The sequence below is a fragment of the Butyrivibrio sp. AD3002 genome, from assembly GCF_000420905.1.
Classification (GTDB): domain Bacteria; phylum Bacillota; class Clostridia; order Lachnospirales; family Lachnospiraceae; genus Butyrivibrio.
Map to the genome: position 1 here is coordinate 57,672 of NZ_ATVV01000012.1, position 57,671 is coordinate 115,342.

General features: G+C 41.7%; 60 protein-coding genes and 1 tRNA gene (2 of these 61 cut by a window edge). 2 read left to right on the forward strand and 59 right to left on the reverse strand.

The features are described 5' to 3' along the window. Nucleotides 1-1,105, forward strand: the 3' portion of a protein-coding gene (ptsP, locus tag G596_RS0109740) for a phosphoenolpyruvate--protein phosphotransferase (RefSeq protein WP_022761658.1). It extends 602 nt beyond the left edge of the window; only the last 1,105 of its 1,707 coding nucleotides appear in the window; its start codon lies off the left edge, out of view; the stop codon is at nucleotides 1,103-1,105. Between the two features lie 75 nt (nucleotides 1,106-1,180). On the opposite strand, the gene G596_RS0109745 is transcribed toward ptsP, so the two are convergent. The 31 genes from G596_RS0109745 to G596_RS21695 all read right to left on the reverse strand — a co-directional run bounded on the left by G596_RS0109745 (nucleotide 1,181) and on the right by G596_RS21695 (nucleotide 33,020). Further along, nucleotides 1,181-2,368, reverse strand: a complete 1,188-nt coding sequence (locus G596_RS0109745) for a DHHW family protein (RefSeq protein WP_022761659.1) — start codon at nucleotides 2,366-2,368, stop codon at nucleotides 1,181-1,183. A gap of 15 nt (nucleotides 2,369-2,383) precedes the next feature. Then, nucleotides 2,384-3,643 carry an MBOAT family O-acyltransferase gene (locus tag G596_RS0109750; RefSeq protein WP_330361224.1) on the reverse strand — a complete coding sequence of 420 codons (1,260 nt, stop codon included), beginning with the start codon at nucleotides 3,641-3,643 and terminating at the stop codon, nucleotides 2,384-2,386. Nucleotides 3,644-3,807: 164 nt separating this feature from the next. After that, nucleotides 3,808-4,332, reverse strand: coding sequence for a DUF4358 domain-containing protein (locus tag G596_RS23755; RefSeq protein WP_196805213.1), 525 nt, complete (start codon nucleotides 4,330-4,332; stop codon nucleotides 3,808-3,810). Between the two features lie 10 nt (nucleotides 4,333-4,342). Then, nucleotides 4,343-5,497, reverse strand: a complete 1,155-nt coding sequence (locus tag G596_RS23760) for a GDSL-type esterase/lipase family protein (RefSeq protein ID WP_022761662.1) — start codon at nucleotides 5,495-5,497, stop codon at nucleotides 4,343-4,345. A gap of 238 nt (nucleotides 5,498-5,735) precedes the next feature. Next, a complete protein-coding gene (locus tag G596_RS24775; protein ID WP_022761663.1) occupies nucleotides 5,736-5,897 on the reverse strand; it encodes a hypothetical protein in 162 nt (53 codons plus the stop codon). 236 nt (nucleotides 5,898-6,133) lie between these two features. After that, complete coding sequence (locus tag G596_RS0109770) at nucleotides 6,134-7,663, reverse strand: Na+/H+ antiporter NhaC family protein (RefSeq protein ID WP_022761664.1); 1,530 nt, start codon at nucleotides 7,661-7,663, stop codon at nucleotides 6,134-6,136. A 146-nt stretch (nucleotides 7,664-7,809) separates the two neighbouring features. Then, nucleotides 7,810-9,144 (reverse strand): NADP-specific glutamate dehydrogenase, encoded by a 1,335-nt coding sequence (gene gdhA / locus G596_RS0109775; RefSeq protein ID WP_022761665.1) that lies wholly within the window; start codon nucleotides 9,142-9,144, stop codon nucleotides 7,810-7,812. 160 nt (nucleotides 9,145-9,304) lie between these two features. Beyond that, complete coding sequence (locus G596_RS0109780; RefSeq protein ID WP_022761666.1) at nucleotides 9,305-10,291, reverse strand: Gfo/Idh/MocA family protein; 987 nt, start codon at nucleotides 10,289-10,291, stop codon at nucleotides 9,305-9,307. 110 nt (nucleotides 10,292-10,401) lie between these two features. Further along, nucleotides 10,402-11,859: an SH3 domain-containing protein gene (locus G596_RS0109785; RefSeq protein ID WP_196805214.1), complete on the reverse strand. Its 1,458-nt coding sequence runs from the start codon at nucleotides 11,857-11,859 to the stop codon at nucleotides 10,402-10,404. A gap of 45 nt (nucleotides 11,860-11,904) precedes the next feature. Continuing rightward, nucleotides 11,905-11,976, reverse strand: a tRNA-Arg gene (locus tag G596_RS0109790). A gap of 30 nt (nucleotides 11,977-12,006) precedes the next feature. Beyond that, complete coding sequence (locus G596_RS0109795) at nucleotides 12,007-12,939, reverse strand: DUF5688 family protein (RefSeq protein ID WP_022761668.1); 933 nt, start codon at nucleotides 12,937-12,939, stop codon at nucleotides 12,007-12,009. 107 nt (nucleotides 12,940-13,046) lie between these two features. Beyond that, complete coding sequence (gene efp / locus G596_RS0109800) at nucleotides 13,047-13,604, reverse strand: elongation factor P (RefSeq protein ID WP_022761669.1); 558 nt, start codon at nucleotides 13,602-13,604, stop codon at nucleotides 13,047-13,049. 64 nt (nucleotides 13,605-13,668) lie between these two features. Next, nucleotides 13,669-14,106, reverse strand: a complete 438-nt coding sequence (locus G596_RS0109805; RefSeq protein WP_022761670.1) for a type II 3-dehydroquinate dehydratase — start codon at nucleotides 14,104-14,106, stop codon at nucleotides 13,669-13,671. Nucleotides 14,107-14,117: 11 nt separating this feature from the next. Continuing rightward, nucleotides 14,118-15,506 (reverse strand): shikimate dehydrogenase, encoded by a 1,389-nt coding sequence (gene aroE, locus G596_RS0109810; RefSeq protein ID WP_022761671.1) that lies wholly within the window; start codon nucleotides 15,504-15,506, stop codon nucleotides 14,118-14,120. A 20-nt stretch (nucleotides 15,507-15,526) separates the two neighbouring features. Then, nucleotides 15,527-16,036 carry a YqeG family HAD IIIA-type phosphatase gene (locus tag G596_RS0109815; protein ID WP_026671277.1) on the reverse strand — a complete coding sequence of 170 codons (510 nt, stop codon included), beginning with the start codon at nucleotides 16,034-16,036 and terminating at the stop codon, nucleotides 15,527-15,529. A 73-nt stretch (nucleotides 16,037-16,109) separates the two neighbouring features. Next, nucleotides 16,110-16,526 (reverse strand): hypothetical protein, encoded by a 417-nt coding sequence (locus G596_RS0109820; protein ID WP_022761673.1) that lies wholly within the window; start codon nucleotides 16,524-16,526, stop codon nucleotides 16,110-16,112. A 103-nt stretch (nucleotides 16,527-16,629) separates the two neighbouring features. Continuing rightward, the gene (locus tag G596_RS0109825; protein WP_026671278.1) at nucleotides 16,630-17,394 is read right to left on the reverse strand and encodes an ABC transporter ATP-binding protein; all 765 of its coding nucleotides are present in this window, start codon (nucleotides 17,392-17,394) and stop codon (nucleotides 16,630-16,632) included. 12 nt (nucleotides 17,395-17,406) lie between these two features. Continuing rightward, complete coding sequence (locus G596_RS21680) at nucleotides 17,407-18,207, reverse strand: ABC transporter ATP-binding protein (protein ID WP_049944859.1); 801 nt, start codon at nucleotides 18,205-18,207, stop codon at nucleotides 17,407-17,409. 21 nt (nucleotides 18,208-18,228) lie between these two features. After that, on the reverse strand, nucleotides 18,229-19,062 hold the full coding sequence (locus G596_RS21685; RefSeq protein WP_022761674.1) for an ABC transporter permease: 834 nt from the start codon (nucleotides 19,060-19,062) through the stop codon (nucleotides 18,229-18,231). Then, nucleotides 19,062-20,006: an ABC transporter permease gene (locus tag G596_RS0109840; protein WP_022761675.1), complete on the reverse strand. Its 945-nt coding sequence runs from the start codon at nucleotides 20,004-20,006 to the stop codon at nucleotides 19,062-19,064. The genes G596_RS21685 and G596_RS0109840 overlap by 1 nt, the downstream gene beginning before the upstream one ends. A 26-nt stretch (nucleotides 20,007-20,032) precedes the next feature. After that, nucleotides 20,033-21,643 carry an ABC transporter substrate-binding protein gene (locus G596_RS0109845; RefSeq protein WP_022761676.1) on the reverse strand — a complete coding sequence of 537 codons (1,611 nt, stop codon included), beginning with the start codon at nucleotides 21,641-21,643 and terminating at the stop codon, nucleotides 20,033-20,035. Nucleotides 21,644-21,765: 122 nt separating this feature from the next. Then, a complete protein-coding gene (nrdR, locus tag G596_RS0109850) occupies nucleotides 21,766-22,272 on the reverse strand; it encodes a transcriptional regulator NrdR (RefSeq protein WP_022761677.1) in 507 nt (168 codons plus the stop codon). 221 nt (nucleotides 22,273-22,493) lie between these two features. Then, nucleotides 22,494-23,801, reverse strand: a complete 1,308-nt coding sequence (ftsZ, locus tag G596_RS0109855) for a cell division protein FtsZ (RefSeq protein WP_022761678.1) — start codon at nucleotides 23,799-23,801, stop codon at nucleotides 22,494-22,496. Nucleotides 23,802-23,879: 78 nt separating this feature from the next. Then, nucleotides 23,880-24,677 carry a cell division protein FtsQ/DivIB gene (locus G596_RS0109860; protein ID WP_022761679.1) on the reverse strand — a complete coding sequence of 266 codons (798 nt, stop codon included), beginning with the start codon at nucleotides 24,675-24,677 and terminating at the stop codon, nucleotides 23,880-23,882. A gap of 13 nt (nucleotides 24,678-24,690) precedes the next feature. Then, complete coding sequence (locus tag G596_RS0109865; protein WP_022761680.1) at nucleotides 24,691-25,905, reverse strand: FtsW/RodA/SpoVE family cell cycle protein; 1,215 nt, start codon at nucleotides 25,903-25,905, stop codon at nucleotides 24,691-24,693. Between the two features lie 20 nt (nucleotides 25,906-25,925). Further along, nucleotides 25,926-27,296: a UDP-N-acetylmuramoyl-L-alanine--D-glutamate ligase gene (gene murD / locus G596_RS0109870; protein ID WP_022761681.1), complete on the reverse strand. Its 1,371-nt coding sequence runs from the start codon at nucleotides 27,294-27,296 to the stop codon at nucleotides 25,926-25,928. A gap of 23 nt (nucleotides 27,297-27,319) precedes the next feature. Then, a complete protein-coding gene (locus G596_RS0109875; RefSeq protein WP_242829180.1) occupies nucleotides 27,320-29,665 on the reverse strand; it encodes a peptidoglycan D,D-transpeptidase FtsI family protein in 2,346 nt (781 codons plus the stop codon). Between the two features lie 49 nt (nucleotides 29,666-29,714). Further along, nucleotides 29,715-30,161 carry a hypothetical protein gene (locus G596_RS21690; RefSeq protein WP_022761683.1) on the reverse strand — a complete coding sequence of 149 codons (447 nt, stop codon included), beginning with the start codon at nucleotides 30,159-30,161 and terminating at the stop codon, nucleotides 29,715-29,717. A 26-nt stretch (nucleotides 30,162-30,187) separates the two neighbouring features. Beyond that, a complete protein-coding gene (rsmH, locus tag G596_RS0109885; RefSeq protein ID WP_022761684.1) occupies nucleotides 30,188-31,129 on the reverse strand; it encodes a 16S rRNA (cytosine(1402)-N(4))-methyltransferase RsmH in 942 nt (313 codons plus the stop codon). Between the two features lie 32 nt (nucleotides 31,130-31,161). Next, on the reverse strand, nucleotides 31,162-31,602 hold the full coding sequence (gene mraZ / locus G596_RS0109890) for a division/cell wall cluster transcriptional repressor MraZ (RefSeq protein ID WP_022761685.1): 441 nt from the start codon (nucleotides 31,600-31,602) through the stop codon (nucleotides 31,162-31,164). Nucleotides 31,603-32,270: 668 nt separating this feature from the next. Beyond that, nucleotides 32,271-33,020, reverse strand: a complete 750-nt coding sequence (locus G596_RS21695; protein ID WP_022761686.1) for a hypothetical protein — start codon at nucleotides 33,018-33,020, stop codon at nucleotides 32,271-32,273. A gap of 520 nt (nucleotides 33,021-33,540) precedes the next feature. On the opposite strand from G596_RS21695, the gene G596_RS21700 reads away from it, so the two are divergent. Then, nucleotides 33,541-34,047, forward strand: a complete 507-nt coding sequence (locus tag G596_RS21700; RefSeq protein ID WP_044928395.1) for a hypothetical protein — start codon at nucleotides 33,541-33,543, stop codon at nucleotides 34,045-34,047. Between the two features lie 78 nt (nucleotides 34,048-34,125). Here G596_RS21700 and G596_RS0109905 read toward each other — a convergent pair whose 3' ends face one another. The 28 genes from G596_RS0109905 to G596_RS21725 form a co-directional block, all read right to left on the reverse strand. After that, on the reverse strand, nucleotides 34,126-34,320 hold the full coding sequence (locus G596_RS0109905) for a PTS ascorbate transporter subunit IIC (protein ID WP_022761688.1): 195 nt from the start codon (nucleotides 34,318-34,320) through the stop codon (nucleotides 34,126-34,128). Beyond that, nucleotides 34,320-35,387 (reverse strand): SPFH domain-containing protein, encoded by a 1,068-nt coding sequence (locus G596_RS0109910; protein ID WP_022761689.1) that lies wholly within the window; start codon nucleotides 35,385-35,387, stop codon nucleotides 34,320-34,322. Before G596_RS0109910 ends, G596_RS0109905 begins: the two co-directional genes overlap by 1 nt. Before the next feature lie 17 nt (nucleotides 35,388-35,404). Next, a complete protein-coding gene (locus G596_RS0109915) occupies nucleotides 35,405-36,313 on the reverse strand; it encodes a CPBP family intramembrane glutamic endopeptidase (protein WP_022761690.1) in 909 nt (302 codons plus the stop codon). Between the two features lie 239 nt (nucleotides 36,314-36,552). Then, complete coding sequence (ychF, locus tag G596_RS0109920; RefSeq protein WP_022761691.1) at nucleotides 36,553-37,650, reverse strand: redox-regulated ATPase YchF; 1,098 nt, start codon at nucleotides 37,648-37,650, stop codon at nucleotides 36,553-36,555. A 115-nt stretch (nucleotides 37,651-37,765) separates the two neighbouring features. Continuing rightward, complete coding sequence (locus G596_RS25505) at nucleotides 37,766-38,179, reverse strand: tyrosine-type recombinase/integrase (RefSeq protein WP_278246763.1); 414 nt, start codon at nucleotides 38,177-38,179, stop codon at nucleotides 37,766-37,768. Continuing rightward, nucleotides 38,128-38,370 (reverse strand): tyrosine-type recombinase/integrase, encoded by a 243-nt coding sequence (locus G596_RS25950; protein ID WP_278246764.1) that lies wholly within the window; start codon nucleotides 38,368-38,370, stop codon nucleotides 38,128-38,130. The genes G596_RS25505 and G596_RS25950 overlap by 52 nt, the downstream gene beginning before the upstream one ends. Before the next feature lie 15 nt (nucleotides 38,371-38,385). Next, a complete protein-coding gene (locus G596_RS25510; RefSeq protein ID WP_242829181.1) occupies nucleotides 38,386-38,895 on the reverse strand; it encodes an N-terminal phage integrase SAM-like domain-containing protein in 510 nt (169 codons plus the stop codon). Nucleotides 38,896-38,977: 82 nt separating this feature from the next. Further along, on the reverse strand, nucleotides 38,978-39,181 hold the full coding sequence (locus tag G596_RS0109930; RefSeq protein ID WP_022761692.1) for an excisionase: 204 nt from the start codon (nucleotides 39,179-39,181) through the stop codon (nucleotides 38,978-38,980). A gap of 438 nt (nucleotides 39,182-39,619) precedes the next feature. Then, on the reverse strand, nucleotides 39,620-40,558 hold the full coding sequence (locus G596_RS0109940; RefSeq protein ID WP_022761693.1) for a nucleotidyl transferase AbiEii/AbiGii toxin family protein: 939 nt from the start codon (nucleotides 40,556-40,558) through the stop codon (nucleotides 39,620-39,622). Further along, on the reverse strand, nucleotides 40,545-41,225 hold the full coding sequence (locus G596_RS0109945) for a type IV toxin-antitoxin system AbiEi family antitoxin domain-containing protein (protein WP_242829182.1): 681 nt from the start codon (nucleotides 41,223-41,225) through the stop codon (nucleotides 40,545-40,547). Before G596_RS0109945 ends, G596_RS0109940 begins: the two co-directional genes overlap by 14 nt. Nucleotides 41,226-41,939: 714 nt before the next feature. Beyond that, nucleotides 41,940-42,230: a tyrosine-type recombinase/integrase gene (locus tag G596_RS0109950; protein WP_022761695.1), complete on the reverse strand. Its 291-nt coding sequence runs from the start codon at nucleotides 42,228-42,230 to the stop codon at nucleotides 41,940-41,942. A 104-nt stretch (nucleotides 42,231-42,334) separates the two neighbouring features. Beyond that, a complete protein-coding gene (locus tag G596_RS24400) occupies nucleotides 42,335-42,496 on the reverse strand; it encodes an excisionase (RefSeq protein WP_081646717.1) in 162 nt (53 codons plus the stop codon). 23 nt (nucleotides 42,497-42,519) lie between these two features. Beyond that, nucleotides 42,520-43,512: a hypothetical protein gene (locus G596_RS23765; protein WP_022761696.1), complete on the reverse strand. Its 993-nt coding sequence runs from the start codon at nucleotides 43,510-43,512 to the stop codon at nucleotides 42,520-42,522. Nucleotides 43,513-43,617: 105 nt separating this feature from the next. Beyond that, nucleotides 43,618-44,487 (reverse strand): flagellar filament capping protein FliD, encoded by an 870-nt coding sequence (gene fliD / locus G596_RS0109960; RefSeq protein WP_022761697.1) that lies wholly within the window; start codon nucleotides 44,485-44,487, stop codon nucleotides 43,618-43,620. A 110-nt stretch (nucleotides 44,488-44,597) separates the two neighbouring features. After that, a complete protein-coding gene (locus G596_RS23770) occupies nucleotides 44,598-45,869 on the reverse strand; it encodes a sensor histidine kinase (RefSeq protein ID WP_196805215.1) in 1,272 nt (423 codons plus the stop codon). 149 nt (nucleotides 45,870-46,018) lie between these two features. Next, nucleotides 46,019-46,786, reverse strand: coding sequence for a LytR/AlgR family response regulator transcription factor (locus tag G596_RS0109970; RefSeq protein WP_022761699.1), 768 nt, complete (start codon nucleotides 46,784-46,786; stop codon nucleotides 46,019-46,021). 226 nt (nucleotides 46,787-47,012) lie between these two features. Beyond that, a complete protein-coding gene (locus G596_RS25515; protein WP_022761700.1) occupies nucleotides 47,013-47,795 on the reverse strand; it encodes a hypothetical protein in 783 nt (260 codons plus the stop codon). Between the two features lie 92 nt (nucleotides 47,796-47,887). Then, the gene (locus G596_RS21720; protein ID WP_022761701.1) at nucleotides 47,888-48,529 is read right to left on the reverse strand and encodes a hypothetical protein; all 642 of its coding nucleotides are present in this window, start codon (nucleotides 48,527-48,529) and stop codon (nucleotides 47,888-47,890) included. Nucleotides 48,530-48,548: 19 nt separating this feature from the next. Further along, nucleotides 48,549-49,223: a hypothetical protein gene (locus tag G596_RS0109985; protein WP_022761702.1), complete on the reverse strand. Its 675-nt coding sequence runs from the start codon at nucleotides 49,221-49,223 to the stop codon at nucleotides 48,549-48,551. 19 nt (nucleotides 49,224-49,242) lie between these two features. Further along, on the reverse strand, nucleotides 49,243-50,082 hold the full coding sequence (locus G596_RS0109990; RefSeq protein ID WP_155829238.1) for a hypothetical protein: 840 nt from the start codon (nucleotides 50,080-50,082) through the stop codon (nucleotides 49,243-49,245). A 128-nt stretch (nucleotides 50,083-50,210) separates the two neighbouring features. Then, the gene (locus G596_RS24785) at nucleotides 50,211-50,381 is read right to left on the reverse strand and encodes a hypothetical protein (RefSeq protein ID WP_022761705.1); all 171 of its coding nucleotides are present in this window, start codon (nucleotides 50,379-50,381) and stop codon (nucleotides 50,211-50,213) included. A 55-nt stretch (nucleotides 50,382-50,436) separates the two neighbouring features. After that, nucleotides 50,437-51,048 (reverse strand): hypothetical protein, encoded by a 612-nt coding sequence (locus G596_RS0110005; protein WP_022761706.1) that lies wholly within the window; start codon nucleotides 51,046-51,048, stop codon nucleotides 50,437-50,439. A 182-nt stretch (nucleotides 51,049-51,230) separates the two neighbouring features. Further along, a complete protein-coding gene (locus G596_RS0110010; RefSeq protein ID WP_022761707.1) occupies nucleotides 51,231-52,601 on the reverse strand; it encodes a sensor histidine kinase in 1,371 nt (456 codons plus the stop codon). A 37-nt stretch (nucleotides 52,602-52,638) separates the two neighbouring features. Continuing rightward, on the reverse strand, nucleotides 52,639-53,352 hold the full coding sequence (locus G596_RS0110015; protein WP_022761708.1) for a LytR/AlgR family response regulator transcription factor: 714 nt from the start codon (nucleotides 53,350-53,352) through the stop codon (nucleotides 52,639-52,641). A gap of 526 nt (nucleotides 53,353-53,878) precedes the next feature. Then, entirely contained in the window at nucleotides 53,879-54,574 is a 696-nt protein-coding gene (locus G596_RS0110020; RefSeq protein ID WP_026671283.1) for an HAD family hydrolase, read from the reverse strand. A 310-nt stretch (nucleotides 54,575-54,884) separates the two neighbouring features. Further along, the gene (locus G596_RS0110025; protein ID WP_026671284.1) at nucleotides 54,885-56,114 is read right to left on the reverse strand and encodes an MFS transporter; all 1,230 of its coding nucleotides are present in this window, start codon (nucleotides 56,112-56,114) and stop codon (nucleotides 54,885-54,887) included. A 2-nt stretch (nucleotides 56,115-56,116) separates the two neighbouring features. Then, nucleotides 56,117-56,851 carry an ABC transporter ATP-binding protein gene (locus G596_RS0110030; protein ID WP_022761711.1) on the reverse strand — a complete coding sequence of 245 codons (735 nt, stop codon included), beginning with the start codon at nucleotides 56,849-56,851 and terminating at the stop codon, nucleotides 56,117-56,119. A gap of 7 nt (nucleotides 56,852-56,858) precedes the next feature. Further along, nucleotides 56,859-57,671: the 3' portion of an ABC transporter permease gene (locus G596_RS21725; RefSeq protein ID WP_022761712.1), read on the reverse strand. It continues 1,467 nt past the right edge of the window; only the last 813 of its 2,280 coding nucleotides appear in the window; its start codon lies off the right edge, out of view; the stop codon is at nucleotides 56,859-56,861.

The following is a 57,671-nucleotide window of genomic DNA, read 5'->3' on the forward strand; positions in this document are numbered from 1 at the left end:
TGTTCCCGGAATCGTCGACGAAGTAAAAGATAAGGATACCGCTATAATTGACGGAACCGAAGGCGATGTTTTCATTAATCCCGATGGCGAAGTTCTTTCAAAATACATGCTAAAGCGTGAGGAATTCATCCGTAAGCAGTCAGAGCTTAAGACCTTCATCGGCAAGGAAACAGTTAACGCTGACGGAACAAAGCTTGAACTCTTCTGCAACATCGGCACTCCCAAGGATGCCAAGAAAGCTGTCGAATGCGACGGCGAAGGAATCGGTCTTTTCAGATCAGAGTTCCTTTTCATGGACAACACACACCTTCCTACCGAGGATGAGCAGTTCGAAGCATATAAGGAAGCTGTTCAGACAATGGATGGCAAATGCGTAATCATACGTACTCTCGACATAGGCGGTGACAAGGATATTCCTTATCTGGGACTTGAGAAGGAAGAAAATCCTTTTCTTGGTTACAGAGCTGTCCGCTACTGTCTTGGAAACCAGGATATGTATAAGACACAGCTTCGTGCCATTGTAAGAGCCAGCGCCTTTGGAAAAGTTAAGATCATGGTACCTCTCGTTACAACTGTTGACGAGGTAAGAAGCGTAAAAGCACTTGTTGGTGAGATAAAGGATAATCTTTCATCAGAAGGAATAGATTATGATAAGAATATTGAAGTCGGCTGCATGATAGAGACAGCCTCTGCTTCTCTCATAGCAGATCTCCTTGCAAAGGAAGCTGACTTCTTCTCAATCGGAACCAACGACCTCACCCAGTACACGATGAGCGTAGACAGAGGAAATCCCAAGGTAGCTTACCTGTATTCCTCTTTCCAGCCCTCTGTACTCCGCTCAATAAAGTATATTATTGAGTGTGGTAAAAAGGCCGGTATTCCAGTTGGAATGTGCGGTGAAGCAGCTGCAGATCCTCTTATGATTCCGCTTCTTATGTCCTTTGGTCTCGATGAATACAGCGTTAATCCGGTTCTTGTATTGACCGCCCGCTGCATCATCTCCAAATGGAGTAAGGCTGAAGCAGACGCTCTTGCAGACAAGGTTATGGCAATGGATACTGAGGCAGATATAGTTGCAGCACTTAAAGAGGCTGCAAAGGAATAAACTCCAAGGTCACATCTCCTTTCGAAAAAAGCTCCTGTAAACTCATCAAAGAGTTCACTGGAGCTTTTTTGATACTTAGAAGATACCACCTATACCTGTATCGTTATCAATCGTGTTCATATTATACAGAATAAGCACATCAGATATCTCGGGGTGCTCATTTATAAACTTGGACGGTCCGCCTTTATAGTAGCGGGTGTCAAACACATAGACAGTATGATAATGTGCAAGAAGGAACGGAACAATACTGTTAGCATAACTGTCCTTAACAAGTGCTATCGCCCCATCCTGCACCGCATCATTGGTGATGGTGATCAAAGGATGAATGTTGTTAAGGAAGTAGGAGTACTGGTCCTTCTCTGACAGATATTCCTTATTGTAAGGAGTATCGGTCACTTCTTCAGTATCCGAATATTCCACACTAAGCTTCCAGTCCGGATAGCTGTAAGAAACAATCCTGTCCGCACCGAAATACGGATCATTAAGCTTGGAGTATATTGTCCCCTTGAAATTCTCCGATACAACCTCTCCTTTATACTCAGAAAGCGGAATGGGCGTAAGTCCTGCTGCTTCACAGAAAGCCTCATAACCTATATATGCGCCGTAGGTAGTCCAGTGATGATCTGTACGGTAAAACAGCCTATTACCTGTAACATCCTCTGTAAGAGGCTCTGAAACAGTCTTCTTCGCTTCATCCTTAAGCCTTGTCGAAACATCTATTTTCTGAAGCTTATCAGATGCTGCTGAGTAAATATCTGATATTATCTGCTGCTGAAGATCAGGATCGTTTGCATTTTCCGGCAGAAGGTCGGAATAAACCGATACCGCAGTCGGAACCATCATCAGCATGCATCTGGCATTTTCAACATTTACAGCCAGCTTTGAAAACTGATCAATCTGCTTTGCCGTATTCTTAGGATACTTGTACCTCTCAATAAGAGAGCCATCCTTCGCAAGATAAATATCGTTAATCTCTTTCCTTCCGGTTATCCTCTCAACCTCAGCCATAAGACGCATGAATGCATCACGGGCAGGAAACTGATCTGCCACAAAGGTTTCAAAGCCGCTGGTAAAGTCACCGCTTTTTATCTTTTCAAAGTTGAATTCGGGCATCTGTGCCAGCTTGCGATTTTCATTCTGAGAAAAGGTCTTTTTCTCAGAAACAAAAAACACGATTATAAAGCACAAGGTCACCGCACAAATAAGATATACCGGAATGCGGTCGAGAATGCCTATCTTTTTTTTATCTGAATTATTACTCACATCAATACCTCAAAATTAAAAACGGAAGTACAGGAACGGATTATAGGTATCCTTCACAAGGCTGGATATTGCAAGAATAAACAAACCTGCCATAAGTACAGTACCAACGGTTTTCACCACATTCACCGCAGTGGTTCCCGCTCCCTCCACTTTTTTCACAAAAGCGGGATACACAGGAAATGAAAGCACTATTGCCGCAAGTAAAACCGGCAGATAATTTCCGGTGTACCACCAGAACTCTGTTCCGAACAGCGGATTGCCTGGGATGCCTATAAGCTTAACGAAATAGGTTCCCATCTCAGACAGATTATCAAAGGTGAAAATTCCGAAGCCGAATATAACTATAATAATTGCATACAAATGCTGCAGCGCCATAGGAAGCTTCTTAAGCCATTTTCCCCAGATGAATTTCTCCAGTGTAAGAAGTGTTCCGTGATACAATCCCCAGAGGACGAAGTTCCAGGAAGCTCCGTGCCATAATCCTGTCAAAAACCATACCACAAAGATATTCCGAAAATGCTTGACCATGCCTACTCGATTTCCACCAAGAGGAATATACACATAATCTCTGAACCAGGTTGAAAGTGACACATGCCAGCGGCGCCAAAAGTCCGTAACTGAAACTGAGCTAAGCGGATAGATAAAGTTCTCAGGGAAGTGGAATCCCAGCATCTGTCCAAGACCTATAGCCATATCACTGTATGCACTAAAGTCGTAATAAAGCTGAAGTGTAAAGCACAAAAGTCCAAGCCATGCCGTAACTATAGAAATGCCGTCAGCCACACGAATAGTATCCCAAAGAGCTCCGATCTGATTGGCGATCAAAACCTTTCGAAGAAGTCCCAGAATAAAACGCTTCATACCGGATACGAAACCGGACTCTGATATTTCCCTACTGTGAATCTCCTGCTGAACTGTTGAAAAACGCACAATAGGACCGGCAATAAGCTGCGGAAACATCGAAACATAGGTAAGATAGTCCAGATAGTTTTTTTCAGCCTTAATACGGCCCTTATATACATCAATTGAGTAGCTTACAGTCTGGAAGGTATAAAAGCTTATACCCACTGGAAGAGCCACACCCGGGAGCTTTACATCATACGGTGTCAGCGCATTCCAGATGCCAACGGAAAAATCAGCATATTTGAAATATCCAAGCAGTGAGAAATTAATAAGAAGCGCTATCACAAGGCATACACGCTTTTTCACTAGAGAAGAAGCAAATCTCTCCTGAAGTCGTCCGTCCGTATAATCAACAAATGAAGAAAACAGCATCAGAAGAATATAGATTGGTTCTCCCCAGGCATAAAAAAGCAGACTAAAAATGAGCAGGACGAAATTCTTCGCCCTGCCGGGAATTACATAATATAAAATCAAAAATGCCGGTAAAAAAAAGAATAAAAATGTAAGACTACTAAATACCATAAAACGCTACTTTCTTATTTACCCATGAGACCATTTTTAATGATTTCCTCGATGCCATCGGCGTCGGAAGAAATAACAAGGTATAATGCATTGCCCTGTTTCTTGATGCTTGCAGCCTTAATGATGTCTGCCTGATCCGGAAGATAGTCGAGCATCTCAGGTGAAGAAAGCTGCTCAAGGACAGCTCCAAGCTTCTCCTCAACTGTAGAAACGTTTGCCTCATCTGCAACATTTAATATGATAACGCGGTCTGCATGAACCTCATCAGCCTCAGCAAAAACGTAATCTGAAAGCATTGATGCATCAATTCCGTAGTAGTTCATAAGCCAGTCATCATCAGCTTCATACATATCGGGAAGTGTATAAGCTCCCTTGATCTTCTCATAGATCTCTGATGCCTTAAGAGGTGTTGCAGCTACCTCCTGTCCTGCCTCGGTACCGGCGCCTGAAGCATCTGTACCTTTGCCGCCGCATCCTGTAATGCAAAGCATTGCTGTGAGTGCTGCCACTCCTATAACTTTAAGATAATTTTTTTTCATAACATCCTCCTTATTGCTGCGCAGTATCATCCACCGGTGTCTCCTGAAGCCCAAGCCTCTCAGCTGCATATCTTACAAGCATCTGTGTCCAGACATTATATGCGGACTTACTCTCATGCAGGAATCCATCACTGCAATACTCAGGTAACAGATTGCCCTGTCCGTCAGAAAGAACTGTCGCCATGTCAATATAGCCCCAACCATTCTGATTTGCAAGTTCATGCACCGCCTGATTGAAGGCTGCGATATTCGTATTGTTCAGCTTCCCTTTGCCCAAATCCTTAAGCGTATAGGTTGCGCTGATAATGTTAATCTCCATATCGGGAGATAATTCCCTGATCTTATCAACGAGCTGGGGATAAAGAGCCACAGACTCATCAATATCATAGCTGACATCATTTATTCCAAAAAACAGGAAAGCCTTCTTCGCTCCCATCATCTGCATTGATTCCCAGATTGGATGCTGCGCTCCCTGATATAACGGATGTACACTTTTCTCACTTACAGGCCAGAACGCGTTATGAAGTGAAAGCGATCCTGCTGCAAGAAACTGCAGCTGTGTAAGCATCGGATCAGAGCTCCTGGCCGAATAATTCCTAAATCCCAGAAGAACCGAATCTCCCGCAAATACCGTATTTTCATAGAACTGACGGATCTGTTCCATCTGCTCATCAGAATAATGCATATTCTGAAGCGTCTGAAGATCATAGGATGCAGTAAATCCGCTTCCTAAAGTATTCTCAGCAGTAGTATCATCTGCAGGAGCAACATCTACAGAAACATCATCTGAAGAGCCCTCAGAAGCCACTTCATCACCGCCCTCACTCGCGGCATTACCTTCCTGCTCTGTCTCTTCCCCGCTAACAGCCTCACCGGCATCATCGGTGATCTGCTCGTCTGCACTGATTTCTTCAGTGCTCTCGTTCGTTTCCTCTGTATCCTGAGAAGAAACCTCTTCCGCTTCTACGACCACCTGAGTGGAAACCTCTTCCGCGGGGCTGTCAGATTCCTCTGCAGCGGCGCTCTTCTCACTATCTATCTTCTGAAAAATAGATGTGTTCTCTGCGGTATCGCCTTCATCAGGCTGACTTTTTGCTCCGCAGGCACATAAACTCACAGAAACTCCGACCACAGCCAGAAGTCCAGCTAATTTCCCAAATTTCACCTTTATAAAAATCCTCTCTTGAAAAACATCATCTTTGGCAGAATATCTGCCTTATGCAGCATAATTTAATGTGGTTATAATCAAAACCTGTCGCCACACATACATTACATTTTATCAAAAATACGCCGACAGTAACAGTTATTTTTTCAGTAAAATCAAAAATAAAAACCGGCCGAATTATGAAATCCGACCGGTGTACTTCTTCTATATTCATCTGCTTACAAATCTGCCCTAAAACTCAGCCTCTTTGTAAGCTCTGCAATAACTCAATTGCTGTTTTCCCCTCTGTCTGTCCTGCCGCAGCAGGAGTATTGTACTTTCCGAGAAGTTTAGTCCTCATTTCTTCCGGGTGATTGTACAGCTGATCCATGATTCGGTCAAACGCTTTTTTCCATTCCATACTTTTCTCCTTGCTAATCCGAAGGTCCCCACCATCAGATTCTGAATACCTGTCTGCCTTTTTCTGCGTTCTGAAAAAACATTTGCAGAACTTTCTCCCCCCAGATAAAGACTTCTGTGTTTCAGATGCAAGGTTAATATTAAAGTATTGGCCGTCTCCAATCAAGGAACAAAAACTTAAGAAATTCTTAAAATTTTATTTCTTAAATTTCACGAATTATTGAAACGAAATATCATTTATTCTTTTGTAACAGCGTGTATTCCAAATACAGTAAAAATCATGAGTCCAACACCAACTATCAGGCATACTATCCAGTTACGTACAAATCCTGCAATTATATATGCAACGCAGGATACTATTGCTGCTGTTATCGCGTAGGGCAGCTGCGTTGAAACGTGATTTATATGTTTACATTCAGCACCTGCACTCGCCATGATCGTCGTATCGGAAATCGGTGAGCAGTGATCTCCGCAAACAGCTCCTGCCATGCAGGCTGAAATCGAGATGATCATAAGCTCATTGCCCATATCAGATCCGAAGACCTTAGCAACTATCGGAATAAGGATACCAAAGGTTCCCCATGATGTTCCGGTCGCAAATGCAAGAAATGCTCCAATTATGAAAACAATTGCAGGGAGCAAACTCATAAGAGCATCCTTGTCTGCGATATTGGCCACAAGACCTCCAACATACTCAGCAGCTCCAAGGGAGTCTGTCATTGACTTAAGTGTCCATGCAAAGGTCAGAATCATAATAGCGGGCACCATACTCTTAAAACCTTCAGGTATAGCATTCATGCACTCTGTAAAGCTGAGTACCTTTGTAGCAACCATAAAGATAATCGTAATAACAAGGGCTACCACCGAACCATATACAAGACCTACAGAAGCATCTGATCCTGCAAAAGCATCAACAAAGTTTGTACCTTCAAAAAATCCACCGGTATAGATCATTCCGATAACACAGCACACAATCAATGTAATGATGGGAAGTACCAGATGAATAACCCGGCCATTCACGGACACAGGCGGAGTAGGCTGATCTTCCGCACCTGTCATACTGGAGTGTCTTTTATTCTTCTCGCTGTCCTTATCAGCGCCACCGCCTACTCTGAGTTCAGCCTTTTTCATGGGACCGAATTCTATTTTTCCAAAAGTAAGAGTAAGCATCATTACTATTGTCAAAAGTGCATAGAAGTTATACGGAATAGCTCTTACAAAAAGTGTAAGTCCGTTAGCACCATCAACGAAGCCAGTTACAGCGGCTGCCCAGGAAGAAATAGGTGCAATAATACACACGGGAGCTGCAGTTGCATCAATTAGATATGCCAGCTTTTCCCTTGATATCTTGTGCTTATCTGTAAGCGGTCTCATAACAGAACCAACTGTAAGGCAGTTGAAATAGTCATCGATGAAAATCAGACAGCCAAGTGCTATTGTCGCCAGCTGCGCGCCTGTCTTGGTTTTCACATGGGTAGTTGCCCATTTTCCAAAAGCTGCAGATCCGCCTGCTCTGTTCATAAGCATTACCATGCTTCCGAGAACTACAAGGAATATCAGAATACCGACATTCCACCCATCGGAGAGCTGTCCGATCATTCCATCCACAAAAACATGCTGCATTGTAGCAGTAAAACTGAAATTGGTGTAGAGAAGACCACCCACGAGAATTCCTACGAATAGCGACGAATAAACTTCCTTGGTGATCAGCGCCAGAGCTATCGCGATAATAGCCGGCAAAAGAGCCCAAAAACTGTTAACAAACATTTTTACTCCCCTCCTCCTTAAATTTTCACTTTTTTCATATATAATGCGAATACCGCAGCAGAACTATCTGGTGCGGTATTCGATGTTTCTTTATTTGATTATACTATATCGCTTTAATGTATAAAAGCTACAATATCATTCTTTTATTAAACGATACCCTGAGCCTTCATAGCCTCTGCAACCTTAAGGAAGCCTGCGATGTTAGCACCTGCAACGTAGTTGCCTTCCTGACCATACTTCTTAGCAGCATCGTCAATGTTGTGATAGATGTCAACCATGATTCTCTTAAGCTTTGCATCTACCTCTTCGAAGGTCCAGCTAAGTCTCTCGGAGTTCTGGCTCATCTCAAGAGCTGATGTAGCAACACCACCTGCGTTTGCAGCCTTACCGCCTACGAACATAACCTTGTTCTGCTGTAAGTACTCTGTAGCCTCGATAGTTGTAGGCATGTTAGCACCTTCGCAAACAGCGATACAGCCGTTAGCAACAAGCTGCTTAGCATCCTCAAGAAGAAGCTCGTTCTGTGTTGCGCAAGGAAGAGCAACATCACACTTGATGCTCCATACGCCTCTGCCCTCATGATATTCAGCAGACTTTCTTGCTGCAGCATAATCTGTAAGGCGTGCTCTCTTAACTTCCTTAACCTCTTTAAGAAGCTCAACATCGATTCCCTCGGGATCATAGATCCAGCCTGTGGAATCAGAACATGTAACAACCTTAGCACCGAGCTGCTGTGCCTTCTCGATAGCGTAGATAGCAACGTTACCTGCACCTGAAACAACTACTGTCTTACCCTTGATATCAGAGCCGTTGCACTTAAGAAGTTCCTCTGTAAGATAAAGAAGGCCATAACCTGTAGCCTGTGTACGAGCAAGTGATCCGCCGTATGTAAGGCCCTTACCTGTAAGAACGCCTTCGTATGTATCACGGATTCTCTTGTACTGACCATACATGAATCCAATCTCACGTCCGCCTACACCGATATCACCTGCAGGAACGTCTGTATCAGCACCGATGTGTCTGAAAAGCTCTGTCATGAAGCTCTGGCAGAATGCCATGATCTCTCTGTCTGACTTACCCTTGGGATCGAAGTCGGAACCACCCTTACCGCCGCCGATCGGAAGGCCTGTAAGTGAATTCTTGAAGATCTGCTCAAAGCCAAGGAACTTGATGATACCAAGATTTACTGAAGGATGGAAACGAAGTCCTCCCTTGTAAGGTCCGATTGCTGAATTAAACTGAATACGGAATCCGTTATTAACCTGAACCTGTCCCTTATCATCAACCCACGGAACTCTGAAAAGAATCTGTCTCTCGGGAGTACAAAGTCTCTCAAGGAGAGCATCCTTTCTGTACTCATCCTCATGAGCATCGATAACTACTCTGAGTGAATCAAGTACTTCCTTTACAGCCTGATGGAATTCCGGCTGTGCGGGGTTTTTCTCAACAACATAATTGTAGACTTCATCAACGTAAGACATTTTTTTGCTCCTCCTAAAAAATTAAAATTGTGTACAAAAAAAGAGCGTAAAGATTTATAGGTCTTTACGCTCCCTTGCGTAGACACCACTGTCTGACAAGTATTATTCCACAGAGATTAAAAATCGTCAAGCACTTTATTGCTTTAAACCGATAAAAATATTATTGCGGGAACTTCACACCTGTCTGGTCCCTAATAAAATCCATCATATTCATTATCTTAAGAGTAAGCGCATGAGGCATCTGCGGGCACTCCTTCCAGCCTTCGGAAAGCGCCTTAAACGCTGCCTCAATTTCATATTCATAGCCGGTTATCTGCTTCTCTTTCTTATAATGCGCAATTGTCTCCCCGGCATTGTTATATACAACAATCTCTGAAAAGTTGTTAATATCCTGTACTTCAATATGTCCGTTTGCACCGTATATTATTCCCTTACATGGACCAAAGGATGTTGCCGAGCAGGTAACAACCGCCATCTGCCCGCTGCGATATTTGAGTGACACGGTATCCTGGATATCAACTCCCGTATCACCAAGCACAGCCTGGCTCTTTATATCAGTTATATCTTCCCCCAGAATCATTGAAGCAAAAGTAAGTCCGTATACACCAAGATCAAGAAGAGCTCCTCCTCCGAGTGAAGGATCCTGGATTCTTTGTTTCCACGCTATGTTATAGCTAAGGTCAGCCATTACCATCGAGATTTCCCCGATGACGTTACTTGCAATAACTTCCTTAAGCTTTCCCGCAAGAGGAAGGAATCTTGTCCACATAGCTTCCGTAAGAAGAACATCCTTCTTTGCCGCAAGGTCAAATAGTTCCTTAGCCTGCTCTTCATTTAATGTAAATGCCTTCTCGCAAAGAACATTCTTACCGTTCTCAAGTGCCAGCTTAACATTCTCATAATGCGCAGAATGCGGAGTTGCCACATATATCAGATCAATTTTGGGATCCTGACAAAGCTCTTCATACGAGCCGTAAAAATGTTTAATCTTAAATTCCTTGGCAAAACTCTCGGCCTTCTCCTTGGTTCTCGATGCTACGGCATAGCATGTAACGCCTCTCATTCCTGAAAGTGTCTTTGCCATAATTCTGGCAATCTCGCCTGTTCCAAGTATTCCAACTTTTTTCTTATCAAATATCATTCCCATTTCCCTCGCCCGGCACTTCGTGCCAACTGCTCCTCATCGGAGATAACCTTCTGTTAAAAAAACGCGCAGCACTGTCAGTGCTACGCGCCAATGTTAATTATACCATATCCTTATTCTTTTTTAAGGAATTCAGATTTTACATAACCGCTCTTGCCGTTATATTCAACCTTAGCCCAGCCGTTCGCATACTGTTCCTTAACATCAACAAAGTCTCCGGCATAGATGGTTGTTACGATATCAGTATCTGTTCCCTGTCCCTTACGGAGTTTAACAGCCTCTGATACCTGCATCTTACCCTTATCATAGACGCTGACTGATGCGCTTTCTGTCTGCTCTTCCTTCTTTTCCTCAGTCTTTTCCTCAGTCTTTTCTTCTGTCTGTTCTTCCTTCTTTTCCTCAGTCTGAGTCTCGGTATTCTCTTCGGTCTGGGTATCTGCAGCTGCCTGATCCTCAGTTACTTCCTCGAAGTACTCGGTCTTTACATAAGCTGTTCCGCCGTTATACTCAATCTTACTCCAGCCATTTGCAAGTGCTTCGAGCTGTGTGAACTCCTGTCCCTTTTCTGTTTTGCCAATCTTATCGGCTGTCTCGGAATCAGAGCTTCTGATATTGATTACATCTGTTGCTTTGATCTTCTTAACCACCTGCTGCTGTTCCTCAGCGGGCTGCTCCTGCTCAGCCGGGGCAGCTTCAGCTCCTTCGGTAGCTTCTCCGGCCTCAGTACCTTCAGCAGTTTCGCCTTCAGGATTCTCTGCCGCAGCTTCAGCCCCCTCAGGATTCTCCTGGTTTGCAGCTTCAAGCATTGATGTATCTCCGGACTCAATAGCTGCAAGTGCCTCTCCTACAGATACCTGGATGCTGGCACTCATATCGGAAAGGAAAGTAGCAAGCGCCTCATTGGAAGCAATAATCTTATTGTAATCATCAGCAACAGTATTGTTGAGATCAACAACATCAGCCTGAAGAGAAATGTTGCTGATATACTCAGTAACCTTATCATCGACTACATCACCATTGATGTAGAGCTTACCGTTTTCATCGGTACAAACAAACATAGTCTGCATTCCGGGAAGTGCTGTGTCATAGCCGTCAAATAAAACCTCAGTGTACACGTAAGCAACATAGCTTCCGTCAACAGGACCGGGTTTGGTATAAACATCTACGGTAGGAATTCCGGTGATATACTTCGATACCTCCTTGAGTCTAAGCTCCTCTGTTGATTCAAGTCCCGTATAAACCGACTTGATCGTCTCCATATCTCCTGCTGCATAAGCGTTAAAGTATGTGCTCATCAGCGCATTAACATCCTCATGAGCATTCTTCTCAAGATCTACCTCCGGAACAATATAGCTTCCATTCTCATCGATTGTAACCTGCGCGTCCTCTGCCTCTGTCGGCACAACTCTGTTATTGGCCTTAAGTGCTATAACAATTGTAATAATTACCGCAACTACAAGCACCAGTGGCATCACAAGCTTCTTATTGTCAGAGATAAATTCCCAGAAATTACGCTTATCCATAGCAGCGAAAGGATTCTCCGGCTTACTACTCTTTTTGTTAAAATTCATACCTTTAAAATTCATAAAACTCTATATCCTTTCTGTGACAAAAGATGCACCCGACAGGAATCGAACCTGCATTAAAGGCGTCGGAGGCCTCCGTTCTATCCATTAGACTACGGGTGCAAAATTGTTACAGATTTATTACGTACCCGACTATAATACCATAGTATCTCTGACCTGTTCAACCTTTTTTATATTATTTTCGTGCGTCCTGTCGTAGTAATAGAGGCTGTCCGACAGCACATCTTCCGGCAAAACGCATGTTGCGTTTACAGTTTTTATCATATCTTCAAGTGTTCCGGGCTCATCCTGTGAAAATAGTTCCTTAACAAAGATCACCTCGTGTACTGATGATGGAAGAATATAATAATTCGATCCAAAGTGCTCAGCCACTTCCTTAAGAAGCTCCGGATAAAGGATTACCGATGCTCCGTTTGTTAATTTTTCGTTACTTGCTACCAGCAACCCCTCAAAATAAGAGTCATATCCAAATACATCACCGGGACAGCAGTTCTGTCCTCCCTGCTTTTCCAAATAATCATATATAGGTACAATCTCAGCAGGATATAATCTTGGGGTGTTATCCAAAGCAGCCTCAAAGAGATCCTCTTCCGTAGCATCCCAGATTTTCATAATCTCGTTATTTACAGCAACGCTTCCCTCAATCCCCATTGCAGAGAGCGAAACAAAATAGGTTACCGCAAGATCCTCCATGAGCCTGTGCGGAATTTCCTTAAGCTTTTCCTCATTTCTCTTTGAACTGATGAGTCTGAAACAAATCTTGTCACAGACAAGGTCGAAGTCCGAAAAGAATGAAAAATCAACTTTTTCGCCCACAAGATGCTGGTCGATCACCCTTATTATATCATTAAAAACGCTCCCGAAAGACTTTCCCTTCAGGAACTCCTCATAAAAATCATCAAGATATACCGTAGGTCCGCAGTTCCCACCAACAAGAGTTACACAAATTCCCATTTTCTTTAGTCCGTTATTTTTGTCCACCTCATGCATGGAAACCTTTCCTTTTCCCTCATAATACTCTGCTGCCTTGTCTCTTACCTCATTAAAAAAATTGATTTTATTCATTATTTCTCCTTTTTTTACCTAAACACGCAAAAAGGCAATGAAAGATATCATTTTTTCTTTCATTGCCTTACAAGTCTATAAATACAATTTTTTCAGATGAACGGTAATTATACTCTGGAGAGGTATTCTCCTGATCTTGTGTCGATCTTGATTACATCGCCTTCGTTAACGAAAAGCGGAACCTGAACAACAGCACCTGTCTCAACAGTAGCAGGCTTTGTAGCACCTGTAGCTGTATCACCCTTGAAGCCGGGCTCTGTCTCAGTAATAGCGAGCTCTACGAAAAGCGGAGGCTCAATAGCAAATACGTTGCCGTTGTATGAGTTAACCTGAACGGTCTCATTCTCCTTAACATATTTCATTGAATCGCCTACCTGATCCTTTGTAAGAGAGATCTGCTCATAGGATTCGTTATCCATGAAGTTGAAAAGATCGCCATCAGCATAAAGATACTGCATATCCTTACGATCGATACGTGCTGCAGGGAACTTCTCTGTAGGACGGAAGGTTGTCTCCTTAACACCGCCGTTGATAATATCCTTAAGCTTTGTTCTTACAAATGCTGCGCCCTTACCGGGTTTTACATGCTGGAATTCTATAATCTGACATACATTGCCATCGATCTCGATGGTCATACCGTTTCTGAAATCACTTGCAGAAATCATAAAAATCCTCCTAATTAATACAAATCAAACAACTAGATTATATTATACTAATGTTATATTTTTTTCAACAACTTTTTTTCATGCAGTAATCAATTGCCTCCAGATATCCCTGAAGTCCGTGTCCGTATATCTGTTTATCGCAGGCGGGTGCGGTGACGGAATTCGCCCTGAAGTCCTCTCTCTCCTTTATATTGGAGATGTGCACTTCCACCTTGATGATATTTTCAAGGCTTTTTAGAGCATCATGTATCGCATAACTGTAATGAGTATATGCTCCGGGGTTTATGACAATTCCCTCTGTGCCGTCAAAATATGCTTCCTGCAGCTTATCGATAATCGCTCCTTCGTGATTCGACTGCCATACTTCAACGTCCGCTCCGCATGAAGATGCCTTATCCTCTATCATTTTAACAAGATAATCGTAATCCTCATTGCCGTATACCGCTTTCTCTCTTATGCCAAGAAAATTAAGATTGGGTCCGTTTATAACTAGTAGCTTCATTTTCGTAATCCTCAAATCAGTCTCTCTATTATCTCATTTGCAACCTGCAAAGCATCTATCGCATCCGTATCGATCTCGATGTCACTTGCATCCTCATAAACCGCTCTTCTCTCATTCTGCAGATCTTTAATTTTTTGTAAAACATCATCGGACTTAAGAAGTGGTCTGGTTCTGTCATCCTTGATCCTGTCATAGACAGTCTCGGGTTTTGCTTTTAGAAAAATGACCTTGCCTATCTTTTTAAGGAACTCTCTGTTTACTTCTTTAAGCGGAAGTCCGCCTCCAACCGAAAGAATAAAACGCTTTTTTTCGCTTTCGAGGAGCTGCTTTATATACTCTGTCTCCATATCCCTGAAAGCACCTTCACCCTGATGCTCAAAAATCGAACTGATCGTGGTTCTCTGCTGATGTTCAATCTCCGAATCGGAATCAAGCAGCTCATATCCAAGCATTGTTGACAGCATCTTGGCGACTGTGCTTTTTCCGCTTCCCATAAAACCGGTGAGCACAATATTCTGCCCATCCATAAGTTCCCCGAGAAGTCTCCCGTATACTGTCTCACTCTGGTTTCGTGTGATCTTTATGCCGTTCCACATTTCATAGGCGTCTATTCCCTGATACAAAAGCATCCTGAGTCCAGATATGCTCTTTGCTCCCGCCTTCTTGCAATTCTGCAAAAACTGTGTATTAAGCGGTCTGTAAACTGCATCAAATCCGGTGCTCAGCTTTTCATAGAAAGAAGGATCCTCTATTACCGCCTTATCCGATTCAGGAAAAAGTCCCACCTGAGTCATCTGCATGCAAATGTACTTTTTGTCCGAAGGAAGCTCATTATATGCCGAAAGCTCCATCGGAATTGCAATATCTTTTCCGGCGTATCCATTGACATCAGCGCACAGATCAGCCGCCCTCTCAAAGGTTCTGTTTAGAATATAGACCTCTGCAGCGCCTTCATTCACACACATAAATGCCGCCGGTCTTGCAACTCCTCCGGCTCCCAGGATAATAACCGACTGCCCAGAAAGGCTTACATTTTCTTCCTTCAAAGATCTAAGAAGCCCTGTATAGTCCGTGTTATATCCCTTAAAACCGGTGTTATCCTCAGTTCTGACGAGAGTATTTACAGCACCTATTTTCTCTGCAACAGGATCAATCTCCTTAAGAAAAGGAATAACTGCACTCTTATGCGGAATCGTAACATTAAGCCCCAGAACATCAAGAGCCAATGCCCCCTTTACCGCCGCCTCAACATTTTCACCCTTCACCTCAAAGGGCACGTATACCATATCCGTATCCGTAAGCTCATTCAATGTATTATGAATAGCGGGCGACAACGTATGATGAACGGGATTACCTATAAGTCCGCAGACTCTGGTGGTACCCTTTATGTCTTTTCCCATATCAGCCTCCAAGTGGTACTCTATTTTTCCATGCGCTTTACATGCTTTTTGTAAAAGAAGAGAACGATTGCTTCAAACCACCTTTTAATAACGATCTGAATCTCTTCCTTCTTATCTATCTGCTTTACAAGAATCGTGTGCATTCCCGCTCTGTTTGCTCCCCAGACATCAGTAAAAATCTGATCACCCACAAACAAAGTATTATCCGGACCGGTTCCCATCTTCTCCATAGCCTTAAAATAGCCTGAAAGGAAGGGCTTGTTTGCCTTGTATATATATCCCGATTCCACAGCATCAGCAAAAGGGCTTACTCTGGGCTCTTTATTATTTGATAGCAGCATTGTCTGATATCCCAACTCATGAAGCTTATCAAAAAGCTCTACAGCGCGCTCATCAGCCGGCGCTCCGTGCGGAACAAGGGTATTATCTATATCGAAAATAACCCCTCTGTAGCCCTCATCATATAATCTGTCAAATGGAATTAAATAGGTTGATTCCGAGATCTCGCTCGGATAAAGTAAGTGTCTCATAGAGAAAACTATAACATAAAAAAAGGACAGGAAAAACACTTTCCTATCCCTTTATTTTCATTAAATTACCAAATCACTTGCGAACGACAAGTCCGTCCTCATCATTCATCACTACATTGCCATCGCCGGCAGTTTCTTTTCTTCTTATAGCTCCGCTTCCCACAAAATACTGATATTCATGAAGAATTGAATCCTTCTGCATATCCGAAACGGCCTTGCGCATAACGCTCGACTGAATTCCTCCGAGATTGGAAAGTCCCACAAGTGAACTGTCTCTATTCCCCAAAGACACTCTGACATCACTTATATTTGAGTTTCTGCGGGGAGTTTTTACAACCTCCTCAGAAACAGACTTTTCAGTATTATCGCTTTCCTTAACATTGCTCTGGGGTGTAGACTCCGGTCTTACCTGCGAACTCTTATCCGGTGAAGCGATGGCGTCCTGATATATTTCGCGTATATATGAGTTATCAAGCCCATCAATCCTCATACGCCCCTCCTTTCTTCATACATCGTTATAATACACGAACTTGTGGCGTTTTTCAATCATTTCACATCATCTTGTATTATATCGGCATATAGGGGCGAAAACTTTATACCTTGGGCTGTCTTATTCCGGCAGCCTCCAGAAGCTGCATGGTATAAGGGCTCTTGGGATCTTTATAAACAGCTCTCGGAACACCGTATTCCTCAATGATTCCCTCATGCATAACAGCTACATGGTCACATATCTGATATATGACGCGAAGATCATGGGATATGAAAAGAATAGTAATTCCCATATCCTGATGGAGTTTCTGTAACAGTTCCAGTATCTGAGCCTGAATCGTAACATCAAGAGCCGATACCGGTTCATCCGCAATCAAAACCTTGGGCGATTTCATAAGAGCAACGCCTATGCTGACTCTCTGCCTCTGCCCTCCGGATAGCTGCGAAGGATATCTGTCCATCATGTTCTCCTGAAGGCCTATCGCCCGCATGATCTCCTTTGCCCGCTTTTGTCTCTTCTCTTTAGTCCAGTTCCTTGATTTATCTGCCCTTAAGGGCTCTTCCAAAAGCCATCCGATTTTCTTTGTGGGATTAAGGGACGAATACGGATCCTGGAAAACCATCTGTGCATCATTGTATTTCTGAATAAGCTCTCCTTCGATATCCTTATTCATTCCAACCAGGGCCTTAGCAAGGGTGGATTTACCGCATCCTGACTCCCCGGCAATTCCAAGAATCTCTCCTTCATATATATCAAGAGAAACTCCTTTTAAAACCTGCCTTCTATGGTCCCTGCTAAGCGGATTCTTTTTATGATCTTTGTAGTAAACCTTCAGATCCTTGATCTGAATTACCTTTTCCTGTTCCATAGGACATTCCTTTTACGATAGATCTATCTGCGGAATCGCAGCTATAAGCTTTCTTGTGTAGAGCATCTGAGGTCTTCTGAAAATATTCTCCACATCGCCAATCTCTACTATATTCCCCTTTTGCATAACTATAACTCTTTTGCAAAGCTGTCTGATGAGTGATAGATCGTGGGAGATAAAAATGATTGCGGTTCCTTTTTCTCTGTTCATTTTCCTAAGAAGTTCCACAATCTGAGCCTGAATTGTGACATCCAGCGCCGTCGTCGGCTCATCCGCGATCAATATCCTGGGCTCACCTATCATCGCTGCAGCTATCATAACTCTCTGGCGCATTCCGCCCGACAGCTCATGCGGATACATATTGTAAACACGCTCCGGCTCCCGAAGTCCTACTGCCTCCATCATCTCGATGGCGCGGCGTTTTCTTTCCTTTTTATCTATTTCGCGGTGGTGGATCCTAAGTGATTCCTCCACCTGCCAGCCAATCTTCTTCACCGGATTAAGAGAGGTCATGGGCTCCTGGAAAATCATTGATATCTCATCACCCTGATATGACCTCAGCTTTTGTCTGTCACAGGTTAAAAGATCGGTACCGTCGAACATGATTCTGCCTTGTTTCGTGAGGGCGTGTCTTTTCAAAAGTCCTGCGATTGCGAGGGCGCTCATGCTTTTCCCGGATCCGGATTCCCCGACGATTCCGACAATCTCGCCCTCTTCAAGCATAAGATCAAAGTCCTCGACAACCGTCTCCGGCTTGTCATGATCATGAAATTCTATATGAAGATCAGTAACATCAAGTATTACATTTCCCATAAACTGCTTTCCTTATAAAAATCATTGAATTCTCTTTATACCTTCACCAAGGAACGAAAATCCCAAAACCATAAGCACAATCACAAGACCTATGCTTATTACATAGCTGGGTCTGTTGAACAGATAACCCTGTGCATCCGAGAGCATTTTCCCGAGACTTGCATAGGGCGGCTGCGCACCTATTCCAAGGAAACTGAGTCCCGCCTCCGCAAGAACAGCATTGTTAAAGCCGATCATCACTGATGAAAGCAATACTCCTACCGTGTTTGGTAGTATGTGTACAAATATTATTCTGATATTTGAAACTCCCTGGAGCCTTGCTACTTCCACATAATCCATGTTTCTGCACCTTAGGAATTCACCTCGCACTATGCGGGCAAAGCTTGGTACAAATGATATTCCGAGAGCTACAGCAACCTGATAGGTTCCGGTTCCGAAAAGGCTCACAAAAACCAGCGAGAGCAAAATACTGGGAAACGCCAGCATTGCATCAATAATTCTCATTGTCACCTCGCCAAACATTCCTCCGAAATATCCGGCAAGAGCTCCGATAATTGTCCCTACTCCCGCTCCGATCAAAATGGTGAACGTCGCAATTATAAGAGTAATCCTGCTTCCGTAGAGAACTCTGCTGAACACATCTCTTCCCATGTTATCAGTGCCCATGATGTGCTTAAGAGAGATACCCTGAAGCTTTGCCGAAGCATCCATCTTAGTCGGGCTATAGGGAGTATAGAATACTCCCACTATAACCATAAGGAGTATTATTCCCGTAAGTATTGTCCCAAGGAGAAGAAATGTATTTCTCTGCCCTGTAGCTTTATTCTTTTTGAAAAGTGAAAGAAATTTCTTCATTACTCCTCCACCTCGATTCTGGGATTGATAATTCTGTAAATGATATCAACCAACAGGTTTATCACAAGGACCATGATTGCTATTCCCATGATGATTGCCTCTACCACGGGATAATCCCTGTTGTTGATTGAGCTTAGAAGTATGCGGCTTATTCCGGGGATTCCGAAAACCTGCTCAATTACAATACTTCCGGCAACCATATCGGCGAGAGCCATTCCCATAAATGTAACTACAGGAATCATGGCATTTTTCAAGACGTGACGATACAGAACGCCGTTTGTGGTATTCCCCCTACTGTAGGCTGTTCTTGTATAATCTTTTCCGGCCTCATCAATGACAGAACCTCTAAGAAGCTTCGTCGCCATTGCTGCCTTAGGAAGTGCTATGGCAAAAGCCGGCAAAATCAGGTATTTAAGAAATCCCTGAACATCCTTTGTATATGAAACAAAACCTCCCGGCGTGAATATTTTCAGAATCACACCAAAAAAGAAGGTCAATAATATTCCTGAGAAAAACGGCGGTACCGCCATAATTATCTGATTAATAACAGAAATCACATGATCAATTATTCCATTCTCGTACTTTGCAGTGTAAATGCCGAGCGGAATCGATATGATGACCATGATCACAAAAGACATAATAGCAAGTGTAAGCGTAATCGGGATTTTTTCTGCAAGCATACCAGCTACGGGAATCTTGTAATCATAGGAGGTTCCCATATCCCCCTGTAAAAATGCTATAAACCAGCGAAAATATCTGACAAGAAGTGGATCATTAAGTCCCATTTTTGCTCTGTACTGCGCTATCAGTTCAGGTGTAGCCTCTGTTCCGAACATTCTTGTTACCGGATCTCCCGGTATTAGGCTAAATGCAAAGAACACGCACAAAGATACAACGAATAAAGTCAGCACCATGCTCAAAACTTTTTTCAATACGTATCTCATATGCGTGTTCCTCTTTTTTCAATATTTTATTTAGCAGGTTTTATCTTTGAAAAATCCTGTGCGTAAAGCGGATAGAAAGTATAACCTGTAAACTTCTTATTTAATACTACAAACTCGGGAAGATCCTGAATGTATACATTTGCTGCGGTTTCAGAAAGAATCTTCTCACATTCCTTGTAGTTCTTGGTCTTCTCGGCATCATCAGTTGCATTCACAGCTGCATCAAATGCTGCATCGTAGGACGCATCATTGTAGTTGATGAAGTTGTTGTGCGCATCAGATCTGAATCTGCTAAGAAGTGCGTAAGCTGTAAGTGTTGAAGCATCAACACCGATAACAGTTGACTGGAAGTTGCGGTTTGTATATACATCATCAAGCCATGTATTCCACTCAACTTCCTGGATGGTAGCGTTAACACCGATAGCCTTAAACTCCTCAACAAGCACCTGTGCTGTGTCTACGTGCTGAGTGTAGTTTGAGGGAACGGTTATTGTAAAGTCGAAACCATTCGGATATCCTGCCTCTGCAAGCAGCTGCTTAGCCTTATCAATATCCTGGTTATAGGTCTCACTAAGGCTTGCATCAAAATACTTACCGAAGGAAGGGAACATACTGCTTCCGATCTCGGTTCCCTTTCCGTCTGATACAAAGTCCATGATTTCCTGCGGGCTTATAGCATAGCAGAGAGCCTGACGAACCTGTTCGTTGTTGAAGGGCTCCTCGGCATTGTTTAGATACAGTGCCTGAACAAGGTTCATGGTTCCTTCATATACATCAAACTTATCGGAAAGCTGTGACATCTGTGCAGATGTTACTCTTGCAAACATATCAATGGAGCCGCCTTCAAGATCCATAACGATTGAATCAGCATTAGCCTCAACCTTAAGTGTTATGTCCTTAATGTATGCGGGCTCGCCCCAATATTCATCAAACTTGGTAAGTATTACGTTCTCCTGAGGTGAACGTGAAACAAACTTATAAGGGCCTGTTCCCACAGGATTACCTTCGGGATCCTCATTGGAAGCGGGAATAATAGCTACTGTCATATATGCCAGAAACTCTGTATTTGCTTCCTTAAGTGTCATTACTACTGTGGAATCATCCGCAATCTCAACACTATCAATATTAGAAAATGCCGATATCAACGGATCTGTTCCATCGGTACCGGCATTACGCTCGATTGAATATTTAACATCCTCCGCCGTAACCGTAGAACCGTCATGGAACTTAACGCCTTCTCTAAGTGTGAAGGTATAAGTTTTTCCATCCTCAGAAATTGTGTACTCGCTGGCTATGGCAGGCTGCAGATTACCATCCTGGTCAGGCTTCACAAGTCCTTCGTAAACATTGAACAGTACTTCTCTGGTTCCCGCCGCCTGTGCGATGTGCGGGTCCATACTGTCAATATCCTGTGGAATACCAATGGTAATCTTTGAAAGATCATCTGAACTTGCAGTGTTGTCAGCTGTCTCCGCTTTACCGTCCTTTCCTGAACTGGTATTCTCGGTAGCATTGGTCGCATCTGCCGTAGATTCCTCTGCCTTTTTACCTGAGCATCCGCTCATAGTAAGAGTCAGTGTCGTTAACACAACTAAAAGTGTGGAAAGTCCTCTCCTTCCAATACCTTTTTTCATCATGTTACAATCCTTCTTTCTTTATTTAGTTTTCGCACCAAAACAATTTGATTATCAAGTCTTGATGCACCATAAACTATACGGAAAGACGTAGCAGATGTCAACAACCAAGGTCAGATTACAGTTTATTTCAACAAGGGGGTGTTCTTATCAGTAGAATCGGTTATCACACCCTCTTCTTCCTTCTCCAGTACTATCTTAAGCTCATCCATGAAGGTATTTACATCCTTAAACTCACGGTAAACAGACGCAAATCTTACATAAGCTACAGGATCGAGATTCTTCATCTTATCCATGCAAAGCTCACCGATAATACGGCTGGGGATTTCCTTTTGCTCAAGATTGAAAACCTCAGTCTCTACAGCATCGACAATCTGTGTAATCTGCTGAGCACTTACCGGTCTCTTGTGACATGCTCTCAGCACGCCTGCTTCGATCTTTGCACGATTGTAGGGTTCACGGTTATTATCCTTCTTGATAACAATAAGAGGGATAGTCTCAACCTTCTCATAGGTCGTAAACCTCTTCCCGCAAGAATCGCAGACACGTCTGCGTCTGATGGATGTATTCTCATCCGCAGGTCTTGAATCAATTACACGAGTGTTGTCTTTACCGCAAAAAGGACACTTCATAATGATAACCTTTCTGTGCTTTATCGCACATAAAAAATTATAGATTTGTAACTTTTGATTCTTTTACAAGATTTAGGGTCTAAAAAAAATACCCACACAAGTTATTGTAACATTGTGAAACGGAATTATCCACAAAAAAATGCATTATCTCGCTCAAACTATTAAAAAATGCAAAATAAAACAGTCACCCGATTATTCAGGTGACTGTTTGAAAGTCATTATTACTTTTTCTGTAAGAAATCCGGTATCTTAAGACTCTTAGCTTCTACAGAGCTTCTAACTTCAGGAGTACGATTAAGTCCTGATGAAGGTCTCTGAGTAGGCTGAGGAGTAACCGGTTTCTGTGTCGGTATTGTCTGAGCTGAACGAGCTGTCAGTGTATCAATCATGGGCTCGGGAGTAACCGGAACAGGCTGTACCTGCGGCTGAACCTGAACCTGAGGCTGTACCTGAACCTGGGGCTGAGGCTGTGCCTGAGCCTGCTGTGATGCAGCAGCTGCAGCCTGTGCTGCCTGAGCGGCTGCGGCTTTCTCAGCGTTACGATTAAGAGCCCTCTGCAATGCAGCAGCATTATTTGCTCTGTCATCAATACCTGTAGCAATAACAGTAATATTGCAGGTGTCTGCCATTGATTCGTCATACATAGCGCCGAATATGATATTAACATCATCTCCTGCAAGATTTCTGATATAGTCTGATGCAGTTGAAGCATCCATAAGTGTGATATCACCGGATACATTGATGATAACATTGGAAGCTCCGTCAATCTTAGTCTCAAGAAGAGGAGACTCAACCGCCATCTTAACTGCGTCCGCAGCCTTATCATCGCCCTTACCGGAACCGATACCGATGTGTGCGATTCCCTTGTCCTTCATTACTGTCTGAACGTCAGCGAAGTCAAGGTTGATAACAGCGGGTACGTTGATCAGATCTGTGATTCCCTGAACTGCCTGCTGAAGAACTTCATCAGCCTTCTTCAGTGCATCGGGCATTGTTGTACGTCTGTCAACAATCTGAAGTAACTTATCGTTAGGAATAACGATAAGAGTATCTACGTTGTTCTTAATTGTGTTAATGCCGGCAAGTGCGTTCTGCATACGTACGCGAGCCTCAAAAGCGAAAGGCTTGGTGACTACACCGACAGTAAGAATACCCATATCCTTTGCAAGCTTAGCTACAACCGGAGCTGCACCTGTACCGGTACCGCCACCCATTCCGCAAGTAACGAAAACCATGTCAGCACCCTTAAGAGCTGCGGAAATCTCTTCCTGGCTCTCCTCAGCAGCTTTCTGACCGATTTCCGGCTTTGCTCCCGCACCAAGACCCTTGGTGAGCTTCTCACCGATCTGAAGCAGCTTGGGAGCTTTGCAAAGCTGCAAAGCCTGCTTATCTGTATTAATTCCGATGAATTCTACACCGGAAATATTTTCCTCTACCATTCTATTTACAGCGTTATTTCCTGCGCCACCAACCCCAACAACAATGATCTTGGCACCGGATTCAGCCTCATTTGACTTTAGTTCAAGCAAGATAGTGCTCCTCCTTCATAACCTAAAACTCCTACAAAGCATTTTATAATTATTTTATATAATTTACAACCTAGAATTTTAATTTTTCTGTTCAAATGTAATGTTCTGAGTATTTGAATCATATTCTGACATTTCCAGGATGCCGCTTTTTCCTTGGAGTTCCGGCAAAATGTATTGTAATTGTATCACTTTTTCATCTATGTTGTCATTAGTTCCGAGACTGACTTCCACTTCATCAAAATAAATATAAAGATGAAAATCACTGTCAAAAAATATTTTATCAGCCTTCAGATCATATTTATTTAATAATTGAGTGATATCAAGAACCTCTTTAAAAACGTTTTCATTTTCGACAGGCAGCTTTTCATGCAGAACAATATAGTCGAAACTAAGCCCCAGCACAAGAGGAACATCATCAGAGGGCTGTTCTGAGGTCTCCACCACTATTCCGTCCCTGTCAAAGAATATATATCTGTCGAGGTACTTCACATATCCCGCAATAGCCTTTTCGTAAACATTGATCCTTATCGTGTCGGGAGAGAGTATTTCCACGTCCATTTTCTCGATAAAAGGGACACCGGTTATCTCCTTGTCCCTGTATTTGAGCGATAAGTACATGGAATTTCTGTCGAGTTTGTCTGTCATGACCATGTTCATGATCTCTTCATCGGTATAATGCACATTCCCGTCAACATAGACATTTGTGATGGTGTAATTATGCGCAAAATACGAAAGTGCCGAAATTGCCGCAATCAGAACGATAAGTATTATCGCTCCTATTATAAAAAGGCTCTTATGCAGAAAAAACAGCTCCCCAAAGCTCATTCGAGGAGCATGTGTTCTTCTTCTTTTTACTCGTCTTCTCTTTCTTGCCATTTACATAAAGTCCTTAAACGTCTATATGTCTTGCAACATTAAACACGATTCCAATCTCTGTAAGCAGGAAAAGCACAGCGGTTCCACCGTAGCTGATGAAAGGAAGTGTGATTCCCGTATTGGGGATGGTATTGGTTACAACGGCTATATTCAGAATAACCTGGATAGAAATATGAGCCATAACTCCGATAACAAGAAGAGCTCCATACATATCCGGTGCATTCTGGGCAATAACCATCATTCTGTAAATAAGAATAACAAACATGAGCATAACTGCTATCGCACCGACAATTCCCAGCTCCTCACAAATGATTGAAAAAATCATGTCGTTCTGAGCCTCGGGAATAAATCCGAGTTTCTGCATACTCTCTCCGAGACCTTTTCCAAAAAGGCCGCCTGAGCCAATTGCATAGAGGGACTGAAGTGTCTGATAACCCTTATCGTTTACATATGCTTCAGGATCAAGCCATGCAAGAATACGGACGAAACGGAAGTTCATGCTGCTGTTAAAGCCTGCTTTTTTAACAAAGAAAACCACGCCGGCAGCTGCTCCGACCACCGATCCGGATATGGCAATAAAGCGCCTGTAGCCCGGAGTTGATATAAAGAGCATTGCAAAAGCGATACAGAAAATAATAATTGCGGAACTTAAGTTACTCGTAACCTTCCATACCAGGAAGCATACCGGAAGAGGCACGCAGAGCACTATCCAGAATGCCTTGGGATTGGTTATGTTCCTGCTAAGCTTACTGATAAATGTTGCCAGCGCAATGATCATCGCCAGCTTTGCAGCTTCTGCGGGCTGAACAGATACTCCGCCTATCTTAATCCATCTGGATGCCTTGTTAATCGTCATTCCCATAGGAGTTTTAACCAGAAGGACAAGCACTATAGATAACACATACGCTATAGATGCGAATTTTTTATATATCTGATACGGGATTCTCGATACCACTATCATCACACCAACTCCCAAAACAGTCGGTATAAGCTGATGCTTCAGGTAATATGCCGAATCGCCCTTTTTCAAAGTCGCTTCATACGAGCTGGTAGAATATAGCATAACAAGACCAAATACCAGCAAGAAGAGCACAACAAAGACCATGCTGTAATCAACATAGACTTCTTTTTTTACTTTTTTCTTAGATACGGGTCTATCCATACCGCGAGTGGCAAACGCGCCAGACCTTGCTGTTCTTGTAGCTCCTGCCATTCTTGCAGCCTCCATACAAAATCCCCCTTTAAAACTTACAGATTATTCACATAATCCTTGAACTGTTGCCCTCTTACCTCATAGCTGGGGAACATATCCCAGCTCGCACAGGCGGGTGAAAGAAGCACAGCTTCTCCCGAAACAGCATTATCACTGCAATACTTAAGTGCTTCCTCGTAAGTCTCCATAAATACATAATCATTAAAACCATGCTTTTTTGCACAGTCTGCTATCTTCTGCTTGGTAACACCGATGAGAACAAGCTTTTTAACCTTGCCGTCAAAAGCCTCGATCCATTCATCGTACTCACTTCCCTTATCATATCCGCCGCCTATGAGATATGTAGGCTTGCACATAGCCTTTATTCCCTGGATTGCGGCATCGGGATTGGTTCCCTTCGAATCGTTGTAGTAATCAACGCCGTTTTTTGTGGCAACAAATTCGATACGGTGTTCAACCGCTTTGAACGAGCGGACAACGCCAAGTATTGTATCCATAGGAACTCCCATCGCAAGTCCCATTGCGATGGCAGCCATCACATTCTCATAATTGCAGGTTCCGACGAGGTTCATCTCGTGAACATTCATAACTTTCTCGGCCTTACCGTTTTCGGCGAGCATTATATCCTCTCCGTCAAGGAAAAAGCCTTCATCAAGCTTCCCCGATGATGAAAAGAACACCACCTTTGCAGGACATCTTTCGGCAAAAGCCCTGGTATACTCATTGTCATAATTGAGCACGCAGGTGTCGTCCTTAGTCTGATTATTTGTAATATTTTCTTTCATGGAGGCATAGCACTCCATGGTGTGATGTCTGTTCAAATGGTCCGGAGTAACGTTGAGAATCGCGGAAACCTTCGCATGAAAATTCTCCACAGCTTCAAGCTGAAAGCTGCTGATCTCTCCGATTGAAACCGTATCATCCGTCATCTCAAGAGCTCTCTCCGCATAGGAATAGCCAATATTTCCCACAACATATGTGGATGCAAAATGAGCCTTCATAATCTCGCCCACAAGGGTTGTTGTAGTAGTCTTACCGTTTGTTCCCGTTATGGCCACGAGACTTCCCTTGGCAAAATTGAAAGCGAGTTCTATCTCACTCCAGATAGGGAGTCCCGCCTCCTTAAGACGAAGAATAAGATCCGAATCAAGCGGAACTGCTGGGCTAGGAACAACAAGCACCAAATCCTTTATAACTTCATCAGAGAGTTCTCCGATAATTATCTCAGGTTCCGTTCCTTCATAGCCCGCAAGCTTTTCCTTTACAGCCTCCACGGTAACCTTTGTGTTTTCATCAAAAATTACAGGCTTTGCTCCTACTTTTCCAAGTAATTTCGCACTTCCTATTCCGGAAATGCCGGTTCCTATCACAAGTACATTTTTGCCGATTATATCTTTAGCTAACATAGTTATTCCTTCCAAATAATAAATCAGTCTCCCACAGAATCTTCAGTTTCAGGCGGGTTATAGTCCGGAAGTCCGTCACCGCTGATAGAATGACCATCCTCGGGATTAATCAGATCGCCTGTTTCCGGGTCAATATAATACCCCGTTTCCTCGTCTATTTCAAACGACTTCCATACAGGCTCAGTGTTTTCGGGAAGTTCATCCTCCGGAATCTTCTCCCAGATACTGTCTTCATCGAGGTCTCCATCTTCGGCATCGCCACCGGAAACTTCATCGCCGGTGTTCTGCATAACAGGATTACCATTTTCATCCAGCACCGGATTACCGTCCTCATCCAAAAGAGGTGTTCCCTGCTCCGCGGTAACCGGATTGCCGTTCTCATCAAGAATCGGGTTACCATTCTCATCCACTGTGGCTTCTGTTTTCTCAGCAGCTGCCATCATAATTTCCTTCTCTCTCAAAGCATCAAGCTCAGCCTGCTCTTCTTCTGTCACAGGCTCAGTCATAGGTATGTTCAGGTAAGGAAGAGCCTCTGTAAGCACCTTTTTTACAACTCTTGTTGCAAACTTGGCATCAGCCTGATCCATTGCGTTAGGTCTGTCTACAACAACATAGATCGCAATCTTAGGATCATTAGCGGGAGCATATCCCATGAAAGATACTACGTACTGCTGATTCTTACGCGGAATAGTCTCCGCTGTACCTGTTTTACCACCTATCATATATCCTGCAGGTCTTGCAGTCTTACCGGTACCTTCTTCACCTGCAACAACCTGATTACAGAATTCTATAACCTTCTTTGAAGTCGACTCCGAGATAGTCTGTCTGAGTATCTTAGGCTCAATGCTCTTAATCGTAGCTCCCGAAGAGTTCTGGATTTTCTTTACAACATGGGGCTCATAAAAATTGCCGCCGTTTACCAGTGAACTGAACGCAGAGATCATCTCAATCATATCCACGTTAAAGCCCTGTCCGAACGTGCCTGTTGCAAGCTCAGTGGAACCCATATCGTTTGCACTGTAGGTGAGTCCTTCCGTCCTGGCTTCTCCGGCAAGGTCTATATTGGTCTTAAGGCCAAAACCAAAGCTTTTCTGGAATTTCGCGAAGGTATCGGCACCTATTGTCTGGCCGATTTTCATCATAGCAACGTTACAGGAAATCTCTATACCTCTTTCAACGGAAACAGCGCCATCACCGTACTTGTTATGGCAGTAAATCTCGTGTCCGCCGATATCCATTTTTCCGGTACATTCATATACTTCATTGCCTGTAATGCAGCCCGCTTCAAGTCCCGTTGCCACTGTAAAAGGCTTTGCGACCGAACCCGGCTCATAGGTATCAGATATACAGAAATTTCTCCAGAGAGCGTTGAGGTTCCACATTTTTTCATCTTCGCTCATGCCATCGAGCATCTCCTGCGTAATGTAAACTCCGGAATCATATATACTCTCGCCCGCTATTTTCAGACCTCTCTCATCTACCCTGGGCATTCCGATGAGATTGTCGGTATTTCTGGTATCGTTAAGATCAAATTTGGGATAGCTGGCCATCGCAAGGACATCACCATTATTGACATCCATGATCACACAACCGATATTGTTCGCGCCGTTTCCCTGGCGAAATGCATCCTTATAGGTATCATTGAATTCCTGAAGGTACTTCTCGACGATTGACTGAAGGTTACCGTCTATAGTTGTAACTATGCTGTTTCCGTCCGTCGGCGGGATTGTTGTTCTCTCAAGGTTCGAATCCTCGTCGAGGTAGCCGTAGGTACGTCCGTTACTGCCGCTTAAGACATCATTGTAATATTCCTCAAGTCCGAATACGCCGTTGTTGTCACTTGTTGTAAATCCGACAACATCGCATGCCATTGAGCCGTTAGGGTATTTTCTGATGTAGTTTTCCTCAAACCACACACCCTGTACATTTTCGTCGTAGGTTTCGCTGCCTATTGTAATAAGCCCCTGGAATTCGCTGATTTCATCATAGGTGCGCTGTTTTGACAGGACATAGTACTGCGACTCGGGGTTATCGGAAATATAGTTTCTGATTTCTGCCTCATCAAAGCCAAAGCATCTCACAAGTGCACTGACCGTGGGATCCAGATACTTATTATCTTTTCCCGATAAAACAAGCTTGGCATCAAGAACAATGTTGTAAACCTTCTCACTGTATGCCAGCACTGTCCCGTTGGCATCAAGTATCTCACCGCGTCTGTAAGGTATTGTGCTGGAATCATACTTTTGCTGGGACAAAACCTGCTTTTCATATTCCTTACCGTTGTCCCTGTTTATGAGGATCAGTCTGATACTCAAACCAACAAAAGCTGTCAGTACTATTATGAACAGCACTAACAGCTTCTTTTTCATCCCTATTGTAAATTTTTGTGCTTTACTTCTTTTAGTTCTCATAACTTTTTCAATTACCATCCGGTATAGGTGCAACCTGTCTTACATAATCATTGCCACTGCCACCGGAATAAGATACGATCTGACCATCAGTAGCATAGGTCATACCGTACTCCCCTATAGCGATTCGCTTTATCTCCTCCAAATCAAGACTGCTTACAGCCTTGTTATACGCCTCATCATTGTCCTGCTTCAAGGTATTGAGCTGTGCCTCCAAAGTGGACACTTCCTTAACACTTGAAGTTATTTCCGACTGAAGAGTTATATACCAAGTAAGTATAACCCCTGTAGCCAAAACTGCAAGTGACAAAAACAACAAATATCCAAGGCTCATGTGAGACGCGCGTTTCTTAGCCTCCTTGCGCTTAACCTCATGGAGCGGCATCTCTCTTCGAGTCTGTCTTCTTGGCTCATTCAGTTGTCTTGCGGTATTACCGTATACATATCTCTTTTCCATATATATTTCCTCGTTACTATACACCCTCATGATTCTATTTTTTCAAAAACTCTCAGCTTTGCACTGGCGCTTCTTGAGTTTTCTTCAAGTTCCTTTTCGGAAGGAATTATCGGTTTTCTTGTTATTACCTTTCCTTTTGATTTCTTGCCGCATACGCAGATCGGGATCTCCGGCGGGCATGTACAGGGATTTTCATTTTTCCTGAAGTTGTTCTTTACTATTCTGTCCTCAAGAGAGTGGAAGGTTATTACACAGATTCTTCCTCCGGGATTAAGAAAATCGATCATTCCGTCAAGAGAATTCTCCAGAACATCCAACTCTCTGTTACAGGCAATTCTCAGCGCCTGATAAGTTCTCTTTGAAGGATGCCCTCCCTTTTCTCTCATTCTTGCGGGAATTGCAGCCTTTATAATCTCATTGAGTTCAAAGGTTGTTTCTATAGGCTTTTCCGCTCTTCTCGCTACTATGTGCTTTGCAATGTTCTTGGCAAATTTGTCTTCGCCGTAATTTCTTATAATATGAAATATTTCCATCTCGGAAAATTCATTCACTATTGTTCCCGCGGTCAGTTCCTGGCGTCTGTCCATCCTCATATCAAGAGGTGTGTCGAATCTGTAGGTAAAACCGCGCTCCTCGTTATCCAGCTGAAAGGATGAAACTCCGAGATCCAGGAGGATTCCGTCAACACCCTCTATTCCAAGGTCTCTTACTCTGCTTACCGCATTTTCATAGTTGTCACGAATAACGGTGATTCTGTCGCCAAAAGGTTCGAGGCGCTTTGTTGCCGCCTTAATTGCATCTTCATCCTGGTCAATTCCAATGAGTTTTCCTTTATCAGAGAGTTTTTCGGCTATGTGTGAGGAATGTCCCGCACCGCCCAGTGTACCGTCAACGTATATGCCGTCAGGCTTTATATTCAGGTTTTCAATCACTTCATTTAGAAGCACTGAGTAATGCTTGAATTCCATATTGTTTTCTTTCCTTGTACCAGGCACATGACTTAGATGCTTAAGCCATATTCACTCATTTTCGCTGCTATGCTATCGATATCATCAAAGCTTGTTGCTTCTTCCCACTTCTCCTTGCTCCAGATTTCAACTCTATTGCCGACACCTGCAACAATTGCATCCTTTTCTATAGAAGCGTGGCTTAGCCAGTTTGCTTTAAGAAGTATTCTTCCCTGCTTATCAAGCTCGACATCATCTGCTCCTGCCATGAAGAATCTTCCAAGTTGTCTTGCACCGGGTATATCCATAGGCAGCGCCTTGAGTTTCTCCTCAAAGGCATCCCAACCTTCCTGATCAAACACAAAAAGACATCCATCAAAGCCCTTCGTTACCACAAACTGCTCTCCCAGCAGATCGCGAAACTTGGCCGGGATGATCAGTCGCCCTTTTGCATCGATTGAATGGCTGTATTCGCCTTTGTACGCCTTTCCCATAGTTTCTTCACCGGTAAGGTGGATTGTTCTGATTCGTCAACTTATTTTTTGTGATTGATTGTTTTTGGCAGGTCTGTGTTATTATCCACCACAATCACCCACTCTGCACCACATTCCTCCACCTAAATGTATAATATACCTTTTTTCTTCATTTAACAACCTCTGTCTGGCGGCTTTATCGCTGAATTTAGGCGCAAAAATGCCTCCCACCGTCCGGTGGGAGGCTCGCCCATACAAGATATTGTGGTTTTAGCTTCTTATTTGCTATATCTTGTCCGTATTGTTCTTTTCGAGTTATTTGGGAAATTTTTATTAAATATTAAATATTTTAGGGGTTCTGTGTTTTATATCTTTTCTTTTATTTCACAGACTCTTTCTGCGAGGGCTGTCTGTGTTTTTAGTTCTTTCATTCGAAACACAGATGCATTATTAGTCGCCATCTGCGTTTTTGTCTTTTTCTTCCAGGTCACAGATGCCTAACGCTATGGCCTTCTTTGTTTTGGGCATTTTCTTTCAAAACACAGACTCTAACCACTATAGCATTCTGTGTTTTGGGCTTTTCTTCTCAAAACACAGACCATCCCTACTATATCCATCTGTGTTTTCTTAATTTACAGCCTAAACACAGATTCCCCCTAAAAAAGCATCTATGTTTTGGCCATTTTGAATCAAAGCACAGATATCTTGCCAAAATGAGCCTCAATAAAATTCTCCACTATTCGTGAATTTAACGGTTGCTTTGAACTTTCATAAGTAACAAGCAAATTCCGCCCCAAAATTATTCCGTTATTCTCATATTCTCTGAACTTCTTCATATTATTTTCAAGATATTCGGGATTATCCAGCATCCCTAAATGCTCTAGAAAAATTTCCTCCCTAGTCCCCGGTTTTAGGATTGTAAAATCCGGATAACGCACCTGCCCATTACTCAGAATTATCGGGCACTCATACCTATACGGAATTCCTCTTGAAAACAATGCGTTGGCTATCATCTCCTCAGATTTGGATCGTACTCTTTCTCCTCTTACCGTCACATGATATGGCATTTCTTCATCAAATTTCTTGGGCACATACTCAAACTGTTGCCAATCATGGACATAATCATCATCAGGCATGTCTGCAAAATCGAGTTTTTGTTTTAATTCCGAAGGATATCCGGAAATAAGTCCGGGTATATTATCTGAATAGCCCCGTAAAAATGAATAAATCCTCTTCTGCTCCTTCTCAGCTTCACTAACAAATTTCAAATCATATCTCTTTTGCGCAAGTTCGCTAACCAGGTCAGAATCTTCTCTTTTAATATATTCACTCTTCCTATGCCCCTTTATCCCAAGATAGTAGTGGCTCTTCCCTCCCGTTGTAGCTATTCTAAGACTGCCTTCCGGCGCATTTGCTATACGTTTTTTTCTCTTATTCACCTCTCTCTTTAATAACGCTTCTCTTTCCTGTAATTGTGATAAAAAATCATACTTTGGGAATATAACAGTTCTCCTCCTTTCCCTATATAAAAATTATGAAAACAAAAATGGAAAAAACAATATGACGAATTCATATTGAAGAAATGGAAAAAATAATAGTAGATATTGAAACACATATAGAGGTATCTGTCAACCTCGCCACTTACTCATGACATTGTCTCTTAACCCAAAATCATTTAAGATATAACATGCTGTAATGCAAATTTACCAAAAGGATTTTTAAAAAATGAGTCACAATACTTCACTTGAATTTTTAAATATGATAAAAAACCCTTCTGCCAAGGCAGAAAATCGCCGAAGTTCCGGACCATCTAACAAAAAGGCCACAGAAAATCACATAGAAAAAAGTACACAAAAAAGCGCCCCCGCTCCAGTTCCAAAAGAAGTTCCCAAAGAAGCTCCCAACTCACATAGCACTATCGCTGTAATAGACACCGAAACCAATTGGTATAACGAGGTAATGTCTATCGGTATTGCACTTGCGGATGCGAGTACTTTTAAGTGTGTTGGTGCGAAGTATTATATTATTGATCCCGAATACAGAAAAGGCGGGATGTATTCAAGCGTTCTGAATATTGCGAAAAACATTCCGAAGGCAGTAGCCTCCAGAGAGGCGGCAATGGCTGACATCAGCAATTACCTGAGGGGAAACGGTGTTGGTAGTTTATACGCTTACAATGCTAAATTTGACTACGGTCATTTGGAAGAGCTCTCGGACTTCGATTGGTTCGATATCATGAGACTGGCTGCATATAAGCAGTTCAACAGCTTCATTCCGGCCAGTGCCGCTTTATGTAAAAGCGGCCGGTTGAAAAGTGGATATTCCGTTGAAAATATATTGAGAATGATCAGTGGAAATGCAAGTTACTGCGAAACTCACAACGCAGTAATAGATGCAATGGATGAACTTAGAATTATGGAATTGCTGGGACATGATCTGGACGCGTACGGAATAACCAAATTGTAAAATTATGCCTTCCCCGATTAAAGCCTTCCCCCTTTGGGGGAAGGTGGCACGAAGTGCCGGATGAGGGGAAGGCTTTGTTTAAATATCAAGTTCCGGCGGCTCATCTAAATGTTCTGAAACATATTTGCCGTCTTTTTTTCTCTGCTTCACACATTCCGTGAGAAGATATTCAATCTGTCCGTTTACCGAGCGGAAGTCATCCTCTGCCCAGGCAGCGATGGCATCGTACAACTTGGCACTCAGGCGAAGCGGGACCTGCTTTTTCTCTGCCATTAATACAGACTTCCTGAGTTAACAACAGGCTGTGCGTCATGGTTTCCGCAAAGAACTACGAGAAGATTGGATACCATAGCTGCCTTTCTCTCCTCATCAAGTTCAACCAGCTCTTTTTCATTAAGTCTCTCAAGAGCAAGTTCAACCATTCCAACCGCGCCGTCAACAATGAGCTTTCTGGCATCCACTACTGCTGCTGCCTGCTGTCTCTGAAGCATTGCAGCTGCAATCTCGGGAGCATAAGCAAGGTAGGTAATTCTTGCATCAACTATCTCGATTCCGGCATCGGCAACTTTTACCTGAATCTCATCTCTGATACGGCGTGCAACAAGTTCCGTGGAGCCGCGAAGGCTTCCGTCATCAGCCAGTCCGTCACCGGTGGTATCAACATTTTCGGTGATGTCATAAGGATAAAGCTTAACCACATTTCTTACAGCCGTATCACTCTGAAGAGAGAGATATTCCTTGAAGTTATCAACAGCAAATACTGCTTTTGCAGTATCAGTCACCTTCCACATAACAGCAACCGCAACCTCAACAGGATTACCGAGAAGATCGTTGACCTTCTGTCTGGAATTGCTGAGAGTCATAACCTTAAGTGATATCTTCTTTGATGATCCCGCTCCTGTGAGCTGCATTTCACCGCTGTTAATAGTTATACCTGCAATCTTCTTATTATCAGCGATATCTCCGCTCTGACCAAGCTTTGTATCAGCAGCAGGATTGAAAGCTGTGCAGAAAGGATTTACAAAGTAGAATCCATCCTCTTTAAGTGTTCCGACATATTTTCCAAAAAGTGTGAGCACCAGCGCTTCACCTGGCTTAATAGCCTTAAGTCCAAGATAAGGGAACCAGCCGATCGCTATGTAAATTATGCTTATAATAAAAATCAAAAGATTAGCGCCTTCTCCTAATGCGGCAGTTATGTATACCGATGCGCCGTCAAGTCCCATTGCGGAAAACACAAGCACCACAATAGCAAGTAAATACAGTACTGTAACTGTTATCATTACTGCCATTCCATTTTTATGTCCGGTTATAACTTTTTCTTTTACATTTTCATTCATAATATTCACCTCCTGAATTATTCTGTCCTTGTTGAAAAGTATCTTGATTTAAATATTAGTATTGCAATGATAATTATTGGCAGTCCGGCCAAAACACCATTTGGTGCAGGTCCTAAAAGCCTGTAGTTGCCGGTATCCGGCACACATAACGCTATCGGAATAGTTGCTGCGGCATTTATTGATCCGTGGAAAATTGCAGGAAACCAAATACATCCGCTCTTTTCATAAACCGCGTCACACAAAATTCCAAGTGTAATTGTGAATATGCAAAATACCAGCATTCCTGTAACAGGGAATCCGAAATAGCTGGGGCCATATTCATATCCAATGAAGCCTATGAGAGGCCAGTGCCACATGCCCCAGATAATGCCGCCGATTATGATGCCCTTTGTTCTGCCGAATTTCTCCTTAAGGACGGGAGACATATATCCTCTCCAGCCTGCTTCCTCACCGACCGCTACGAACATATTTAAAAGCGGTGCATACAGTGCTGAAGAAGCAGATGTAATAAGCATGTATGTCTGATAGGTAAGCCCCTGTGCTTCAAGTGCCTTCATAGCGGCTTCTCCTGCCTCTCCTGAAGCAGCCATTATATACTGTCCTGTCAGATCAAGATGCTTAGGGAAAATAAGGAAGTATATAGCTGCGCCTATCAGTGTAAGAAGAAACGGACCAAACCATGAAAACAGCAGTGTTCCGATATTCCCCTTGAATTTAGGCTTCCAGCCCATTCCCTTAAGCTTTACTCCGGATATCAGTGTTGCAACAAGCGGCACATACATCATAACTGCCATCAGGAGCTGACCTACCGCCGCCCCTCCGTTCTGATACAGCATCCATACTGCAACCTGCATTACCCAGGCGATTATAAATACCCAGCGAAGGTATTTCATTAATTTTGTGTCTGTGTTTTTTGTAGTGTTCATAATATACCTCTTTCTTTGGGATGTAACTTTTATCTATTTGATATCATTATGATATCATTAATATTCTAAATGTCAACAGTTCTTCTAAGCATCAAATATAACAAAGGCCGCAGACTCGAAATTGCTTCGCAATTCCTCATTGAAGCGCTGCGCGCTTCATACCAAAATAAAAGAAGGCACCAATCAGCAAGCCAGCTTGCATTGGTACCTTCTTTATTTTGCTGCGATGCTTTGCAGTATCACACGTTGAATCTGAACAGGATTACATCTCCATCCTGTACAACATATTCTTTACCTTCCATGCGGACAAGGCCCTTCTCTCTTGCTGCTGCAATTGAGCCCTCGCGAAGAAGATCCTCGTAATTTATAACTTCAGCCTTGATGAAACCTCTCTCAAAGTCTGTGTGGATCTTACCTGCTGCCTGAGGAGCCTTGGTTCCGATTTTGATGGTCCAGGCTCTGGTCTCATCCTCACCGGAAGTAAGGAAGCTCATAAGACCGAGAGTTCTGTAGCTTGCTGCGATAAGCTTATCAAGACCGGACTCGGAAAGTCCCATACTCTCAAGGAACTCAGCCTTCTCATCAGCCTCAAGCTCTGAAATCTCAGCTTCAATCTGAGCACTGATTACAAAAACTTCACTACCGGACTTTGCCGCAAGCTCGCGAACTGCTGCTACATATTTATTGGAAGCGCCGTCGTCAGCAAGATCATCCTCAAGAACGTTAGCTGCATAGATTACCGGTTTCCAGGTAAGAAGGTCGTAGGTATTCATAAGTGCCTTCTCATCCTCATCATCAAGCTCGAGCTCTCTTGCCATCTTGCCGCCCTCGAGAACTTCCTTAATTTTATTAAGAAGCTCAAGTTCCTTGGCTGCTGTCTTATCCATTCTTGCTGCCTTGGTAGTCTTTGCAATTCTTCTCTCCAAAACCTCAAGATCAGCGAAAACAAGCTCTAAGTTGATAGTCTCAATATCTCTTGCAGGGTCAACCGAACCGTCAACATGAACCACATTGGGATCATCGAAGCATCTTACGACATGCACAATTGCATCTGTCTCACGAATGTTTGCAAGGAACTGGTTTCCAAGGCCCTCGCCCTTAGATGCGCCTTTTACAAGACCTGCTATATCAACGAACTCGATTGTAGCAGGTGTTACCTTCTTGGAATTATAAAGGTCACCGAGGAGCTGCAATCTCTTATCCGGTACAGCAACGATTCCCACATTAGGATCAATTGTTGCGAAAGGATAGTTCGCTGCAAGCGCTCCTGCATTTGTAAGTGAATTAAAAAGGGTACTCTTTCCGACGTTCGGGAGCCCGACGATTCCTAGTTTCATATTTATCTTATCTCCTTTAAAAGTGTTGATTTTACAAGCATTTCGAGCCATCACCTTTTCAAGGTGTTACAATTAGTGTTACACAGAAAAATAATATATAAGCATTTTTATGAACTTATATAACTTTCAATGCTTCCTCTACAAGCTCGATTTCTTTTTGCTTTTCATCCTCTGTAGTTGTGACGTACAAATTCATAGTTATTCCAATATTAGAATGTCCAAGAAGCTTCTGAAGAGTTTTTGGCTTCATTCCCGCTTCAATGCATCTGGTCGCGAAAGTATGCCTTAGGATATGCATTCCAAATGAGTTAATGTTAGCATTTTTGCATATTTTATACAATGCAGTATCATAAGTGCTATTCTTTATCGGTGTTCCCTTCCGGCAAAGGAATACAAATTCTCTCCACTCCATCGGAATCACTTTAATTGTACTATTCTTTAACTTCTGGTCTTTTAAAATCTTTATAGCTTCACTTGTTAGCGGAATTGTTCTGTATCCAGATGCACTTTTAGGCTCCCGATTCGCCATTCCTTTGTAGAATGCCTATACTCCATAGACCGGCTAATTGTTAGCACCTTCTTTTCAAAATCAATATCTGACCATTTTAGTCCGACAAGTTCTCCTGTTCTCAGGCCTGTCTGTAAAATGAATCTATACTGATTTTCGTAGCTCTGATCTCGTGCATACTCTAGGAAGCGTTTCTGATCAGCCTTCTCCAAGGCTCTTTTTTCTTCCTAAGGTTTTCCTATATCACTACGCACTGACTTTTTGCAAGGATTATGGATTATAATATCATTTTCCTTAGCAAACTCCAGCATATTGTATAATGCTATTCTAGTCTGATACATTGTCGATGTCTTATATCCTTCTTCAGCCATATCGCTAAATATCTTCTGGCAATGAATAGGTTTAACCTCAACAAGAAGCATTTTTCCTATAACTTTGCTGATATTATGATGATATCGTTCTCTATAATTTCTCACTGTATTGGGTCTTACCGTTTTTTCTTTTATAGAAATCCAGTAATCAAAGAAAGCATCTACCATCATTGAATTTGCTTCTGTTATGCTACTGTGCTCATCTATGTACTTCGCTTCATCAAGCCATTTCCTACATTCCTGTAGTTTCTTAAATCGCTTTACTCTCCTTTTCCCTAACTTATCTACAAAGCCTGCATTATAAAGACCATCTTTCTGCTGAGTAATACCTACACCCAGCTCTTTACCTTTTAAGTCTTTTCCCATAATAAGCTCCTTTCGTGAAAAAGAAGCCTAAATACAGTACCTTATATAATACCATAAATAAGCTCCTTTGTGTTACATTTATTCAATCTACTTCTATGTTTTCGTTTATATACTTTTCAAATGCTTCTCTTTTAACTAGTTTTTTTCGTCCAACATAGAACACGAAAGGGCAAGATGGTTTCTTTAACAGTTCTGATAATTTATTTTGACCTATATTGCTTATCAAAGCTGCTTCATCTATAGTCAATAATATTTTTTCACTAATTCTTATATCTTTATAATTCATAAATCAATATCTCCTAAATTATTTTTTATTTAGTAGACAATTGATTTTTTTCATCTTGATAATTATTCTTCGTTTCCGTATATTACGTCTGCAAGTACCCCTTCATCTGCGCGAGCATTATAGTGAACATCCGAATTTGAAATCAGCATCAATTCTAAACGCTCTCGTTCGCTTACACTAATTGCTTCCTTTCTAGTTACCTCTAAGGAGTTCTCACAATACAAATAAATCTTAAACTGCTTTTTATCTGCATCATCCTGCTTAATAAAAATGCCTATATGTATACCTCCTATTGTTTAGGATTATACCTTAATCATACCTCTCGCTGTTTAATATTGGAACTAATTTAGTCCCATTCACTCATATAAAAAAGGCATCACGAAGCTTTTTAACTTCATGGTGCCGATTCCAGATGATAGTCACCCTATCCTTCTCATATTATTTACATTTCCATAGTGCCATAGGATGGTTCTGTATGCGCTCTATGATCTCTGTATCTTCAAAAAGCAGCTCCGGCTTATATTCCTTTGCTATAAACCTTTCCATATATTCCATTTCCTGAGCTGTCGGCTTCATAAGCGAAGCTATGTACTCCTTTGCCTGTTGCTTCTTTCCTTCCAGGTCAAATTTATCCTTCACAGCCAGAACCGGGAACAAATCTGATTTTATTTTTGAAAAGACAAGACTGTCTATGGCTGATGTATCAAAGGTTTTGTTCACTTCCTTTGCCGAGATCGTTGCATAGAAAATGATGCATTTCCTAAACAAGTCTTCCTCTCCTGCAAACAGCTTAATATCAGCCATATTACAGAAGTCATACAAATCTCTTGCAGCCGCTCTACTTATCAGAGCATTGGTTTTTGCCGCAAAGATTTCCATTGCAGCAACCGTCCTGACTTTTATCGGTTCTCCAAAAGCATCCGTCACTAATGCCCTGTCCTCTGGTAATAACACGTGAGTTCTCAGTGAATAGTTGATCTCTATCTTGATCATATCTCTATTACCAGCCGCATTCACATAATTATAATGGAATGCGTCCAGGCTGTGACTGAATCTTGATGCCTCAGAGAGGGAATATCCTTGTTCCGACATAAATCCCTTCAAGATCTCCGTCAGACGTTCTCTTTCATTCACCGTTTCTTCTCTTGTCAGATTTGGAACAAAATCCAAATCTATATCAACCGACAATCTTGGAAGGTTGAAAACAGTCAGATTTATTGCCGTTCCACCCTTAAGCAACAGATGTTCACGCATATATTCATGCGTATTTAGGAAATCAAGAATTGTCCTCAATCGAAGAACCTTCTCAAAGGTATCGCGATTAAAACCATATTCCCGAGCTCTTACATCAAGCTCTCTTCTATTAAATTGCGGCATCTTCTAGCCCTCCGTTTTTCATTCTCTTAATATTCTTTGGATAGACCAACTTCCATTCTCCGGAATAAGCAGGCTCATTTATACCGGTTGCCAGATATCGTTTTGAATCTCCGCTCCTATCCTTACATATCTTTATAAAATCATCGCTTATACCAAGTTCCCTCTGATATTCACTAAAGATAAAACCTGTCTTCTGATATAAAAAGGCATTGTCATATAAGGCCAGATAATTTAACATTTTTGTTTCATCAATACTGTTCACGGACACAACACATGAAAGCACCTCTTCCAGCCCGGCAATGAGATTCATATCCCTTATGGAATCTGTTATTGTCCGCTCCTTATCCGTAATCCTTACACCGCCACCAAATTCCGGAAAAACTATACCTTCCTTCAGCTGTTCTTTTACATAATGATAAATGTACCCATCAAATTCAAAGTCGTGAAAACGTGTCTCTGAGCCAACATAAACCTCATAGAAAACCTGATCGGCAGTTCCATAATATTCAAATGCTGTATGATGTGATACATATGAAGATGGAGTGATAGCACTGGCAATTTGAAATCTGTTAGCCACTGGTCCGCCATTTTCACCGCTAAGACACGTATATAACCCATTTCGTATTTTTAGCACCATATTTTCCTTCAGAAGCTTTTCTAATGCCATCCTTGCTGTCCGTTCACTTGAATACAGGGCATTAACCTCTTTCATGGAAAAAATTGGGTATTGTAATAGTTCATAATATAAGTTCATATACTCGCTCCATGATGTTAATTATTTGTCGGATTTTACTCTATTGCATAGCATTTCTATACATATTTTTAACTTATCATCATAGAGTTGTCTTGTCAAGTTAAGTTTATGTATGTTTTTATCATGTTTGTTGCTACTATCGTACATAATTTAAACCATACAACAACATGGATTCGTTATATTTCCAGTCAGGTACAAATACCATTTTTCAAAATTGATTTGTTAAATGCTAATTTGGGACTTTTAACCTAGAAAGTTACCAAAAATGGCATGAAGTATTCCCTCATAGGACTACCCAAAAACGAGTGCCATCGAGTGCCATATCGAGTGCCACCAAGTGCCACACGAGTGCCATTTTTTATAAAATATATGAATCTTTATTAAGTTATATCAGAGTTGGGATTTCCGCAAATGAAGTATTTATGCAGCTTTGAATAGATTTAATGTTTTATATGGAGATATATGAAAAAGGCGTTCAAATAACGATTCCTAGTTTCATCTTTTATCTCCTTTTTCCCTTATTTAAGGGATTTCTTAACATTATTACTATAAAATCTACACCATTTTACACCAGAAATGATAAGTTTTGATTATTTTTTTACTTCCCAAATTTTTTGCAAAAAATAATTAAGGCTTATCAGCAGCCTCAAACTGTTTAATTGCAAGAAGTAAAGAATCATCAGTCACATGTACATAAGTATCCATCGTAGTGGATAGCTGAGCATGTCCCAAAATCTTTTGAAGAGATTTCGGATTGACTCCTCTCTCAATACATCTGGTTGCAAATGTGTGTCTTAATGCGTGCATACAAAAAGGTTTTATTCCTGCCTTGTCACATATCTTATATAGGTTGGTATCGTAAGTAGAATTCTTAATTGGCTCACCTGTACGAAAGTTAACAAATATCAAGTCCTTCATGCAAACTTCTCTCTCAAGCCCTGTCCTTCATATTAAAAGAAGCATCTTCACGCGTGTATAAAAATAACATAGAACACCCATTTTTTCAACCATATCAGCCTCCGTCAAATGAGCTCCACGTTATTCAAATACTCGTCAAATGCTTCTCTTTTAATCAATATTTTTCTGCCTACCTGAAAGGAAATCTTGTTTAACGGATCTTTACATAATTCCCTTATTCTGTTTATTCCTATATTGGAATACTCAGAAACTTCTTCTACTGTCATTGATGGATTACTATTATCAATTGTCAGGCAAGTTTATTTCGCTCCTCCAGCATTTCCCGACGCTCAATAGCTTCCTCAGTCAATTGTTTCTGATAATCCTTTTTCTTGTAATACTCTTCGATCTGCTTCTTTTGTCTGGCAGCTCTTTGAGCTCTCCTCTGAGCGTTAGTATTATTATTGTTTCTCTGTCGATTCTGAGTACTCTGGTTTCTTATCTGTTCCATTAACTGATCAAGCTTTTCTTCATCCGATAATAGTTCAGCCTCGTGTCCTTTTATAGCCATATCCACATGCTGGATAGTCCCTGCTCCCCCATTCTCTTTTAGGAACATGCCTGTTTTCCGGATCTTTCCGTCAAGAACCTGATCTGCACCATCCATTCTGAATTCTGTTTCTTCTGCTCCAAGGAAAATCGCTCCGACACCTGCATCCTTAAGACTCTTTAACTCATCGCCGTTTTCAGCCTTGTACCACACTTTGAGCTGATCAAAAACCTCATCATTTTCATCTATCCATCCATTTCCATCTATGTCATATTCTGCAAGATCCTTGAAGCCATCACCACTTTTCGCTCCAAAAAGCTCATTTCCATCGTTAATCTTGCCATCTCCATTTTTATCCAGTGCCAGGAATCCGCTTCCTTCACCAAGCGTAGATATCTCATCCTCTTTTCCATCAGCATCCAGGTCAAATTTGAATTTCTTATCACTAAGCCCTGCAGTGTCTGATCCTGTATTTATGATAAGTGGATCAAACAGCGCATCTAGCGGAGAAGCCATCGGTACAAAAACTTCTGACACTTTGCATCGTTCCATAGAGGCGTTCATATCAACATCAATACTTCTACCATCTGTAGTTTTGACTGTTCCCTTAGCTTCATATGTTGTCATTTCCTTCTCTGTTGTTTTATCGACAAGACCAACAAATCCCATGTTGCTGCCTTTTCCCGTTTGGCCGTACTGTTTATCATAATATCTTGACGCTGTACTGTTTATCTCACTCTGATCAATTCGCATATATATTTCCTCCAGATACTGCCGAAGCACAAAAAAGCACCTTCGTTCAAAAAAGATCCCTCGAACAAAAGCGCTTTCCGTAGCTTTAATCTATGTAATTTTTCCTTATGCCAGCCAGTTTCCTAAAAATGATGAAAGTCCATAGTTCCCGGTAAGCCCATAGCTGCTTCCTACCCCATAACTACTCATCAATCCATAAAGGCTGTTGGTCCCATACAATCCATTGCTGCCATAAGCACTGGTTGTACTATTCCTTACAGCTGTCGCAGCCACACTCTGAATCAGTGTAGAATTAGAACGGATTCTCTGACCAAATGAACCTTCCCGTCCAAGCAGGTTTTTGACTTTATCCTTATCAGCTGCCTTAAATTTCTTTTCATCAATGCTTAGTGTTCCATTTTTGCTGTTATAGCTGATACCAATTTCACTAAGAGCATTTTTATTGCCGGCAGCATCATTTTTCATGGCAGTAGCTCTGGTTCCGATAATTGTAGCTGTGCTGTTCTTTGCCTGAGAAACAATGTCATTATATCCATCAACAAGATTCTTTGCACTGTTATACAGCTCATCAGTATTTTTATCACTGTAGATATAATCGCTGCCAAGTGTCTTCCCGGCTGCCTCAGCCTTTACACCGCCCTCAAGCACAGAACTGTTTGCTCTGGCAGAACTACCATAAAGCTTGTTATACAGATTGCTGTTTCCAGTCGATCGGATATTTCCAGTGTTTCCATATCTGCCTGATGAAGAAATTCCAGTATTTATACGAGTACCTGATTCAACAGCCTCCCGTCTTTCTGCCCTGGACATTTTCATAAAAGTATCCGCATAGCTTGCCTGCGCAACAGCCTGACCTTTGGTAAGCTGTTGTCTTCCACTGTTTCTTACGGATCCCGTTCCATAGCCACTCCAAACTGAGCCGGCACCACCGATCCTGCTCATTAGCGCGCCTACATAATCCATCCCAAAATTCATGCGATCACCTCCTCATAAGGAGCTTTTTCCTTTGCTATTTCAAGTATCGTCCATGAAATGAGACAATTAAATAGGATTGTAACGAACGGACAGTTTAATGTAATGAATAGTCATTTTTCTTTTGACTGCAGCATTACCGTAACGATAAAAGTATTATTTCCAGTCTCCACTTTGACTCCGCCGAGATATTTTTCTGCGATGTTTTTTACACTTTTTAGCCCAATACCATGCTGCCCATTATCTGTTTTTTCCTTTTTCCTGCTAACTATTGAGCTATCTTTGTCCCGTATAACAGTTCCATCATAGGAATTTTCTGCTTTTATCAGATAAAAGTTATCTTTTGAAGTCCCGTACATCTTAATAAATCGTTCTTTTTCCGACACCAATGCCACCGCTTCCAATGCATTATCTAAAAGGTTATTGAGTACAATAGCCATATCCATAGCACTGATACTCTTATCCTCAGGGTAAGAAAACTCACACTCAAAGGTACATCCCTGCTTTTCTGCCTGAGTTGCCGCTTCATTTATTACAACATCAGTAACCGGATTACCTGTAGAATATTTCACCCCACTGGCATTCAGCTCTATATCCATTTCACTTAAAAAATCACTTGCATCCTGATAGCGATTATTCTCGATAAAACTCTTTAAAATCATCAGCTTTCCTGCCATATCATGACGCAGAGTCCTGATCTGATCGTGATGTTTTTCAGTAAATTCTATCTTTTTTCTCAGAAACTCCTGCTCCTGCACCTGTTCCTGAAGCAAAAGGTCTTCTTCCTTTAAGCGCCTATACCGCTGCCAGGTTGCTATGGCTGATAATTCACCTATAAAGATAAGCACTGTAAGAATTGGCAGAGTATATCTAAGACTTCTCTTTTCGTCCAGCAAAACAAATACTTCATTTTGTAGCGGAACAACCATGACATCTACAATCATGTATGAAATAAAATATGATACCGCAGAGTAGATTGAAAGATAGACTGCTTCTGTCCAGGTCATATCATACTGTTCTGGACAAATCCTTTTTATTAATAAAAATTCTCCCCACACCATGACAGTCATAAATATTACTTGAGCAAGCATCAGCAAAAACATCCTGAGCCACAGTTCTTCTATCGCTCCTTCCAGCGAATAATCTATACTTCCTATGACCATGTCTGTTATTGAATTAGAAGCTGCTGTATTAGTCAAATGCCAGACATAATATACGTTCTGCCAGAGGAAAAACACAAAGATCATGTGTGGCATTGCTTTTTTGTCATAAAAATAAAATATTGCTGCGATTGTCAGAACACTTATTACGGTAAATAGCCCTTTTACAGGGAAAGGAAGAGAATACAGGCATAATGCCTCAATCGTAATTACTGCTGATAACACAATCCTCTTTCCCCTGTTCAAGACCTCTTTTTTTATAAACAGGCCCATAAAAAAATACAAAAAGATGCCTCGTATCAGAATTATTGATACTCCATAAAATTCTTCTATTATCTTAATTTGCACTTCTGACATATAAACCATGTACCTCGTCACAAAATATGATCCATATATGCTTTAACAAAATCTGCATATTTATATTTGGAAATAATTACAGAATCTCCGCTGTCCATAATGGCTTCTGTCCTTGTGTACCCTCTGATATGGTTCAAATTCACAAGATATCCTCTATGTATTCTGAAAAACTCTTTTCCCAGTTCATCTTCAAATTCTGACATTCTTTTATACACTTCATAGTTTTTGCCTTTGAGATGTACAGTAGTTTTCCGGCCATTACTTTCTACATATAAAATATCCTTGATGACTATCTGTATTGTTATTCCACCTGTCTGGATAGTTGTGTACTGTTCCCCTGCATCCTCTTCATATGTAGCTTCACATATCATCTGGGCATCCATTTTTTTCAGTTCTTCCACTGCTCTTCGAAGTTCAGACTCAAATGCGGCCTTAGATATTGGTTTAAGAAGATAACCGTAAGCCCTTACACCAAAAGCATCTCCCATTCTGTCGGGAATACCGGTAACAAATATGATAAGTGGTCTTGAAGCCCTGATACTGCGGCCACTTTCTTCAATTCTTTCCCCCAGAGTTTTGGCTGCCTCAATTCCATCAGTACCACCCATAGCTATATCAAGAAAAAGCACATCTATTTTTGTTCCTGAATCTATGTCCTTTATGAGGTCTTCAGCTGATGAATACTCCTTTATTTCCGCGTTATACACACTTCCGGAAAGCCATCCGTAAAGTAATTCTCGTACTGCTTTTTCATCATCACAGATTGCAAAACACATTTTTCCCATAAGATGCGAACCTACTTTCCGTTTTGTTGGCAATTACATCCATATCATTCAAAACTAACAATCATAACACCGCTAACAACTAAGTTATCTCTATAAACATAACAAAAAGCTTAGCATGATTTTTCATGTAAGCCTTTTGAATTCCAACTTATTTAATCATAACATTATGTCAACGCTCTCTATAGAGCAATGTTATGAATGGTCGGTTTTATGTCATGAGTGGACATTACTCCTTCTTATCAACAGTTGAAGGCAACAGTGATGAAAGTGCATCCGAATATCTTCCCTGGCTATTATATGTTCCGCCACCTCTTGCTGCAGCATTAGTAATGGCTCTTCCTTTGTCACTCATCTTTGATGCAAACGAATTATACCCGGTGAAAAGTGTCTTTAGTGTTTTTATATCTGAACTCTTAAGCTTATCCTCATCCACTTCAAGCTTATTATTGGCTCCTACACTTATGCCCACCTTGTTTAATAGGTCCTCATTTACTTCAGTTGTTTTAATCATCCATGTAGCAGAACGTAGCACATCTTTGGTGTTTGACTCTGCAGCGCCATCCAATGTTCGATTGTAACTATCCACAAAGCTCTTAACAGCCTTGCCAATGCTATCCCAATCGTACTCTTCAGTTACTGTCTCTTCACCTGTTTCCTCATTTTTAGTAGTCTTCTGCTTTTTTTGCCAAAGAGAGTCCTTCATCAGATTCTGCGCAGCTTTCGTCAATGTTCCTGCATTACTTGCCATAGAAGTAAGCTTTGTAGATGAGTCCTTACCTGCAGCAGCATTTTCTGCTTTCTGCTTGGCATAGTATGCTTTCACAAGCTTTTTGTACGAGCCATTTCGGAGCATAGCATAATCAGAAACACTAAAAGGGCTTGTTGCACTTGTGCTGGTATTTATATTTAGCCCCGATAAAAAAGAGCTTGCATTCTGATTATAATCGCTGAAATCATAATCAGATTTATCATAATAACTACCACTTAATGAGTCTCTTATCGTTGACATCTCCTTGCCCTCCTTTGCTTCACTTTGGATGCAATCTTTTTATGAAAGTTGATAATTTCATGAAAGAGCTTGTATCCATCATATTCCAGGTCTCAGACCTTAATGTCTATCCTTTTTCTGTGCATCATTAGTTCTTCCATCCTCTGCTGTTCTGTAAAAGTCTTCCCATCTATGCTTTGATCATTTTCCATTTCTTCGGCAATCAGCTTATCTTCCTCTGGTATATCTTCAACAGATTCAACTGATTCCATGTTTTCATCCATTTCTTCAAGGTTCTCTTCAATCTCCTCAATGGATTCTTCCATCTCTTCCATTTCATCAGCGATATCCTCAAATTCATCCATGACATCCGCAAGAAGTCCATCGCTCTTCTCCACTCCGGTTGCTTCTTCGATAAGCTCTTCTTTGCGCTCTTCGGGTGTCTTGGGTGCTGCTTTCTCAGCTGCTTCAGCAATCTTCTCTCCGGTCTCCCATGCCTCGTCAAGCATATGAAATACCTGTTCATGGTTGTATTCCGCTTTAACCGCAGCTATCTGATTATCATAGTCTTCAATCATTTGAAGCTTTTTCTTGATATCTTCAATGGACTCAGACTGAATATTTTTCAGATTATGCTTTTGGTTCTCGATAAACGCAATCTGATTATCACGTTTTTGCTGCCTCTCCATTCGGTTCTGCTCAGCTTTGGAAGAAAAATTATTAAACAAATTTAAGCCCTGTACGTTTATGTTCATATACAGCCCCTCCAAAATGTCATTGCTCTGTAGCATTTGCTGTAGTAGCTGCAGTCTCTTCTTCCTTGGACTTGTAGTAATTATCAAAAAGTTTGTTTGCAGCTTTCAATGTTTCATTACATATAGATGGAAGATCTCTCCCCCATGCACCAGTAGCCAAATTAAATCCCTTTTCCATAGCTTTCTGCATCTTTTTCATTTTCTCTACATCATCTCCTGCAAGAGCTGATGCAAAGTCAAAAAGTCTCTGAGAAGTCTGCTTTACGCCATAGTATCCATCTTCAGAAATATCCTTTTGTGCCTGAGCCTTAGTTGCTGCATCAACCTTGAAATTCCCACCAGCCAGTTTTTTCCAAAAGCTGTCATCTGTTGCCTTTCCAAAAGCTGAAACCTGGCCTTCCAATGTTTTCCTGACAATTTCCAGAAGCTTGTTCCTCTGGTCCTCTTCAGCCTGTTTCATCTGCTGAACTATTGCAGCTCTGTCTGCAGGTGACTTCTTATTTATGCTATATAAACCTGCATCCTTTTCACTTGTCTTTTCAGCTGTCTTCTCGTAAACTGCAGCAGACTCTTTATTCTCGTTTGCTACTTCCTGAACACTATCAGTTTTCTTTCCGTTTTCAGTGCTATAGTTTTCTGTGTTCAGCACTGAATAATCAGTATTTTGAATGTTTCCTACTAATCCTGTACTCATAACAAATCCCTCCTAAAAGTCATATTTCTGCATCGACCATTCCACCTACTTCTGTCATGCCTGCATCCTGTACCATCACGGGCATATCATCTCCACCAAGTGATAGCGATACTCCACTATCAAAACCTGATGAAACTGACGATTTCCCCAAATTCTCTTTTTCTGCCTGAAGCCGTTCAAACATTGCCTTTAGATATTTTAAGTCAGCCTTCATGATATCCCTTGCTTCATCAGATCTGTGTTTAGCCTTTAGCTGTTCAAGATCCTGTAGCTCCATGGACCCTGAGAGTGCTTCGGCCATCTCATCTAGCTCCTGATCAAGCTGAGCCGTTTCCTCAGCCTCTTCATACATCTCCTCAGCAGACATTTCCAGCTTTTCCATAAGGGCTTCGAATTCTTCCTGTTCAAGTTCCTTTATTTCTTCATCAGACTGATCATTTTCTAACGGATTTTCCTGTTCAGAAGGCAATTCTTCGTTCATGTTCTGTTCAGCAGTTTCTTCCATCTTCAGGTTTTTCTTTTTCTTCTCACAGGCACGCTGGACCATTTCTGCATGCAGGATTGCTCTTAAAATCTCTTCATCATCGTACTCTCCGGTTTTCAGCTTTTTCTGTAGGTTCCCGATTTTCATCCTGATCCCGATAGAAACCTGAGCAGCTTTTGCGGAAGTCTTGGCACTTAAGACCTGTGCTGAAACCTGCTTGAAGCTATACATTGCCGGCTTCTTCTTTTTTGAGCTGTTACCCGTTTTCCTTGGCCTGGACATAGAGATAGTCCCTACATGATTACCATTAAGGTCATATAGGCGTTTATAGTAATATTCAGTATTTCCTCTAATTTGTAACTCATATCCATACATAGCCTACCGCCTTCTCCACTTCGTTCCGCATACAGTCTTACTAAGCTCACAAGTTCGCTAAGTGCGACTAGCATCCTTGCTTCGCTACGCATACAGTCTTACTTGCTGTTGGTCTTAGCACATGTTCTTTATGTGCTTAGAGCAACACATGTGTTAGCAAATCCGCCAAGTGCAACAAAAAGGATCATTCTGCCCATAATACATACATCTACACCAAATACACTATCTGCATATAGGGTGATGCAAAGGGTATAACGATCCTCATTTACTGTATATTTTATAAGTTGCCATCCTTGCATAACCCCATACTCTTCCGTGAGTACTTAGCTTGATTTCTTAATTTAAAAATCTAAGTCAGGTCTTTACATCAATACTCACACTGACGCCTTCTGCTGCAGACACCTCTGTTCCTGTTGATTTTGCAATCTTTTCATCAATATGCGGAACCTTTGTATTGTGCGTGGACTCTGAAACAACGGAAACTTTCACGCCACCGACATCGATCTGCTGTGCCTTTGCATTTTCTTCGTCTGAGAATCCGGATGCCCTTGCTTGTGCATTTGCAACTCTGTCTGCTTCTTCCGCTCTTCTTTCTGATGCAGCCTCCTGAAGATGCTGTTCCTGCCACCTTCTCTCAGCTCTCTTCTTTTCACGCGCTGCTTCAGCTCTTTCATTCTCTTTCTGCAGGGTCGCATCAGCTTCCCTGGCTTTCTGCATTTCCTTATTAGTCTCAGCAATCTGCTCCATATTGTTATTTGCTATGTCTTCAGATCTTTTCTGAGTTTCAGCCAGTTCTTCTTTCTTTTTTGTGGTATCCGCGCCGGATGCCTCATCTCTCTTGATCTCAGCATCCAAAACACCGGCCTTACCATCCATCTGCTTTTTCACTCCCTGCTGAAGCTGTATCTGTTTCATGGATGTACTGGCAGATATAAGAGACTGAGTCATAACATTTGTTAAAGCCATTACACACACCTCCTTGTATTAAATAATGGAAGTTCTGATCTCACTTCGTTCGCCAGAACACGTTCGGACTAGGCTCAAAAATACTTCGCCAAGTCCTCTCAGCTCTACCAAAGGCTTCGGAAAGTTAATAAAAAAAACTTATAGATTTTTCATGAAACGACCTTTTTCAATCATGAATGGACTCAAATAACCATCATTGCAGTGAATATAACCACGTCTCCCTCCTGTTCAAGCTGGGTAGTTCCATAATACTTTTCTGTGATCCTTCGCATATTTTTCAAGCCAAAACCATGCTTATCACGATCTGTCTTCGATGTTTCCATAAGTCCGTTCTCATCAGAAGACCGCAACAGTCCGTTATAGCTGTTCTTGACTTGGATCATGAACATATCACCACTACGCCAGGATTTTATCTCCACGAAAGATTTATCCAGGTTTTCTGCAGCCCTTATAGCATTTGAAAGAGCATTATTCAGGATAACGCCCACATCTATGGATTCCACTTTACCTTCTTTCGGATAGTGAAAATCATCTACAAATCGTATTCCAACGTCCTCAGCCTGTCTCCGCTTCTCTGAAATCACTATATCAGTGACAGGATTTCCGGTCTTTGCATTTATATCTACAGCATGAAAATCCTCAGACCAGTCATGTAAGTATTGTAAAGCCTGATCACTATTGTTTTCTTTTATTAGATTACCAAGTACCATGATATGGTTATTAGTATCATGCCTTATCCCACGAATATCTGAATAAACTTTCTCCATTGAATGAACATGCCCTGACAACTCGTCAATCTGACTGTTTACAAGAGAGTTTTGCAGTACTTCTTCCTCAGAAGTCTTAATCTTTTGATAAAAATAGATCACTGCAATCATAGTGAGAAAAGCTACCACACCAAATAATGCACGCATTTCATGATATACAGGATATCTATTCCAGAAATATTCACCCGAAGCTTTTTCAAAAGCTTCTTCCATAAATGTACATATCCAGTAAGATACTATTATTGTTATGTACGTTGCTGATAAAAAAGCTAATTCTCTCCATTCCATAAGTTCTTTTTTACGGCTGTACATCGTTTTAATCAGATGTATTCCTATAACCAACAAAGCACATCTTATTACAGCATGAATAGCTTGTGCCAAGCCATAAAGCATAATCTGCTGTAAATCCCCTATCACTTTAGGATTCAAAAATGTCACAGAACATATTAAGTTCCATGGTAAGATTGCCAGTTCCATTGATATCCACAAAAGCAAATACATAGTTATTGATAAAAAAATTTTCTGCGGTATATTTATCCTCTCCGTTATAGCGGAGATAATACATACTGCAGCACAGCCAAGAGCATAAGCAGTCACACCCGAAAAATTTATGGTAGCAAAATATAGTATAGACATCGCCATTGCATAAACCGCTCCGAGTATAACAGCACGTACTCTTTTTCTCATAAATGGTATGTAAAATACTGACACAAGTACTGCATTTAACAATACATTTGCAATCATTGATATCTGATTTACCTGATCCCACATAGCTTCTGTAATCATTTATTCTCTTAACCTCTATAAATTATGGAAAAGCTGCTTACTCCGCTCTCTTTTTGTTGTAATCTATCAAAGCTTTTACAAAAACCTTATAGTTTTGTTTTGAAATAAGTGCTTCCCCCTTAGACATATAGCACTTTCCTGCATCATACTTCTTTACGAATCGCAAATTTACAAGATACCCTCTATGAGTCCTGAAAAAGCCATCACCTACAAGCTTTTCCAGTTCTGAAAGATGTCCATAATACTCAATTTCATCGGTTCTTGTGTGTACGATTATCCTGGCCCCATACACTTCTGCAAATATAATGTCAGAAGCGCATAGTCTTATATGACTGCCTCGTGAGTTCAACATCACATACTTCTTTTGAGGCTTTAATGTAGCTTTGGCTATTTCCTCTTTTGCAGCCTTTATCACGCTTATCAACTTTTCATTTGAGAATGGCTTTACAAGAAAATGGAAAGCTCTCACATCAAAAGCATCAAATACATATTGCTTTTCACCTGTTATAAAAATGATAACAACATCATCACTAATATCACGAAGTTTCCTGGCGACATCCATTCCGGACACGCCGGGCATCATAATATCCAGGAGAATAATATTCGGCATATAACCATCTTGTTCAACAGATCTCAGCACATCTTCTCCTATACCAAAGCTTATAATCTCATCATCCGGAAATGATGATTTCAGCTCCGACATTATTATGTTTCTTATTTTTTCTTCATCATCACATACTGCTATCTTCATAAGGCAATAATCCTCCAAGTTATTCGTATCATAAATACATAAGAAAAACTATGATCTCATCACGAAACGACCTTTTTCATTTCTGAAATGATTCTGTTACAGCAGAAATTATTCATCTGCCTTAAACCTTATAACCAAATATATCATACGTATTCGTTAACAAATGCTCCATATTATGATAATTGTATTCGGTGCGTATCCATCACAGAATGTGCACCTGATTTTGGACATAAAAATAGACCAGTAAGTATCGGACGTCTCCGACCTTTGCTGGTCTATGTAATGATATTTTTCAGTTTTCTATAATGTAATTATTCTATTCTTTGATAGTTAATTCTTTTAATTCATCCCAACTAAACATTTTCCACCTTTTTGCATAATTAAAGGGTTCTGTCACCAGAACCCTTTAATTATGCAGCTATATTTATTCTGCTCATATTTAACGTCTCCGCAGCGGAGAAGCCAGGAGCTGCGCCCGACATAACTTTTCTGTTCATATATAGTATAATGCTATTCATTATTCCCATCAACGAATCACACACAATTTTTCAATAATCTTCAAAACATCATCCTGCGCATATGCATGTTCAAATTCATCAAGCTTGTAGCATGGAACATGTGGCTCAAAAGCCAGATCAGCAAAATACTGTGCCTGAAGGCATTTCATTCCAAGGTCTCTGGCAGCAAAAAGCTCTTTTGATCCACCATCTCCGACATACAGGCATTCCTCAGCAGTAACGCCTAACTTTTCCATTGCTTTTTCATATATTTCATGCTCAGGCTTACATGTTCCCTGCTCATATGAGAGCATTGCTGCATCTAAATATGGGAAAATAGAGCTTTTTCTAATAACATCAGCTTCATCAGAATAACAGTTGCTTATAAGACCAATCTTTATGCCGCGTTTCTTAAGCTCCTTCAAAAGAACTATGGTTTCCGCGGGAGTTCGTTCAAATATCCCTTCCAGGGTCTTCCTTCGCTTATCTGCAAGAAGCTTTACGGATTTCTCACTGTAAGCCCCCAGCATTTCAAGGGTTGTTTTTATCCCTTCCTCTATTGTGCAGTTTCCGCAGCTTCTGTCATGTTCTGTGGAATGCCATGCATTTTTGAAAGTATCGACCTCGATTTTTAAGTCTGCCGCCATGTCTTCGCTAAAATAAGTATCTCCGGAAAACATTGAAACGAGCGTTTCAAACATGTCAAATATAACAGCTTTAGTCATTTTTAGTCCCTTCATCTAGTAAAAATGAAAGCCTCGATAGCAATATCGAGGCTTTCGATGTCCTTATTATATTATTGTTCTGATATTGAGGCAATCATGCAGGCTACTACAGCACTATATCCCTCATCGGACATGGGTGCAAAAGTAAATTCAAGAACGTAGCCAGTATCTGATGTAAAGCTTACACAGCATGCATCCTTATTCTTTATTTCATAAATAATACCATGCAAACCATTCAATGTAATATCAGTAATACATAAGTTAAATCAATATGTTATGAACAGTATCTAAAATCTATATAAAAAAATATTCAACTATTCTCCAGGGTTCGTATATCTCCGGACATAAGAACGGATACCGATGCCAGGGAGAGACATACTCCCGCAATAAGAATAACCAGAGCGGCTCCTCTTCCAACGCCCCGACCGTCGATTTGCCCAAGCAAATCTGCAGCTGTTCCTGAAACACCGTAGGCGACAACATATCCTATCTGGGAAATGAAACCGATAAGCCCCCACACTCTTCCCTGCGCGCCATCAGGCACATTGGTTCTCACAAGATAATCGAGGCAATTGTTCGCAAAAGGAAGAGTGGCAAAAAACAGGAATCCGAAGATACATATAATAAAAATATTCTCCCAAAGCCCGAATCCAAACATAAAGGCTCCCGCAAAGATCAGGGCTGTTCCAAGCGTTTTGACATAATATCCCTTTATTCCTTTTATGCCCAGGAACACTCCGCTTACAAGCATTCCGCAGGCGCAGACAGTCTCAGACACACCCAGAGTTTTGGCATCAGCAATTGACAGGATGAGCGGCTCCGCAAGTATCTGAAGCACTCCCATAAAAAGTGTAATTACGGAAGATATAGCTACCAATGTCAAAACTCCTCTTTTTTCACAGAGAATATTCCAGCCCTCTTTCACGCTTTGAAGGAGTGGTTCTTTCTTCTCTATCTCCTTAGCGCCGATACCGCGTCTTACTACCGCTGCACTTATTACTGTCAGGAAAAATGTGCATATATCAATCCCAAGAAGTAGTTTTACATCGCTTATCGATAGAAGGAAACCTGCTATTATCGGCGAAAGTAAATATCTCGCACTTCCCGCCAGCGACACAAGGCCGCTGGCTTTCGAGAATTCTTCCTTGGTCAAAAGATCGGTAATTGTAGCACGAAATGAAGGTTCAAGAAGTGCCGAGAAACATGCGCTTGCAAAAACTCCGATACATATCTGCAAAAGCGATGCTTCTCCTCTCATCATGCAAAACAGGATATAGGCTACGCCGAGAGCTGAACACCCGTCGCCTATCATCATGAGAAGCCGTCTGTCGTAGCGATCTGCCAGCGCTCCTGCGGGAACTGAGAGCAGCAGTGTTGGAAGAAATCCAAGCAATGTGACCATTGCCATGCTCCCGGCACTTCCCGTCTGTCTGAAAATATATACTCCAAGTCCAAAACTTGTGAGTCCACCGCCCACAGATGATATAAGTTCACCTGCCCATAAAAGTAAGAATTTTCCGAAATTACTCTTTTTTTCCATATTTACCACCCCATACTTTCCAGCCACACAGCTGTCTCCTGCTCTCTTTCTTTTCTATTTTCCGCTTTATATTTTCCAAGCTTAAGCTCGCCCTTTATCTCGCCATCGAGAATGTACAGTATCCTGTCACATATACCCGCAACCTTGCTGTCATGGGTCACCATCAGAATTGTCGTCCCATCCTGATTGACCTTTATAAACGCCTCCATAACTTCCGCTGACGCAGACTGGTTCAAAGCTCCCGTGGGCTCATCCGCAAAAATGATCTCCGGCTCCATTATCATGCTTCTGCATATGCATGCCCTTTGAAGCTGTCCCCCGGAGACTTCATTCACACTTCGCATTGCCAGATCTTCTATGTGGAATTTTTCCATAAGAAATCTAGCTTTACCATAATGAGCCTTGCTGTTTTTCTTATCAGAATGAACTGCCGGAAAAACTATATTATCCTCAATATTAAGATTTGAAAGGCTGTTCATCTGCTGAAACACAAACCCCATGTGATTTAGCCGAAGCTCTGCTCTCTCATCTTCGCTTAATGCTTCTACGTTTTTCCCGCAAAATAAAATCTCTCCGCCATCTACTGTATCCATGCCGGACACGCTGTATAAAAGCGTTGATTTCCCTGAACCCGATGGCCCCATAATTGCTATGAGCTCACCGGGCAGAACTTCAAAGCTTATGCCGTTTAGAATTGCACCTTTCCTCAAATTTTTAACCTTTAATATTTTCTCCATCAACACCTCACCTTCCTTGTCCGGCCCCCAGGCACTCGTTTGCCCGAATATTTTTTATCTCCAGAAGTGCTGTGAAGGCCGCAGCCAAAACTGTAATCACAATCAGCATGGGAACAACCGCTCCTACATAGACCGGATCCATGATAAAGCGAAACCCTTTCGCTCCCATCATCCCAAGCACTGCTCCTGCCAGCCCCTCTCCCGGAAATGCTCCTGCTATGATTCCAAGCACTATCCCTATAACAAGAACCGCTGCAGCTTTCTTTAGATATTCCTTTCTGATCTCACCACTCGTAAATCCAAGCGCTTTTTTAAAAGAGTTACTTCCTCTTTCTCTCCAGATGAGCAGACGCAGCATCAAAAGAATTACAACAAAAAGAACGAGGCAGGCAAATATCATAACAACAGCAGAAGTGCGTTTTATATTTTCAATGGTCTGACCGTACACTCCGTCCAGATACTCGCTGATGAGAGTCACCTTAATGCCCTCACCCGAATTTGCAAAAGCGCTTCGATATTCTTCTGTCCATTCCTTCAAAGGCTGTCCATCCTTTAAGGAGACATATATGATGCTCCACATCACGGGAAGATTATCATTATCGGAAAGCATACACGCCTTCGCTGTTTTCCCTCCGTTTGTCACATCAGAGTAAATACCGCATACTTTGCAGGATATCTCCGAATCCGCTTTCCCGTCTTTATCGGTAAAAACCTTGATGGTGTCTCCAACATCCACTTTCATCTCCTCCGCATTTAGTACGGAGAGCGCTATCTCATCCGCTTTTGAAGGAAAAGTCCCCTTGCTGTAACTTACCGGAAA

Excerpts from the sequence above, each read along its gene's own strand:
- G596_RS21680 (WP_049944859.1), bottom strand. The coding sequence starts at position 18,207 with ATGGGAAATGTAATACTTGATGTTACTGATCTTCATATAGAATTTCAT.
- ychF (WP_022761691.1), bottom strand. The coding sequence starts at position 37,650 with ATGAAACTAGGAATCGTCGGGCTCCCGAACGTCGGAAAGAGTACCCTT.
- G596_RS0109970 (WP_022761699.1), bottom strand. The coding sequence starts at position 46,786 with ATGGGAAAAATGTGTTTTGCAATCTGTGATGATGAAAAAGCAGTACGA.
- mraZ (WP_022761685.1), bottom strand. The coding sequence starts at position 31,602 with ATGGGAAAGGCGTACAAAGGCGAATACAGCCATTCAATCGATGCAAAA.
- G596_RS0109805 (WP_022761670.1), bottom strand. The coding sequence starts at position 14,106 with ATGAAGCTACTAGTTATAAACGGACCCAATCTTAATTTTCTTGGCATA.
- G596_RS0109915 (WP_022761690.1), bottom strand. The coding sequence starts at position 36,313 with ATGAACACTACAAAAAACACAGACACAAAATTAATGAAATACCTTCGC.
- G596_RS0109820 (WP_022761673.1), bottom strand. The coding sequence starts at position 16,526 with ATGAGGATTGATGGGCTTGATAACTCATATATACGCGAAATATATCAG.
- G596_RS0110020 (WP_026671283.1), bottom strand. The coding sequence starts at position 54,574 with ATGACTAAAGCTGTTATATTTGACATGTTTGAAACGCTCGTTTCAATG.
- G596_RS0109985 (WP_022761702.1), bottom strand. The coding sequence starts at position 49,223 with ATGAGTACAGGATTAGTAGGAAACATTCAAAATACTGATTATTCAGTG.
- G596_RS0109860 (WP_022761679.1), bottom strand. The coding sequence starts at position 24,677 with ATGGCAAGAAAGAGAAGACGAGTAAAAAGAAGAAGAACACATGCTCCT.
- G596_RS0110010 (WP_022761707.1), bottom strand. The coding sequence starts at position 52,601 with ATGATTACAGAAGCTATGTGGGATCAGGTAAATCAGATATCAATGATT.
- G596_RS0109875 (WP_242829180.1), bottom strand. The coding sequence starts at position 29,665 with ATGAAAAAGAAGCTGTTAGTGCTGTTCATAATAGTACTGACAGCTTTT.
- nrdR (WP_022761677.1), bottom strand. The coding sequence starts at position 22,272 with ATGAAGTGTCCTTTTTGCGGTAAAGACAACACTCGTGTAATTGATTCA.
- G596_RS0109825 (WP_026671278.1), bottom strand. The coding sequence starts at position 17,394 with ATGGAACAGGAAAAGGTAATTCAGATCAAGGATCTGAAGGTTTACTAC.
- G596_RS0109930 (WP_022761692.1), bottom strand. The coding sequence starts at position 39,181 with ATGAATTATAAAGATATAAGAATTAGTGAAAAAATATTATTGACTATA.
- G596_RS0109795 (WP_022761668.1), bottom strand. The coding sequence starts at position 12,939 with ATGAATAAAATCAATTTTTTTAATGAGGTAAGAGACAAGGCAGCAGAG.
- G596_RS25515 (WP_022761700.1), bottom strand. The coding sequence starts at position 47,795 with ATGTCAACGATAAGAGACTCATTAAGTGGTAGTTATTATGATAAATCT.
- G596_RS0110005 (WP_022761706.1), bottom strand. The coding sequence starts at position 51,048 with ATGGCTTTAACAAATGTTATGACTCAGTCTCTTATATCTGCCAGTACA.
- G596_RS0109780 (WP_022761666.1), bottom strand. The coding sequence starts at position 10,291 with ATGGGAATGATATTTGATAAGAAAAAAGTTGGAATACTTGGAACAGGC.
- G596_RS25510 (WP_242829181.1), bottom strand. The coding sequence starts at position 38,895 with ATGGGAAAAGACTTAAAAGGTAAAGAGCTGGGTGTAGGTATTACTCAG.
- G596_RS21720 (WP_022761701.1), bottom strand. The coding sequence starts at position 48,529 with ATGAACATAAACGTACAGGGCTTAAATTTGTTTAATAATTTTTCTTCC.
- G596_RS0110015 (WP_022761708.1), bottom strand. The coding sequence starts at position 53,352 with ATGAAGATAGCAGTATGTGATGATGAAGAAAAAATAAGAAACATAATA.
- G596_RS0109770 (WP_022761664.1), bottom strand. The coding sequence starts at position 7,663 with ATGTTTGTTAACAGTTTTTGGGCTCTTTTGCCGGCTATTATCGCGATA.
- gdhA (WP_022761665.1), bottom strand. The coding sequence starts at position 9,144 with ATGTCTTACGTTGATGAAGTCTACAATTATGTTGTTGAGAAAAACCCC.
- G596_RS0109910 (WP_022761689.1), bottom strand. The coding sequence starts at position 35,387 with ATGAATGAAAATGTAAAAGAAAAAGTTATAACCGGACATAAAAATGGA.
- G596_RS0109990 (WP_155829238.1), bottom strand. The coding sequence starts at position 50,082 with ATGTATGGATATGAGTTACAAATTAGAGGAAATACTGAATATTACTAT.
- G596_RS23765 (WP_022761696.1), bottom strand. The coding sequence starts at position 43,512 with ATGCGAATTGATCAGAGTGAGATAAACAGTACAGCGTCAAGATATTAT.
- G596_RS0109840 (WP_022761675.1), bottom strand. The coding sequence starts at position 20,006 with ATGAGATACGTATTGAAAAAAGTTTTGAGCATGGTGCTGACTTTATTC.
- G596_RS24775 (WP_022761663.1), bottom strand. The coding sequence starts at position 5,897 with ATGGAATGGAAAAAAGCGTTTGACCGAATCATGGATCAGCTGTACAAT.
- G596_RS21685 (WP_022761674.1), bottom strand. The coding sequence starts at position 19,062 with ATGAAGAAATTTCTTTCACTTTTCAAAAAGAATAAAGCTACAGGGCAG.
- G596_RS0109845 (WP_022761676.1), bottom strand. The coding sequence starts at position 21,643 with ATGATGAAAAAAGGTATTGGAAGGAGAGGACTTTCCACACTTTTAGTT.
- rsmH (WP_022761684.1), bottom strand. The coding sequence starts at position 31,129 with ATGGAATTCAAGCATTACTCAGTGCTTCTAAATGAAGTGATTGAAAAC.
- G596_RS0110025 (WP_026671284.1), bottom strand. The coding sequence starts at position 56,114 with ATGGAAAAAAAGAGTAATTTCGGAAAATTCTTACTTTTATGGGCAGGT.
- G596_RS25505 (WP_278246763.1), bottom strand. The coding sequence starts at position 38,179 with ATGGCGAATCGGGAGCCTAAAAGTGCATCTGGATACAGAACAATTCCG.
- G596_RS24785 (WP_022761705.1), bottom strand. The coding sequence starts at position 50,381 with ATGCAAGGATGGCAACTTATAAAATATACAGTAAATGAGGATCGTTAT.
- murD (WP_022761681.1), bottom strand. The coding sequence starts at position 27,296 with ATGTTAGCTAAAGATATAATCGGCAAAAATGTACTTGTGATAGGAACC.
- G596_RS24400 (WP_081646717.1), bottom strand. The coding sequence starts at position 42,496 with ATGACAGTAGAAGAAGTTTCTGAGTATTCCAATATAGGAATAAACAGA.
- G596_RS0109905 (WP_022761688.1), bottom strand. The coding sequence starts at position 34,320 with ATGGCAGAGAAAAAGCAGGTCCCGCTTCGCCTGAGTGCCAAGTTGTAC.
- efp (WP_022761669.1), bottom strand. The coding sequence starts at position 13,604 with ATGATTTCTGCAAGTGATTTCAGAAACGGTATGACCATCGAGATCGAT.
- G596_RS0109785 (WP_196805214.1), bottom strand. The coding sequence starts at position 11,859 with ATGAATTTTAACAAAAAGAGTAGTAAGCCGGAGAATCCTTTCGCTGCT.
- fliD (WP_022761697.1), bottom strand. The coding sequence starts at position 44,487 with ATGAATTTTGGGATGGATTATGTAGGCGCGCTAATGAGCAGGATCGGT.
- G596_RS0109940 (WP_022761693.1), bottom strand. The coding sequence starts at position 40,558 with ATGCCGCAATTTAATAGAAGAGAGCTTGATGTAAGAGCTCGGGAATAT.
- G596_RS21690 (WP_022761683.1), bottom strand. The coding sequence starts at position 30,161 with ATGGAAAAGAGATATGTATACGGTAATACCGCAAGACAACTGAATGAG.
- G596_RS0109950 (WP_022761695.1), bottom strand. The coding sequence starts at position 42,230 with ATGAAGGACTTGATATTTGTTAACTTTCGTACAGGTGAGCCAATTAAG.
- G596_RS0109815 (WP_026671277.1), bottom strand. The coding sequence starts at position 16,036 with ATGAGACACTTACTTTATCCGAGCGAGATCTCGGAATCAACCTATTTA.
- aroE (WP_022761671.1), bottom strand. The coding sequence starts at position 15,506 with ATGGGAAAAGACATAAAGGGTACCACCAGAGTCTGCGGACTTATAGGT.
- G596_RS0110030 (WP_022761711.1), bottom strand. The coding sequence starts at position 56,851 with ATGGAGAAAATATTAAAGGTTAAAAATTTGAGGAAAGGTGCAATTCTA.
- G596_RS0109865 (WP_022761680.1), bottom strand. The coding sequence starts at position 25,905 with ATGGAGGCTGCAAGAATGGCAGGAGCTACAAGAACAGCAAGGTCTGGC.
- G596_RS21700 (WP_044928395.1), top strand. The coding sequence starts at position 33,541 with ATGTCTATCGGTATTGCACTTGCGGATGCGAGTACTTTTAAGTGTGTT.
- G596_RS0109945 (WP_242829182.1), bottom strand. The coding sequence starts at position 41,225 with ATGGCATTAGAAAAGCTTCTGAAGGAAAATATGGTGCTAAAAATACGA.
- G596_RS23755 (WP_196805213.1), bottom strand. The coding sequence starts at position 4,332 with ATGAAAAAAAATTATCTTAAAGTTATAGGAGTGGCAGCACTCACAGCA.
- G596_RS0109750 (WP_330361224.1), bottom strand. The coding sequence starts at position 3,643 with ATGCTGTTTTCTTCATTTGTTGATTATACGGACGGACGACTTCAGGAG.